Origin of the sequence: Polymorphospora sp. NPDC050346 (assembly GCF_040655695.1) — a bacterium.
Taxonomy (GTDB): domain Bacteria; phylum Actinomycetota; class Actinomycetes; order Mycobacteriales; family Micromonosporaceae; genus Polymorphospora; species Polymorphospora lycopeni.
Genome location: NZ_JBFAKM010000016.1, coordinates 1 through 56,962, shown reverse-complemented (window position 1 = coordinate 56,962; position 56,962 = coordinate 1). Strand labels below are relative to the sequence as shown.

The window sequence follows — 56,962 nt, the reverse complement described above, 5'->3', positions numbered from 1 at the left end:
TGGATAGATCTGACGAAGAATATTCCCATCGTGCCTGAGGTCGACCGCTAGATCGGCGAGCTGGATTCCAATTCTGACCGACTTCTGATAATGTCTCTCGCCGCCTTTGGCTTTGATGCCTCGAGGTTGGAGCATCAGTTGAGGGTCGGACTGCAAGTCAGTTGCCTCGTTATTCGTCGGTAGTAGGATATCTTGATTGCGGTCGTTGCTGGTGTCTTTCGATAGTGCGTGCGCCAGTTGTGCGGCATCGCTAGGGGTGAACCCTGGAACGGAGACCCTTAGTCGTAGCCGTTTGCTGTTATTTCCTGCTTTTATGGCACCGGGTCTCTGGCCAAGGCTCCCCTGCGCGGCGGTTAGCCGTCGCCGAACGTCTTCCATGTCCGACTCATCCGCTAGCTTGATAGGGCTGACCAGCAGGCTTCGCTGTGGTTCCGGTAGATGCGCGACTGCGGTCGAGTCGATCAGTGCTTCCTGAAGCACGGCGTCGTGTTCCCGAAGTCTGACGAGTAGCAACGTCAGCGCGGCCCGATAGTCGGCATTGCGGCTGCTGCCGGACCGAGTTCGGCCGCCGCCGCTGTGAAGGATGATTGCCAAGTCGTCACCGTCAGGCTCTACGGAGAACTTGGCGTTTAGTGGCAAACCGACAGAGTTGGCGATAAGCACGCCGTCTACTTTGGCACATAGGTTCCAAAGAGAAAAGTGTCGAGGTGCTGGTCGTTCCGCAGGCAGGGAGGACGCCGTCGTCACTCTGGGTGTTTTTATGGGTGCTCATCGTGGTATTGGAAGGTTGGGCCGCCGTGATGGGGGGTTGTCGTACAAGTCAGGAGAAGCTGATGTCCGGGCTGAATAGGATCGGCTCGTGGTCGAGCCGTGGGATTCGAGTGACGCCGGACTGTTGCGGCTGCCGTCCGGGCGGGTGGTTCGTGGCCGTGGGCTGCTGAAACCGCTGCCTACCGGGCAGTCCCCGACCTTCGCCGTCTACCTGCTCGGCAAGCCGCCGCCGCCGGTCGACTGGGAGGCTCGTTGGTTGCACTGGCCGGACTTCCGGCTGCCGCGCGACCGGGACGAGGCCCGGACGAGGTTCCGCGAGGCGTGGGAGCGGTCGGCGACCGACCGGGTCGAGTTGGCCTGTTCCGGTGGCCGGGGTCGTACCGGCACGGCGCTGGCCTGTCTGGCGATCATCGACGGGGTGCCGGCCGACGAGGCGGTCACCTTCGTACGCGCGCACTACTCCCCGCACGCCGTCGAGACGCCGTGGCAGAAGCGTTACGTACGACGTTTCGTCGCCTGATGTTCGACCTTGCGCACGCCGGCCGGCGGGAGATCGCCCCGGGTGCGGTGCACGTGCCACGGTGGCTCGACCCGGAGACACAGCGCCGGCTGGTCGAGGCGTGCCGGGCGTGGGCGGACGGTCCGGTGCCGGCGCGGGCGGCCAAGCTGCCGGGCGGCGGCCGGATGTCGGTGCGTACGGTGTGTCTGGGCTGGCACTGGCAGCCATACCGCTACAGCCGTACCGCCGACGACGCCGGCGGCGGGCGGGTGGCCGAGCTGCCGGACTGGCTGGCCGACCTGGGGCGGGCCGCGCTCGTGGACGTCCGCCAGATGCCGGAGCGGGGCTACCGGCCGGACACCGCACTGGTCAACTTCTACGACGATGCCGCGAAGATGGGCATGCACCAGGACCGTGACGAGCGTACGGACGCGCCGGTGGTGTCGTTGAGCGTCGGCGACTCGTGCCTCTTCCGGTTCGGCAACGTCCACAGCCGGAACCGGCCGTGGACCGACCTGGAGCTGGCCTCGGGTGACCTGTTCGTCTTCGGCGGGCCGGCGCGGTTCGCCTATCACGGGGTGGTGCGGACCTATCCGGGTACGGCTCCGGCCGGGGTCGGCCTGGACTTCGGTCGGATCAACATCACGCTACGGGAGACCGGGCTCTCCTGAGTCTGCGCTGTTCAGAACGTTCTCCACAGAGTTATCCACAGGGTGTGGATAGCACGTGTGTACGAGCGTGGGTGATTGTCCACAGGCTGGCCGGCCTGTGGACAACCGCCGCGGTCACCGGGTCGGCGCGAACGCGTCCACCCCGGTCAACTCCGCCGACAGGGTCCAGAGCCGAGCCGCCTGCGCCGGGTCGATCGCGTAGTCGCGTACCCCTGCGCGTACGCCGTCGCCCGCCAACTCGGCGATCTCGCAGTCCTCGCAGTAGAGGCCGCCCATCCCGTCGAGCTGGGCCGACGTCGCCGCCCAGACCTGGGTCGCCGCGCCCTGTTCCGGCGTCTTGAAGCTCGGGTTCAGTGGGTTGCCGTCCGCGTCGATCCAGCCGTAGCCGACCATTTCCTCGGTCGTCAGGTGCCGCTGCAACGGGGTGAGGATGCCACCCGGGTGCAGCGCGAACGCCCGTACCCCGAGGTCCCGGCCGAGGGCGTCGAGCTGCACGGCGAACAGGATGTTCGCGGTCTTGGCCTGTCCGTACGCCGCCCACTTGTCGTAGCCGCGCTCGAACTGCGGGTCGTCCCAGCGGATCGCGGAGTTGTGGTGGCCGGTCGACGAAACCGAGACGACCCGCGCGCCGCCGTCCACGAGCGCCGGCCACAGCCGGTTGGTCAGCGCGAAATGACCGAGATGGTTGGTCGCGAACTGCGCCTCCCAGCCCGGCCCGACCCGCGTCTCCGGACAGGCCATGATGCCCGCGTTGTTGATCAGGATGTCGATTCGCCGGCCGGCGGCAAGAAAACGCTCGGCGAAACCCTTCACGCTTTCGAGGTCACCGAGGTCGAGTTCGTCGACCTCGACCCCCGCGATTCCGGCGAGCGCCTCGCGGGCGGCGTCCGGCCGCCGGGCCGGCACGACGACCCGGGCCCCGGCTTTCGCCAGGGCCCGCGTCGTTTCCAACCCCAACCCCGAATACCCGCCGGTCACCACCGCCAGTTTCCCCGAAAGATCAACCCCATCGAGTACGTCGTCAGCGGTGCTCCGCGCACCGAAACCCGATCCGATCTTGTGCTGCGCTGCGGTCATGCCCCGACGCTACGACTTCGAGCGCACTGGAAGACAAGTACCTTTCTCAGCGCAGGATGCCCTCCGCGCTGGCGGCGCGCAGCCAGGCCGGGAACTCGCTGAGCAGGCGGTCGTAGAGTTCCGGATCCCCGGTTCGGTCGATGTCGTCGACCGCGAAGAACCCGACGTTGTCCACCCGCCGGCCCTGCATCTGGTCGAACCGTTCGAGAATTCCGTAGTTGGCGTTGCCGAGCCCGATGAACTGCCAGAAGATCGGTTCGTCGGCGGCGGCCCGGAACTCCTTCTCGATCGCGGCGTTCTGGTAGACACCGCCGTCGGAATAGAACAGGACGAGGGTGGGAACCGGTTCGGGATTCTGCCGTACGAAATCCCGTACCATCGCGATGACCTTCTGCTCCTCGTTACCGAACCCGAGCTTCGGCAGCGCCTTCATCCGGACGAATGCCGGAATCCAGGTCGGCATGTCGCCGATCTCCAGATCGGGGAGCCGCCCGGGGCGGGACGCGAACATCCACGACTGCATCGTTCCGTCGTCGTCCAACTGGGCGGCGACAGCCGCGGTCCGCTCGACCGCGCGGGCCATCGTGCCGTTCTTGTAGAGGGATGTCATCGAACCCGACGCGTCGAGGACCAGGAGCACCCGGGCCCGTACGTTTCCGATGCCGTGCTTGGTCAGGCTGACCGCCACCTGCTGCTTACGCAGGTTGAGCTTCTGCCGGGCCTCCGGCGGCAGCCGGTCCTCACCCTTGGTGAACCGCACGGCCGGCTGCCCGGGCGGTGCCGTGGACGCCTGCGGCGCTGCCGGTGGCGGCGATGACAGAGCCGGTGGTGGCGGTGGCGCGGCCGGTGCCGCGAAGGCGGACGCCGGTGGCGGCGCAGCGGGCGTGGGCGGCTCGCTGTCGACGCTGATCCCGAAGTTGGTCGCGAGTCCGGCCAGCCCGGAATCCCAGCCCTGCCCGACCGCCCGGAACTTCCAGGCCCCGTTACGCAGATAGAGCTCCCCGCCGACGATCGCCTTCTCGGTCGACGCGTGCATGTCCTCGAACCGCGCCACCTCGGCCCCGGAACCGACGTCGAAGATGGTCAGCCGCAGCCCACGTACCTGCTGGAAGGTGCCGTCGTGGGCGGACGCCGCGATCACCACCCGCTGGATGTCCGGTTCGACCCTCGCCAGCTCGACGGTGATGCCGTCGAACGCCTCCCCGGCCGACCCGGCGCGCTTGCCCGCGTGGGTCACGGCCCCGGACGGGTGCCGCGGCTGGTTGTAGAAGACGAAGTCACCGTCGCTGCGCACCTTGCCGCTCGCGGTCAGCAGCAGCGCTGACACGTCGATGTCGGGTACGCCCGGTCCCGCCGTCCAGCTCAGGACCGCCCGGACGTACATCGTGGACAGGGCGACGTTGGCGCCCTTGGACAGCACTGTCACGGTGCCTCCTCCGCGTCACGGGTGTGTCCGAGCCTACCCGTGTTGATCAAGATTCACGCAGGTCGGGCTGGCTGGCGTGGCCGGACGCGGAACGGGGCGGCGGTCAGAAGGGCTGAGGTGTCCGATCCGACGCGGACTGGCGAGCCCAGGACGTAGCCGCGAAACAGGCCGCCAGTCCCAATGCTTTGGGTCGGGAAACTCCGAGAAGGCATCGAATCGCAGCATTTCCGGCCCTGACCTGCTCAGGAATCCAGTCAAGGTCGCTGCGTAGCAGTGTTGCCTGTCCCCTCCCTTGCCGTTGCCAAAAGATCAAATCCTCACCATGTTGACGGCGGTGGCGGCCACCTTGCGGTTGCTGGGAACAGTGGGCACGTCTCTTCCTCCGCCTCGCGTCGATTCGCAGCGAGACTCTGGGACGCCCGTACGACGGACTCTGGGCCATGAAACGAGGTCGCCTGCAACGGGATCCCGTCCCCCTTCCGAATCGCCAGCTCATGTGCCTGTGCAGGCGAAAGTTCGCGGGTCCAGGCCGCTGCCGCCCGACGCCTGTAGTTCGTCTCGATCGTCTGCTGCTCAGGCAGTCGACACGCCGGGGCGGGAACGCTTCAACCGCAGACGATCATGGCGGCCCGGAACGGACGCCGTCACGGCAATCCGACAGAGCGTCGGTTCGGGGCCGGCTGCCCGCCAACCGAGGCCAAGACTGAGACCACATGACGAAGGGCCGGTCCCCGTACGAGGGCCGGCCCTTGCGTCTACGCTGCTCAGAAGAGCGGAGGATACGAGATTCGAACTCGTGAGGGTGTGAACCCAACACGCTTTCCAAGCGTGCGCCCTAGGCCTCTAGGCGAATCCTCCGTCGGACAGGATACAGGCTCGTCGCAGCAGCCTCACACGGCCCCACCCACCGGCGGGTTCCGGACGGGGCGAGGTAGAGTCGTCGGTACCTCCCGTGCGGCGTGCACCTCGTGAACCTCCCCAGGGCCGGAAGGCAGCAAGGATAAGCGAGCTCTGACGGGTGCACGGGAGGCCTTATTTTTCCTGGTCGCCGCTGATCACCGCTGCCTCGCCCCGTGTTGTGTCCGGGGCCGCCCGCCGGTGGAGAATGGCCCGGTCGAGAGGAGGCTGGGGTGGCGCTCGCGCTCTACCGCAAATACCGGCCGAGGACGTTTGCCGAGGTCATCGGCCAGGAGCATGTCACCGAGCCGCTGTCGCAGGCGTTGCGCAGCGGCCGGCTCAACCATGCCTACCTGTTCTCCGGGCCGCGTGGCTGTGGCAAGACGTCCAGTGCGCGCATCCTGGCCCGGTCGCTCAACTGTGAGCATGGCCCGACCCCGGAGCCGTGTGGCACGTGCGGCTCGTGCCGGTCGCTGGCCAACGACGGCGCCGGTTCGATCGACGTCATGGAGATCGACGCGGCCAGCCACGGTGGTGTCGACGATGCCCGTGAGCTGCGGGAGCGGGCGTTCTTCGCGCCGGCGAACAGCCGCTTCAAGATCTATGTGATCGACGAGGCGCACATGGTCTCGTCGGCGGGCTTCAACGCGCTGCTGAAGCTGGTCGAGGAGCCGCCGGACTACGTCAAGTTCATCTTCGCGACGACCGAGCCGGAGAAGGTGCTCGGCACGATCAAGTCGCGTACCCACCACTATCCGTTCCGGCTGATCCCGCCTGCGGTGCTGCGCCCCTACCTGGAGCAGTTGACCGAGGCCGAGGGGATCAAGGTCGACCCGGCGGTGTTCCCGCTGGTGGTGCGGGCCGGTGGCGGCAGCGCGCGGGACAGCCTGTCGGTGCTCGACCAGCTCATCGCGGGCGCCGGGCCGGAAGGGGTCAGCTACGCGCGGGCGGTGGCCCTGCTCGGCGTCACCGACTCGGCCTTGATCGACGAAATGTGTGACGCGCTGGCGGCGGGGGACGGTGCGGCGGCGTACGCGACCATCGACCGGGTGGCCGAGGCCGGCCATGATCCGCGGCGGTTCGCCTCCGATCTGCTGGAGCGGCTGCGTGACCTGATCGTGCTGCGGCAGGTGCCGGACGCGGCCGCCAAGGGCCTGGTCGACGGCCCCGCCGACCAGGTGGAGCGGATGGCCGCCCAGGCCGAGCGGCTGGGGTCGGCGACGCTGTCCCGTTGTGCCGACATCGTGCACAACGGCCTGGTCGAGATGCGGGGCACGACCGCGCCGCGCCTGCTGCTGGAGCTGATCGCCGCCCGCATGCTGCTGCCGGGTGCCGACGACGGCTCGGCCGCGCTGCTCCAGCGGGTGGAGCGGATGGAGCGCCGGCTCACCGTCGCGGGCGGTGGCGAGTTGCCGCCGGTCCAGGCCGTCGAGCCGGTACGTCCGGCGGCCGCGCCGCGGGTCGAGCCGCAGCCCCAGCCGCAGCAGCCCCCGACCCCGCAGCATCCCCCGGCCCCACAGCAGCCGCCGGCGCCACAGGCACCGCAGCAGGCCGCTTCGGCGCGTACCGAGTCCCGGCCGGCGCAGCCGGCGGCGGCCCCACGGTCCGGCCCGCCGGCCGCGGCGGTCATGCCCGATCCGGTAACGCCGGATCCGCCGGCACCGGGCACGCCCGTCGCCCCGGGCGCGCTCGACGCGGCGGCGGTCCGCCGGTCGTGGGACCAGATCCTGTCGACGGTCGCGGCCCGGAGCAAGCGTGCGGCGGCGGTCGTACGGGAGGCGACGGTAAGCGAGGTCGACGGCAACACGCTGGTGCTGTCGTTCCGGCACAGCGTGCACGCCACGATGCTGACCAACTCGCCGGATCTGCTGGTCGAGGCGATCGGTCAGGTGCTGGGCGGGCGCTGGCAGATCCGGTGCGAGGTCGGCGGCGACGGTGGCCGGCCGGCCCCGACCCCGCAGCCTCGGCCCACCCCGCCGCCTCCTCCTCCGTCCGCGCCGCCCGCCGCCCCGCCACGCCCGGCGGCCGGCTCGCCCCCGTCCGGCGGATCGACCGGTCCGGACTGGCCCGAGCCGGCCCGGCCACCGTCGGCGGGACCGGCCCAGGCCGGTCGGGGTAGTGGTGGGTCCGACTGGCCGGAGCCGGCCCGCCCGCCGTCGGCGGTGTCGACAGCGGCTGGATCGGACTGGCCGGAGGCAGCCCGGCCGGGTGGGCGACCCGCGGCACCAGCACCCGCACCGTCCGGCGAGACGGATGTGCGGCCGTCCGGCACCGGCACACCACCGACCAGCAGCCCGCCCGCCGTGAACGGCGGTGGCGCCGGGGCGGGGCTCGCGGCCGCGCGGGCGGCCGCGGCGGCCGCCAACCGGGGTACGGCCGGCCGGGACGGCGTGCCCGCCGCCCAAACCGCCGCACCGGTGGCTGTCGCCGCTCCACCGGCCGCACCGGCCCCGGCCGCCCAGGCCCCGGCGGCCCGTGCCGGCGCCGTCCAGACGGCGGACCCGTCCTGGGCGGGTGAGCCGCCGTACGACCCGGACTACGACGGGCCGGTGCGCGGCGGGGTGACGTACGAGGGATTCGATCCCGGTGACGAGCCGCTCGACGACGTGGTCGACGTCGCCGCGGTCCGGCAGAGCAGCGAACAGCAGGTGGTGCAGTTGCTGCACCAGACGCTCGGCGCGGAGCGGCTCGACGGCTGACCACGTGGCGTGCCGCGGCCCGTCGGCGGCGCCGACTAGGCTGAACGTCGCCCAGGCAATGACGACGTCGAAGGAGCCGTGCCGTGCGCCCCGGTGGACAGCCCAACCTGCAGCAGATGATGAAGCAGGCGCAGAAGATGCAGCAGCAGCTCGCCACCGCGCAGGCCGAGCTGGCCGACGCGGAGCTGACCGGCACCGCCGGAGGCGGGTTGGTCACCGTGACCATCTCCGGCGCCGGCGAGGTCAAGGCGATCAAGATCGACCCGAAGGCGGTCGACCCGGACGACGTCGAGACCCTGGAAGACCTAGTGCTGGCGGCGGTGCACAACGCCAACGACGCGGTGCGCAAGCTGACCGAGGAGAAGATGGGCCCGGTCACCGGCGGCATGGGCGGCCTCGGCCTGCCCGGCTTCTGAGCACCGGATGTACGAGGGTGCGATCCAGGATCTGATCGACGAGCTGGGTCGCCTGCCCGGCGTCGGGCCGAAGAGCGCCCAGCGGATCGCCTTTCACGTGCTGTCGGCGGATCCGGCCGACGTCAACCGCCTGTCGACCGCGTTGCGCAAGGTCAAGGAACTGGTCCGGTTCTGCACGACCTGTTACAACGTGGCCGAGGCGGAGCTGTGCCGGATCTGCCGTGACCCGCGCCGCACCGACGAGGTGTTGTGCGTGGTGGAGGAGCCCAAGGACGTGGTGGCGATCGAGCGGACCGGTGAGTTCCGCGGTCGCTACCACGTGCTCGGCGGGGCGATCAATCCGCTGGAGGGCATCGGGCCGGACAACCTGCGGATCCGGGAGCTGATGCTCCGGCTCGGTTCCGGCGCGGTCAAGGAGCTGATTCTCGCCACCGACCCCAACACCGAGGGCGAGGCGACGGCGACCTACCTGGCGCTGATGGTGAAGCCGATGGGGATCGCGGTCACCCGGTTGGCGAGCGGTCTGCCGGTGGGTGGCGACCTCGAATACGCCGACGAGATCACGCTTGGCCGGGCGTTCGAAGGGCGTCGAGCGGTCTGACGTGCGGTCGTTGATCTGACAGTTGACGTTCGGAAACAGCGGCGCAATGTAACAACTTCGCATCGTGCGTGCCAGTGGTGAGACGTAAAGACACGATCCGATACCAACCCCCAATAGGCCAGTTTCCGGGGAGTTCGATGGACGGCTATCGTCTCGCCATCTGGTGACCCCGGGTCACCGCGTTGTCCGTACCCACAGGACGAGGTGAAGCACCATGCGTGCATCAAGGCCGAAGGTCGCGATCGCGACCGCAGCGGTCGCCGCCCTCGCGCTCTCCGGCTGTGCCGCGAGCGAGCGCGACGGAGACTCGGGCGGATCCACAAAGGACACACTGGTCTTCGGCGTCGCCGGCGACCCCAAGGTGCTCGACCCCAGCCTTGCCAGCGACGGCGAGTCGTTCCGGGTCTCCCGGCAGATCTTCGAGACTCTCGTCCGCCCCGAGGAGGGTGGCACCAAGGTCTCCGCCGGCCTGGCCGAGAGCTGGACGCCGGACGAGGCCGGCACGACCTGGACCTTCAAGCTGCGCACCGGCGTGAAGTTCCACGACGGCACCGACTTCAACGCCGAAGCGGTGTGCTTCAACTTCAACCGTTGGTTCAACGCCAAGGGTCTGATGCAGAGCCCGGACGTGACGTCCTACTGGCAGGACATCATGGGCGGCTTCGCGACCAATGAGGACCCCGAACTCGGGGAGAGCCTCTTCAAGTCGTGCACCGTCAAGGACCCGAGCACCGTCGACCTCGCGTTCAACCGGGTCTCCAGCAAGATCCCCGCCGCCCTGATGCTGCCGGCCTTCTCGATGCACTCGCCGAAGGCGCTCGAGCAGTACCAGGCCAGCGAGGTGACCGGCACCGCGGACGACGTGAAGTACCCGCCGTACGCGATGGAGCACCCGACCGGCACCGGCCCGTTCAAGTTCAAGGCCTGGGACATCGCCAACAAGACCGTCACCCTCGAGCGCAACGAGGACTACGCGGGCGAGAAGGCGAAGCTGAAGACGTTGATCTTCCGCACCATCTCCGACGAGAACGCCCGCAAGCAGGCGCTGCGTTCCGGTGACATCCAGGGCTATGACCTGGTCGGCCCGGCCGACGTCGGTCCACTGGGGAACGACGGCTTCAACGTGTTGACCCGCCCGGCGTTCAACATCCTCTACCTGGCGATGAACCAGAAGGGGAACCCGAAGCTCGCCGACATCAAGGTCCGGCAGGCGATCATGCACTCGCTGAACCGGCAGGCGCTGGTCGACTCGAAGCTGCCCCCGGGTGCCAAGGTCGCCACGCAGTTCATCCCGGACACCGTCGAGGGCTGGAACCCGTCGGTCACCACGTACGACTACAACCCGGAGAAGGCCAAGCAGTTGCTGGCCGAGGCGGGCGCGTCGAACCTGACGCTGAAGTTCCACTACCCGACCGAGGTCACCCGGCCCTACATGCCGAACCCGAAGGACCTCTTCGAGCTGCTGGCCGCGGACCTGCGGGCGGTCGGCATCACCATCGAGGCGATCCCGCTGAAGTGGAGCCCGGACTACCTCAACGCCACCCAGGTGGGCAGCAACCACGACCTGCACTTCCTGGGCTGGACCGGTGACTACGGCGACGCCTACAACTTCATCGGCACGTTCTTCGACCGGCCGAAGGACGAGTGGGGCTACACCAACCAGCCGCTGTTCGACCTGTTCCGCCAGGCCGACACCACGGCTGACCCCGCCGCCCGGTTCGAGATCTACAAGCAGCTGAACGCCGAGATCATGAACTTCCTGCCCGGTGTGCCGGTGTCGCACTCGCCGCCGGCGATCGTCTTCGGCAAGGACGTGACCGGTGTCAAGGCGAGCCCGCTCACGGACGAGCGGTTCGCCACCGCCGAGTTCAAGTCCTGACATAGAAAAAGGAACCGCGGGCGGGCACCGTTTCGGTGCCCGCCCACGGCCCTCTGGACCCATTCGAGGCGCACGTGTTCCGGTTCATCGTCAGACGCCTGCTGCAGTTGATACCGACGCTGTTCGGGCTATCCATCCTGTTGTTCATCTGGCTGCACCGTCTGCCGGGTGGACCGGAGACCGCGATCCTCGGCGAGCGGGGCACACCCGAGTCCCGCGCCGCGATCCGGCGCAACCTCGGCCTCGACGAGCCGATCCTGATCCAGTACGGCCGCTTCATGAGGCGGATGCTTCGACTCGACCTCGGCACGTCGATCTCGACCAAGCGCGAGGTCACCACCGAGTTCCTCCAACGGTTCCCCGGCACCGTCGAACTCGCCCTCACCGCGATGATCATCGCGATCGGTGTCGGTATCCCGCTCGGCTACCTCGCCGCCCGCAAGCGGGCCACGATCCTCGACCACGCCTCCGTGGTGGGCTCCCTGATCGGCATCTGCATCCCGGTCTTCTTCCTGGCATACGTCCTCAAGGCGATCTTCGCCGAGAACCTGGGCTGGTTCCCGTCGAGTGGCCGGCAGGACCCGACGATCGGCGCGACCCGGATCACCAACTTCTTCGTGCTCGACGGCCTGATGACAAGAGAGTGGGACGCCGCCGCCGACGCGTTGTGGCATCTCGTCCTGCCCGGAATAGCCCTCGCGAGCATCCCCCTGGCGATCATCGTCCGGATCACCCGGGCGAGCGTGCTGGAGGTGCTGGGTGAAGACTTCGTCCGCACCGCCGAGGCCAAGGGCCTGACCGAGAACGTGGTCCGCCGCCGGCACGTCCTGCGCAACGCGATGCTGCCGGTCGCCACCACCATCGGTCTGCTCACCGGCGGCCTGCTGTCCGGCGCGGTACTCACCGAGACGGTGTTCGCGTTCAGCGGCATCGGGGCGTTCATCGCCGAGTCGATCAGCCAGCGGGACTATCCGGTGCTGATGGGCTTCATCATGATCATCGCGGTGGTCTACGTGCTGGTCAACCTGATCGTCGACCTCTCCTACAGCTTTATCGATCCGAGGGTGAGGGTGCGATGAGCGGGGTGCTCACACCGGGCCGCAAGAAGATCGAGAAACTCGACCGGCTCTCCGAACTCTCCGCCCGGCGCGACGACGAACGCGGGGTGAGCCTCTGGCAGGAGGCGTTCCGGCGGCTGCGGCGCAACCCGGCCGCGATCATCGGCGCCCTCATCCTGGCCGCCTTCGTGCTCGTCGCGGTCGTCGGGCCGTTCCTGGTCCCGCACGACCCGGTCGCGCAGACCTGGCGCGGCGAGGTCAGCGACGCCCGGGCGCACTACCCGGGGCCGCGCGCCGAGAACTGGTTCGGCGTCGACCACCTGGGCCGCGACGAGTTCAGCCGGATCGTGGTCGGGGCCCGGCAGACCCTGCTGGTCGGCGTGGTGTCCACCTTGATCGGTCTGGTCGTCGGCGCGATCATCGGTGGCACGGCCGGTGCGGCCGCCGGTCTCGGTGGCCGGTTCGGCCGCTGGGTCGACAACGCCCTGATGCGGGTCGTCGACATGCTCCTCGCCCTGCCCAGCCTGCTGCTGGCGGTCAGCATCGCGGCCCTGCTCGGGCCGAGCCTGGTCACCGTCATGATCGCGGTCGGCACGGTGTCCGTACCCGTCTTCGCCCGGCTGTTGCGGGGATCCATGATCGCGCAGTCCAATACGGACTACGTGCTGGCGTCGACGTCGTTGGGCGTGAAGCGCGGCCGGATCGCGTTGACCCACATCCTGCCCAACTCGCTGGCTCCGGTCATCGTGCAGGCGACGCTGACCCTGGCCACCGCGATCATCGAGGCGGCGGCGCTGTCCTTCCTCGGCCTGGGCAACCAGGACTCGTCCATCCCGGAGTGGGGCGTGATGCTCGCCGACGCGCAGCGTTATCTCGACGCGGCGCCCCGACTGGCGGTTCTGCCGGCCATCGGCATCATCGTCACGGCGCTGGGCTTCACCCTGCTCGGTGAGGCGATGCGCGAGGCACTCGACCCCAAGCTGCGGAAGTAGGCGAGCGGCGATGGCACTGCTGGACGTGGACGGCCTGTCCGTCACCTTTTCCCGCCGGGGGCAGCGCACGGTCCGCGCCGTCGACGGCGTCTCCTTCAACGTCGACGCCGGCGAGGTCGTCGGCCTGGTCGGCGAATCCGGCTGCGGCAAGAGCGTCACCTCGCTCGCGATCATGGGACTGCTGCCCCGGCAGCGTGGTGTGCAGGTCGGTGGCCGGGCCGACTTCGACGGCACCGACCTGCTGAAGCTCGACGCGAAGTCGATGCGGGACGTCCGTGGCCGCGACGTCGCGATGATCTTCCAGGATCCGCTGTCGTCGCTGAACCCGGTCGTGCCGATCGGCACCCAGGTCACCGAGGTGCTCGTCCGGCACCGCGGCATGAAGGGCGACCCGGCCCGCCGGGAGGCGGCCGACCTGCTGGACCGGGTCGGCATCCCCGACCCGACCCGCCGACTCAAGGAGTATCCGCACCAGCTCTCCGGCGGCATGCGACAGCGGGCACTGATCGCGATGGCGGTCGCCTGCCGTCCCCGGCTGCTCATCGCCGACGAGCCGACGACCGCGCTCGACGTGACGATCCAGGCGCAGATCCTCGAACTGCTCAAGGATCTCGTCCACGAGTCCGGCACCGCCCTGATCATGATCACGCATGACCTGGGGGTGGTCGCCGGCCTGTGCGACACCATCAACGTCCTCTACGCCGGCCGGGTCGTGGAGACCGCCCGGCGGCGTCCGCTCTTCGCCGAGCCGCACCACCCGTACACGGTGGGGTTGCTCGGGTCGATCCCGCGCCTCGACGCGGGCCGGGGCGAGCGCCTCACGCCGATCCCGGGATCGGTACGCGACGTACTGCCGTGGCCGGACGGGTGCGCGTTCGCGCCCCGGTGCGAACAGCGTCTCGACGCCTGCGTCGGTGAGCCGCCGGCCCTCACGCTGACCCACGACGGGCGGGCCCACCGGTGCGTCAACCCGGTGAGCGCACCGGCGAAGGTCGGCGCGTCCGGTGGGGTGCCCGCGCCGCGCGCGGAGGAGGGTAAGAAGCTGTGACCGACACGCTCGTCGAGGTCCGTGACCTCAAGGTGCACTTCCCGATCACCAAGGGCGTGCTGTTCGACCGAGTGGTCGGTCACGTCAAGGCGGTCGACGGCGTCGACCTGAAGATCACCAAGGGTCAGACGTACGGGCTGGTCGGCGAGTCGGGCTGCGGCAAGTCGACGCTCGGCCGGGCGATCCTCCAGCTCACCCCGACCACCTCCGGCGAGGTCATCTACAACGGCGAGGATCTGGCCAAGCTGCGGCCCGGCCGGCTGCGGTCGATGCGCCGGCACCTGCAAATGATCTTCCAGGACCCGATGTCCAGCCTCGACCCGCGGCAGAACGTCGAGTCGATCCTCGTCGAAGGGCTTCAGGCGCACGGCATCGGCGCCAACCGCGACGAACGCCGGAAGATCATCGGCCAGACCCTCGACGCCGTCGGTCTGCCGAGCTGGGCACTCTCCCGCTACCCGCACGAGTTCTCCGGCGGCCAGCGCCAGCGGATCGGGATCGCCCGTGCGCTCGTACTCGGCCCCGAGCTGATCGTCGCCGACGAGCCGGTCTCGGCCCTCGACGTGTCGATCCAGGCACAGGTCATCAACCTGCTCGACGAACTCCAGGAGGAACTGGGCCTGACCTACCTGGTCATCGCCCACGACCTCGCCGTCGTACGGCACATCTCCGACGTCGTCGGCGTCATGTACCTCGGCGCCCTGGTCGAGGAGGCGAGCAGCGACCAGCTCTACCGCGAGCCGCTGCACCCCTACACGCGGGCGCTGATGTCGGCGGTGCCGGTCCCCGACCCGGAGGTCGAGGACCGCCGCGAACGGATCCTGCTCGCCGGTGACCTCCCGTCCCCGGCCAACCCACCGGCCGGCTGCCGGTTCCACACCCGCTGCCCGTGGGCGCAGCCGACCCGGTGCGCCACCGAGCGGCCGGTGCTGCGCGAGATCGGCGAGAGCCGGGTCGCCTGCCACTTCGCCGAGCGGATCGCCAGCGGCGAGCTACGCCCGCACGAGGTCAAGGTGCAGCTCGTACGCCCCGAGGACGAGGGCGAGACGCCCGGTGTGGTCTCCGCGCCGACCGAGCCGGGCTCGTTCGTCTGACCGGCACCGGCTGACCGGCGCCGGTCAGCCCTCGGGGCGGTCGATCAGCGCGACGGCGATCGCGTGTACGGCGTCCAGCGCGGCCGGGTCGGCGAGTGCGGCCCGGCCGCCGGTGACGACGTACCACTCGTCGGCGTCCTTGTACTGCACCCGCAGGGTGACCTGGCCGGCGTCGTACTCGGTGCGCAGGGTGAGTTCGCCGGTGACGACGCCGACCTCGTCGGTCATCACGCCGCCGGGGCCGGGCACCACGTCGGTCGTACGGCTGTCCGGGGCGCCACCCGCCGGCCCGGTTTCCGCGGCCGGGACCGTCGGGTTGGGCTCGGCGGTCGTGGGCTGGCCGGTCGTCGGGTTGCCTGTCGCGGGGGTGCCGTCCGCCCCGCCTGTTGTCGTGTCGGTCATACGCAGGTCTCCAGCATGTCTTGCAGCGCCGACTTCTCGGCGGCGGTCACCGTCAACTCCCAGTGGCTCTTAACCGTGATCCAGTCAATAGCGTAATCACACCATGCGTCCTGGTTGGTCGGTTTCCACTGTGAAGGATCCTGGTCACCCTTGGACCGGTTCGACGACGCGGACACCGCCAGGAGCTGCGGCCGGGTCAGGTCGTTGGCGAACTCGCTGCGCCGGTCGTCCTCCCACTCGTCGGCGCCGCTGCGCCAGGCGTTCGCCAGCGGCACCGTGTGGTCGATGTCGACGCCGGACGGGTCGTCGATGGTGCGGTTGTCGTAGACGCTCGACCACGAACCGCCGACCACGTTGCACCCGTCGAGTTCGACGCCGGTGCCGTCGCGTTCCAGCACGGTGTCGCGTACGTCGCAGTTCTTGCCCGCGCTGCGCCAGTGCTTGAAGCGTTCCCGGCTGTAGCCGCGCATCGGTCGGGAGTCGGCGACCGTCAGCTCCCCGAGGAGCTTTTCGGCCGCGCCCGCGTCACCGGAGCCGGCCTGCTGGTCCGACCCGCCGATCGGGTCCTCTTCGAGGGGCACGCAACCGGCGAGCGCGCCGAGGGCTAGCGCCGCGGCCACCGAGGCGGCGAGACTGCGCAAGGTCAACGATCGGGTACGGGTCTGTCGCATACGGGAGGAAAGCACCCACCTAGCTTGCTGTCTAGATCGTCTCGCCGGCAATAACCACGGGCCGCTTCGGCGTTTCGTGCAAACAGTGACCAGACCTCCGACAGATTGGACGCCATGAGCCAGTCGTCAACCCCCGACCTGCGACTCGGCACCGCGGCCGGTCGGGGCACCCTGCTGGCGGCGGTGCTCGCCTCCGGAATGGCCTTCCTCGACAGCACGATCGTCACCGTCGCGCTGCCGAAGCTCGGTGCCGACCTCGGCGCGACCACCGCCGGGCTCCAGTGGACGGTCAACGGCTACATGCTCACGCTGGCCGCGTTCGTGCTGCTCGGCGGCGCCCTCGGCGACCGGTTCGGCCGGCGGCGCGTCTTCCTGGTGGGGGTGCTGTGGTTCGCCGCCGCGTCGGTGCTGTGCGGCCTGGCGCTGTCCGTCGAGTGGCTGATCGCCGCCCGCGTCCTCCAGGGCCTCGGCGCGGCCCTGCTCACCCCCGCCTCGCTGGCCCTGCTCCAGGCCAGCTTCCAGCCGGACCATCGCGGCCGGGCGATCGGCGCCTGGTCGGGCCTGTCCGGGGTGTCGACCGCGATCGGCCCGTTCATCGGCGGCTGGCTCATCGACAGCGTCTCGTGGCGGTGGATCTTCCTGATCAACGTGCCGCTGGCGGCCGCCGTGGTCGTCGCCACGCTGCGCTGGGTGCCGGAGAGCCGGGCCGCCTCGACCGGCCGGTTTGACGTCGGCGGTGCCGTGCTCGGCGCCCTGGGGCTGGCCGGCGTCACGTACGCCCTGATCGAGGGCCCGGTTCTCGGGGTCGGCTCGGTGGCGATCTGGGGCGCCGCCGCGATCGGCGTCGGCGGGGCGACCGCGTTCGTGCTCCTGGAGCGGCGGCGCGGCGACCGGGCGATGCTGCCACCGAGGCTGTTCTCCAGCCGGCAGTTCTCCGCGCTCAACATCTACACCGTCGCGGTGTACGCGGCGCTGAGCGGGCAGGGCTTCTTCTTCGCCGTGCATCTGCAGAACGTTGCCGGCTACACGGCGCTGGAGACCGGGATCGCCACGCTGCCGATGACGCTGCTGCTGCTCGTCGGCTCGGCCCGGGCCGGCGCCCTCGCGACCCGGATCGGTCCCCGGCTGCCGCTGACGGTCGGCCCGGCCGTGGCCGCCGTCGGCATCCTGCTGCTGCGGCCGATCGGTCCCGGCGCCGACTACTGGGTCCACGTGCTGCCGGGGGTGCTGCTTTTCGGCGCCGGCCTCACCCTGCTGGTCGCGCCGCTGACCGCGTCGGTGCTCGGTGCGGTCGAGGACCGCTACGCCGGGGTGGCGAGCGGGGTCAACAACGCCGCCGCCCGGGCCGCCGGGCTCCTCGCCGTGGCGGCCCTGCCGCTGCTGGTCGGGCTCTCCGGCACGGCGTACGAGGTGCCGGCGGAGCTGGCCGCCGCCTACCGGTCGGCGATGGTGTGGTGCGCGGGGCTGATGCTCACCGGGGCCGTACTGGCCGCGATCTTCGTCCGCCGGCCGACCGGGACCACCACCGGTCCGTCCCCCGGCGGTCCGACCGGCTAGCGGTTCCCGACCGTACGGCGGGGTGGCGCAACACCGCCAAGCCGATCTCTGCAACGCCCGTGACGTGCGTGAATCCGTTCCGTTTGAAGGGATGGAATCGCAGCCGCGAGGGCTGCGTAACTGTCGCCATTGGTCAGCCGGTCCTGCGAGACGCGACAGCCGCGATGGAGAGCGGTGGTCGAGATGGGAACTGACAAACCTGTAGAAACCGGAGCCGATCACCCGACCGACGACGCCACCGTGGTGCTGAACCCGGTCGGCGCCGAAGACCCGCCGGCCGCCGCCGGTGGGAGATCGGGTGGCCGGCACCGGGCCGTACCGTCGACCCGGGATCGGGGCCGGCGGCGCCGGACGCTCGTCATCGCCACGGTTGCCTCGATCGTGGCGCTGGGCGCCACCGCCGTCCTGGTGCCGATGGCGTTCGCCCGGCTCGGCGATCCGGAGAGCGGTGAGCGGCCGACGGTGCCCTCGGGCAGCCCGACGCCAGCCCCGAGCGCCTCGCCGCAGCCGTCCGGGCTCGTCCCCGGCCCGGTCGAAACCATTGTGGACGGCCGGTTCTCGTGGGCGCTGCTCGACCGCTCCACCGGTGTGCTGACCGGCTCGTCGAATGTCAGCGACGCCGTCGAGGGTGGGGGGATGCTGCGGGTCTGGGTGGTCGCCGACTACCTGCGACACGCCGCCGAGCGGGGCGGCCAGCCGGAGCCGTACCGCCTGGAGCAGGCCAGCCGGGCGATCCGCGACGGTGACGACGACGCTACCCAGGCGCTCTACGAGGCGGCCGGCGGGGCGACCCAGAGCCACCGCATGATCCCGGTGTGCGCACTGGTCGAGACGCAGGTGGACGACGGTGGCTGGCGACGGACGCGGATCTCGGCCGGCGACTCGGTACGGCTCGGCGACTGCGTCGCCGACGGCCGGGCCGCCGGTCCGAAGTGGACGAAGTGGGTGCTGGATGAGATGGCCGAGGTCAACGGCGAGGCGTCCGACAAGGGCGAGCTGACCGGGATCGGCTGGGGCATCGTCGACGGGCTCCCACCGGCGGTCACCGACCTGGGCGTCGGCTTCACCAACGGCTTCGTCCGGGCCGACTCCCAATGGCAGGTCAACTGCCTGGCGGCGGCCGACGGCTGGGTGCTCGCCGTACTCGTCAGCTATCCCGACACCCGGAAGCTGTCGTACGGCGCCGGAATCTGCGCCAGCGTCGCCGCCGAGCTCACCCCGCCCCAGCCGGTCAACTGAACGGCCGGGGCGGGGCGGCCCGCGGAAAGCTCAGCCGCGGGAGCGGTTGACCGCGCTGGTGACCGCCTTCACCGACGCGGTCACGATGTTGGCGTCCAGCCCGACGCCCCACACCGTCCGGCCGTCGACCTCACACTCGACGTACGCGGCGGCCTGGGCGTCGCCACCGGAGGACATCGCGTGCTCGTGGTAGTCGAGCACCCGTACGTGCACCCCCAGGGCCTGCAGCGCGTTGACGTACGCGTCGATCGGGCCGTTGCCGACCGCGGCCAGCGGCCGGCGGTTGCCGCCGAAGTGCACCTCGGCCAGCATCTCGACCTTGCCGTCGACGGTGGCCGTCGAGTACTCGGCGAGTTCGACCGTCGGGAACCGCTGGTGGTCGACCAGGTATTCGGTGGCGAAGATCTCGTACATCCGGGCCGGCTCGACCTCGCCGCCGGCGGCGTCGGTGACCTGCTGGACCACGCCGGAGAACTCGATCTGGAGCCGGCGCGGCAGGTCCAGGTGGTGCTCCTCCTTCATGATGTAGGCCACACCGCCTTTGCCGGACTGCGAGTTGACCCGGATGACCGCCTCGTAGTTACGGCCCACGTCCTTCGGGTCGATCGGCAGGTACGGCACGCCCCACGTGTACCCGTCGACGGCGACCCCGGCCTCCTGCGCGTCGGCGGCCAGCGCGTCGAAGCCCTTCTTGATCGCGTCCTGGTGGGAGCCGGAGAACGCGGTGTAGACCAGGTCGCCGGCGTACGGGTGCCGCTCGTGCACCGGGAGCTGGTTGCAGTACTCGACGGTGCGCTTGATCTCGTCGATGCGGGAGAAGTCGATCTCCGGGTCGATGCCCTGCGAGAACAGGTTGAGGCCGAGCGTGACCAGGTCGACGTTGCCGGTGCGCTCGCCGTTACCGAACAGGCAGCCCTCGACCCGGTCCGCGCCGGCCAGCAGGCCCAGTTCGGCGGCGGCGACCGCGGTGCCCCGGTCGTTGTGCGGGTGCAGGCTGAGGATCACCGAGTCGCGGCGGGGCAGGTTGCGGTGCATCCACTCGATCGAGTCGGCGTAGACGTTCGGCGTGGCCATCTCGACGGTCGCCGGCAGGTTGACGATCAGCGGGCGGTCCGGCGTCGGGTCGATCACCTCGATGACCGCCGCGCAGACCTCCAGCGCGTAGTCCAGCTCGGTGCCGGTGTACGACTCCGGCGAGTACTCGTAGAAGATCTCGGTGTCCGGGGTGTGGATCTCGGCGTACTTCTGGCACAGCCGGGCGCCCTGGGTCGCGATGTCGGTGATGCCGGCGCGGTCCAGGCCGAAGACCACCCGCCGCTGCAGCGTCGAGGTCGAGTTGTAGAAGTGCACGATCGCCTGCTTCGCGCCGCGCAGCGACTCGAAGGTCCGTTCGATCAGGTGCTCGCGGCACTGGGTCAGCACCTGGATCGTCACGTCGTCCGGGATCAGGTCCTGCTCGATGAGCTGGCGGACGAAGTCGAAGTCGGTCTGGCTGGCCGCCGGGAAGCCGACCTCGATCTCCTTGTAGCCCATCTCGACCAGCAGGTTGAACATGCGGCGCTTGCGTTCGGGCGACATCGGGTCGATCAGTGCCTGGTTGCCGTCGCGCAGGTCGACCGCGCACCAGCGTGGCGCGACCTCGGTGCGCCGGGCCGGCCACCGCCGGTCGGGCAGCTCGACGGAGAACTGGCGGTGGTAGGACTCGTAGCGGCCGTACGGCATCCGGCTGGCCTGCTGGCGGGCGATCGGGTCCGGGCCGGGGGCGGCGGCCGGACCACCGGGTACGGCGGACTGGTCGGTGGACGCGGTGCTGGGTGCGGCGTTGTCTGACATGACGGAAATGCTCCTGTGGTCAGGGTGACGTCAGCGCGGGAAAAGTCTGGCTGATGCGATCCGGCGCGTCGATGCCCGGATCGGAAAGATCGTGCTCAGGCGGCGCGCGTCAACTCCGCGGCGAGGTGCCGGCCCGGTGGGCCTCGCCGCGGCGACCAAGGAGAAGAGCCTGCCACATAACACTGGTCACCCTACGTGATCGATTGGCGTTGGCAAGCCCGACCCAGGGTTTGAGACGAAACTCCCAGGTGGCGGTACGGCCGGGGCGGTCAGGCGGACGGCGTCGGCGACGGGGTGCCGGTGGGCGTCGCGGTCGGGGGCGGCGGCGGTGGCGGCGACGCCATGCCCAGCGGCTCACCCGCGACCACCGGGCCCGGCAGCGTGACCGTCGGCGGTGCGGCCACCGGCTCACCGGCGAGGATCAGGGTGCCGAACGCGACCTTCGCCCCGGTCAGCGTGCCGTCCTGCGCGTAGCAGTAGATCCCCACGTCGAGCGGTGCCCGCAGCGAGGCGGACGTCGACTCGACCGCGAAGCAGGCGCCACGGCTGCCGGGCAACGGCTGGGCGGCGGTCACCGACAGGGCGGCCCGCCGGTCGGTGAGCACCCGGGCCCAGCTCACCAGCGGGTGCTGGACCAGTGGATCGTTGCCGGCCGCGAACTGTCCGTCCGGGTCGCCGACCCGTACGCAGGTCGGCGCGACCTGCCGGGTCACCGACGGCAGCGCGCACTGGAAGAGCCCGTCAGCGGTACGCGCCACCGAGACGTCGGCGGTGCCGCCGAGCGCGCCGCCGGGGATGTCGACCCGCCAACTGCCGTCGGGGGCGGCGGTGAAGGCGACCGTACGGTCCTCGCGGTCGGCGGCCGACAGCGTGTAGAACGCCGACAGGTGGCGGTCCTGCGCCGCGGCTGCGAGGCCGGCGAGCTGGGACCGGGCCGGTGTCTGGTCCGCCTCGGTGGCGCTCGGGCTCGGTGTCGGCGTCGGGTCGGACGCCGGGGCGTCGGAGCCGCAGCCGGTGACCATGGCCACCGCGGCGGTGGTCAGCACGCCGAGCAGACCGGATCGGATGGCGGGACGCGAGGCAGCTCCGGGGCGCACGCGCCCATTCTCATCGCCATCGGTGCGCCGGGTGTGCACCGGGGTCGGGTTGTCGGTCGGCGTGTCGCGCCCCACGGCCGGATGGTGGGATCGCGTGTCCACGCCGTCACAGCCCGCCGGTACCCTGATGGCGGCTTGCGTGCCCAGCGTGGGGTTCGTGGGCGAGGTGAATCGTCATCAGGTTCGACGTCTAGGGTCGACGAGGGTCGCCGGGCACCGGCCGCAGGCGCCGGCACAGCCCCGGGCACCCCGGAAGGAGTGGACTGCCGTGGCACTGGTGGTGCAGAAATACGGCGGCTCCTCCGTCGCCACCGCCGAGCGCATCAAGCGCGTCGCCGAGCGCATCGTGGCCGCCCGCAAGGCCGGCGACGACGTGGTGGCCGTGGTCTCGGCGATGGGCGACACCACCGACGAGCTGCTCGACCTGGCCCACCAGGTGAGCCCGCTGCCACCCGGCCGCGAGCTGGACATGCTGCTGACCGCCGGTGAGCGGATCTCGATGGCCCTGCTGGCGATGGCGATCCACAACCTCGGCTACGAGGCACGGTCCTACACCGGGTCGCAGGCCGGCGTGCTCACCACGTCGGTGCACGGCCGGGCCCGGATCATCGACGTGACGCCGGGGCGCCTCCAGGGTGCCCTCGACGAGGGCGCGATCGCGATCGTCGCGGGTTTCCAGGGCGTCTCCCAGGACACCAAGGACATCACCACGCTCGGCCGGGGTGGCTCCGACACCACCGCCGTCGCGCTGGCCGCGGCACTCAACGCCGACATGTGCGAGATCTACACCGACGTCGACGGCGTCTTCACCGCCGATCCGCGGATCGTGCCCAACGCCCGGCACATCAAGCAGATCACCTACGAGGAGATGCTCGAACTCGCGGCCTGCGGCGCCAAGGTGCTGCACCTGCGCAGCGTCGAATACGCCCGCCGGGCCAGCCTGCCCATCCACGTCCGGTCGTCCTACTCGACGAACACCGGCACGATGGTCACCGGATCGATGGAGGACCTTTCCGTGGAACAAGCACTGATCACCGGGGTCGCCCACGACCGGAGCGAGGCCAAGATCACGATCGTGGCCGTACCGGACGAGCCGGGCGCCGCCGCCCAGATCTTCGAGACCGTCGCCGGCGCCGAGATCAACATCGACATGATCGTGCAGAACGTGTCGACCGAGGGCACCGGCCGCACCGACATCTCGTTCACCCTGCCCAAGGCCGACGGCCCCACCGCCATGGCCGCGCTCAACAAGATCCAGGAGTCGGTCAAGTTCAAGGGCCTGCTCTACGACGACCACGTCGGCAAGGTCTCGCTGATCGGTGCCGGCATGCGCTCGCACCCCGGTGTGGCCGCCAGCTTCTTCGCCGCCCTCGGCGAGGCCGGCGTCAACATCGAGATGATCTCCACCTCGGAGATCCGGGTGTCCGTGGTCTGCCGTGACACCGACCTCGACAGTGCCGTGCGCGCCGTGCACGAGGCGTTCGACCTCGGCGGCTCCGAAGAAGCCGTGGTCTACGCCGGAACCGGCCGGTAACGACATGTCCCGGCTGCCCACCCTCGCGGTCGTCGGGGCGACCGGCGCCGTCGGCACCGTCATGCTGGAGCTGCTCTCCGCCCGCAAGAACCACTGGGGGGAGATCCGGCTCATCGCTTCCGCGCGCTCCGTCGGCCGCAAGCTGGCCTGCCGGGGCGAGGAGCTGACGGTCCGGGAGCTGTCCGCGGAGGCGTTCGACGGCGTCGACGTCGCCATGTTCGACGTACCCGACGAGGTGTCCGCGCAGTGGGCACCGATCGCCGTCGAGCGCGGCGCGATCGCCGTCGACAACTCCGGCGCCTTCCGGATGGACCGCGACGTCCCGCTGGTCGTCCCCGAGATCAACCCCGAGCAGGTACGCAACCGGCCCAAGGGCATCATCGCCAACGCCAACTGCACCACGCTCGCGATGATCGTGGCGATCGCCCCGCTGCACCGTGAATACGCGCTGCGCGAGCTGGTCCTCGCCTCCTACCAGGCGGTCTCCGGCGCGGGGCAGGTCGGCGTCGACACCCTGCACGACCAGCTCTCCAAGGTCGCCGGCGACCGGGCGCTGGGCAGCCGGCCCGGCAACGTACGGCAGGCCGTCGGCGACGACCTCGGCCCGTTCCCCGCCCCGCTCGCCCTCAACGTGGTGCCGTGGGCCGGTTCGCTCGCCGACGCCGGCTGGTCGACCGAGGAACTCAAGATGCGCAACGAGACGCGCAAGATCCTCGGCCTGCCCGACCTGAAGGTCTCCGCCACCTGCGTACGGGTGCCGGTGGTCACCGGCCACTCGGTGGCCGTGCACGCCGTCTTCGGCAGCGAGGTCGACGCCGAGGGCGCCCGCGAGGCGCTGCGCAACGCACCCGGCGTCATCCTCGTCGACGACCCCGCCGAGGGCGAGTTCCCGATGCCGATCGACGCGGTCGGCACCGACCCGTCCTGGGTGGGCCGGATCCGCCGCTCGATGGACGACCCGCGCGCCCTCGACCTGTTCGTCACCGGCGACAACCTGCGCAAGGGCGCCGCACTCAACACCGCCCAGATCGCCGAACTGCTGGCCCCCGAGTTCGCCGCCCGCTGACCCCGCGCCGGCTGCCTGCCGGCGGGTGCTCAGTCCGGGGCGAGGCGTACGCCGTCGCCGCCGCCGCGCTTCACCGTGTAGAGGGCGGCGTCGGCCCGGCGCAGCGTCAGGTCCGACGACTCGCCCGCCCGCTGCACCGCCACCCCGACGCTGATCGTCCGGCCGAGGGCCCGTGCCGCGCCGGCCAGCCGCCCGGCGATCCCGACCGCCTCCTGTGCCGCCGACACCTCGACCACCGCCACGAACTCGTCGCCACCGATCCGGTACAACTCGTCGCCGTGCCGCAACGCCCGCTCCAACGCCCGGGCCAGACCGACCAGCACGCGGTCGCCGGCCTGGTGCCCGTACGTGTCGTTGATGGTCTTGAAGTTGTCCACGTCGACGGCCAGCAGTGCGGTGCGGCCCGGAGTGGCGGCGGCGATGCGCTCACCGAACGGCCCGTGGTGCGGCAGCCCGGTCAACGGGTCGGAGATGGCCTGTTCATGCAGTTTGTGGAGGCTGCGCAGCCGGTCCAGGCAACTCCACGCCTGCGCGGCGAGCAGTTCCATCAGGTTGACCGTCGTCGGGTCCGGCCGCGACGCCACCTCGTCGGCGACCAGCAGCACCCCGCCCGCGTCCGGCGGCCCCACCGGCACCGAGATCAGCGTGCACACGTCGGCGTCGACCAGGACCTCGTAGCCCCGCGTCGTCGGCGGCCCGGTCTCACCCAGCGTGTACGACGCCCCGTGCCGGTGCGCGCGCGACACGAGTTCGCCCAGTTCGGCGGCGCTCGCCGCGGCCAGCCGCTCGCGCAGCCGCGACTCCAACGGGCCCGGCCGCGCGGTCGGCGGCGCCAACCCGGGCCCGTCCGGACCGGTCAGCAACAGCACCGCCGCCGCGAGCCCGGCCACGTCCCGGGCGGCGTCGATCGAGACCCGCGCCAACGCCCGCTCCGAGGCGGCCGAGGTCATCGCACCCGCGTACCGGAGCAGTTTCTCGCTCCGGCTCTCGGCCGGCGGCCCGCCGAGCCGGTCGACGTGCGCGCCGAGGTCGGCTGCGACCCGCTCGGCGAGCACCCGCCACGCGTCGATGTCGACGGGCCCGGACCATTCCAGGTTGAGTACGCCGATCGGCCGGCCGGACCGGTCCACGACCGGCGCGCAGATCTCGACCGCGACCGGCGGCCCGAGTGCGATGTAGTCGGGGTCGGCGGTGACGTCGGTCACCGTCTGTGTCCTACCGGCGGCGTACGCGCGGCCGGAGACCCCGGTGCCGGGCAGCACCGACGCGAACACCTGCCACGAGCCGGTCGCCGCGACACAGCGCAGCCGGTCGTGGACGTGCAGCAGGACCGCGACCATCACGTCGCTGTGGGCGGCGATCGTCGCCGCGGCGGCCTGGCACGCCCCGGCGACGGTCGTCGCCCTGGTCAGGCGTGCCGCGAGGTCGGCGGTCACTCGTTCGGGGTGCAAGCGCGGGTCGCCGCCTTCTGACGGGTGCGGGCGGCGTCGGTGCTCCGGACGCCGGACCGATTTTACTGAGCGTCGCCACTTGAATGCGTTGCGTTGCGTACGGCTCGCCGTGGCCGGATCGACGGGTCCGGCGGGGCACGCCTACCGTCGGACACCGGGCGTACGAAAGAATCCTGGCCGGCGATGTCGATCCCGCCGTACCCCGTTCGTCGTCATGCTGTACGGCAAGCCCGCCGTACCCGTACGACAGGAGACGGACCGTGAAGTACATGCTGCTCATCCACCCCGCGCCGGACGCCGACCCGAACGACTTCGGCTGCACCCCGGCCGACTGGATCGCCTTCGACAAGGCAGTGAACGAGGCGGGGATCTTCGTCTCGGGCGAGGAGTTGCAGGACCTCGTCACCGCCACCACGGTCCGGGTCAGCCAGACCGGCGAGCGCACGATCACCGACGGCCCGTTCGCCGAGACCCGGGAACTGCTCGGCGGCTTCTACGTCATCGACGTACCGAACCTCGACGTCGCCCTCGACTGGGCGGCCCGCTGCCCCGGATCGCGCGGCGGCGGCGGCGTCGAGGTGCGGCCGGTCGCCGACTTCCCCCAGGGCTGACGGCGATGGACGAGCGGGCAGCCGGCGCGGTGGAGGCGGTCTTCCGTGAGGAACGCGGCCGGCTGCTCGCCTCCCTCGTCCACCGCTTCGGCGACCTCGACCTGGCCGAGGACGTCGCCTCCGAGGCGATCGAGGCCGCCCTCGAACACTGGCCCCGGCAGGGCGTGCCGGCCAGGCCCGGGGCCTGGCTGCTCACCACGGCGCGACGCAAGGCCGTCGACCGGCTGCGGCGCGACCAGGCGTACGCGGCCCGCCTCGCCGTGCTCCAGGCCGAGGCGGACCGGGCCGGACCGGTCGCACCCGCGGACCCCGACGGTGACCTGCCCGACGAGCGGCTGAGCCTCTTCTTCACCTGCGCCCACCCGGCGCTGCCCGCCGAGGACCGTGGCGCGCTGACCCTGCGCTGCCTCGCCGGGCTGACGACGCCCGAGGTGGCCCGGGCCTACCTGGTGCCGGTGCCGACGATGGCGCAGCGGATCGTCCGGGCGAAGAAGAAGATCCGGGACGCCCGCATCCCGTTCCGGGTACCCGGCGCCGACGAACTGCCGGGCCGGTTGCCGGGCGTGCTCCAGGTCGTCTATTCGATCTTCACCGAGGGGTACGCGGCCAGCACCGGACCGCGACTGCAGCGGCTCGACCTCGCCGAGGAGGCCATCCGGCTGGCCCGGATCCTGCGCCGGCTGCTGCCCGCCGAGCGCGAGGTGACCGGACTGCTCGCGCTGATGCTGCTGATCCATGCCCGGCGGGACGCCCGCACCGGCCCGGACGGCGAGATCGTCCTCCTCGACGAGCAGGACCGCGGCCGCTGGGACCGGGCCATGATCGAGGAGGGGCGGCAGTTGGTGGTGGCCGCGCTGACCGGCGGCCCACCCGGTCCGTACGGTGTGCAGGCCGCGATCGCCGCCCTGCACGACGAGGCCGCGGACGTGGCCACCACGGACTGGCCACAGGTGGTGGCGCTGTACGACGTACTGCTGGCCCTGTCGCCGTCGCCGGTCGTCGCGCTGAACCGGGCCGCGGCGGTGGCGATGCGGGACGGCCCGGCGGCCGGTCTCGCGCTGCTCGACGAGTTGGCGGACGAGCCCCGGCTGCGGGCATACCACCCGTACGCGGCGGCACGGGGTGACCTGCTGTGCCGGCTGGGCCGGTTCGGCGAGGCCGCGGCGGCGTACCGGGCGGCGCTGGACCTGGCCGGCACCGAGCCCGAACGGGCCCACCTGAGGCGCCGGCTCGAATCGGCCGAACTGTCCGCTTCGGACGGTTGATGCCTCGGGTTGGTTGTCCCGGCCCGCAAATGGCGCGACGGGCCTCGTGGTCCTGTTCCCGAAGCAGCATCGCATCGGCGAACATGGATTCGTCTCGCTGGTCTTCCGAGAACGGGGCTCCCATGCGCATTGCACGATGGCCGTCGACCGCGCCCGGCGGCGCCGTACGCCGGACGGCGATGGTGGCGGCAACGGTGCTGCTGGCGCTCGGCGCCGGCGGAACGGCGTACGCGGCCACCGACACCGAGGCGCCGACCGCCCCGGGGCCGGTGACGATCGCCGGCATCACCACCACGACGATCGAACTGACCTGGGTCGCGGCCACCGACAACGTCGGCGTGACCAGATACGACGTCAGCCACTTCTCGACCGACGTCGTCTTCATGCGCAACACCACCACGAACTCGATCACGATCACCGGACTGCGCCCGTCGAGCACCCACCGGTTCTCGGTCCGCGCCCGGGACGCGGTCGGAAACTTCTCGCCGTCGACCCCGATGCTGGTCGTGACCATGCCGCCCGGCGACAACCAACCACCGACCGCTCCCGGCACCCCGGTGCCGTACACCGTCGCCGACACGCTGGTGATCCTCACCTGGCCCCGATCCACCGACAACGTCTACGTGGCCTTGTACGAGGTCCTCATGGTCAGCGCCCCCGGCAGCCCGGTCGTCGCGACCGCGCCGCAGCATCCACCGACCGGCACCACCGCCCGGGTCACCGGGCTCACCCCCGGTACGACGTACAGCTTCGCGGTCCGGGCGCGCGACGATGCCGGCAACATCTCCGCCCTGTCCGCCCCGGTCACCGTCACCACCACCGGCTGACCGGCCTCAGTCCGTCGGCGGGTTGGCGTCGACGGCGGCGCGGACGAACTCGCGTACCCGCTCGGTGGTGTTCGCTTCCAGCCAGACCGGTCCGCGCCGGATCGGCGGCGCGTCGTGGATCGGCACGTACGCGATGTCCGGCCGGGGATGGTATTGCCGGGTGTGCGCCCCGACCGGGAGCACGCCCCGGCCCAGCGCCACCAGGGAAAGCATCTCGGAGAACGTGTTACCCGCCGGCCCCTTCGGCACCGGCCGGCCCGACGGCGTGTGTTCGGGCGTACGGTCGCGCTTGAACTCCGCCGACGTCACCGCCGGATACTGCACCACCGGGTGCTCGGCGAGCACCTCCAGCGACACCGCTTCGGTGGCGGCCAGCGGATGGCCGGCCGCCACCGCCAGGACCCGTTCCTCGGTGAGCAGGACCGGCCCGTTGGCCATGCCGTCGAACGGGAACGAGGCGATCAGGACGTCGACCGAGCCGTCGACCAGGCTCGCCCGGGTGTTCAGCAGCGGCGCCTCGCGTACGTCGACCTCGCAGTCCGGGTGCCGCTCGCTGAACAGGGCGACGGCCCGCAGCAGCAGCGGCGCGCCCCACTCGCCGACGAACGCCACCCGCAACTGTCCGGTCACGCCCCGGCCGGCGTCGACGGCCCGGCGGACCGCCTCGTCCATTCCGGCCACGAGTGGGGCCAGGTCGTCGGCGAGCCGCCGGCCGATCGGGGTGAGCTGGACGACCCGGCTGGTGCGTTCGAAGAGCGGGGCGCCGATCCGGCGCTCCAGCTTCTTGACCACGTGACTGACCCGCCCGGTGGTCACCCGCAACCGCTCGGCGGTACGCCCGAAGTGCAGCTCCTCGGCGAGCGTCAGGAACGTCTCCAGCTCGTACCGCTCCAGCATCGGATCCTCATCGTTGAATCTGAGTAAACGATCGTAGCGCGATCGTGGCTTGGTCCGGGCCGTGGACCGGCGGATCGTGAAGGCATGACGACAGCGATGATCACCGACTACCTGACCAGCCTCGACGCCCCGCTCCGGGAGGTCGGCGAGAAGCTCCGACCGGTCATCGAAGCGGCCCTGCCCGACGCCACCGGCGCGATGTGGCACGGCCATCCGGTCTGGGGTGCCGGCGACAAGCCGGGCAAGAACCCGATCTGCCTCGTCAAGGCGTACTCGTCGTACGTCACCTTCGGGCTGTGGCGGGGGCAGGAGATCACGGACGCGTCGGGTCGCCTCGTCGCCGGTGCCCGGCAGATGGCGTCGGTCAAGGTCCGTACCGTCGACGAGATCGACCCGGCGCTGTTCGCCGACTGGCTGCGCCAGGCCCGCGACCTGGAGGCGAGGTGAGCGCGGTGCGGGTCACCGGCTTCGACCACCTGGTCCTCAATGTCTCCGACGTCGAACGCTCACTCGACTTCTACTGTGGTCGGCTCGGCCTGACACCGGTTCGCGTCGACGAGTGGCGGGCTGGAAAGGTCCCGTTCCCGTCCGTACGGGTCACCCCGGAAACGATCATCGACCTGGTACGCCGCGTCCGTGACGGGTCGAACGTCGACCACCTCTGCCTGGTGGTGGCGCCGCTGGACTGGCCGGAGGTCATCGACTCCGGCACCTTCACGGTGCTGGAGGGACCGGTCGGCCGGTTCGGCGCGCGGGGTGACGCGACCTCGGTCTACGTCGCCGATCCGGATGGCAACAGCGTCGAGCTGCGCTGGTATCCCCAGGACGCCTGAGCGACGACTCTTCGGACCCGCCGACGGTCCCAGATCCGACCGCGCGCGACGCCGGGCCACGCTTGTGGCCCGGCGTCGCGCGTTGCTACGCTTTCACGTGTAAGAAATCCTTTACATGCGAAGGAGGAACATGACAGTGGCCCAGCCGACCGGTGACCAGCTGGTCGAGATGCTGGCCGCGCTGGCCAACCCGCTGCGGCTGCGGATCATGGCGAAGCTGGCCGGCGGCCGTGACTACGTGAGCCACCTGGCTCGAGAGATCGGGATCAGCCGCCCCCTGCTGCACATGCACCTGCAACGGCTGGAAACAGCCGGCCTGATCGTCGGCAGCCTCGAACTCTCCGAGGACGGCAAGGCCATGAAGTACTACCAGGTCGCCGAGTTCGACGTGCACCTGACCGCATCGACCCTCGTCGAGGCGGCCGAGACCCTCACCAGATCGGACCCGGTGCCGGGTCCCGCACCGAAGGAGACCCCCCGATGACAGACACCTGGACCTGGCCCGAAGCGATCCTCGTACTCGGCGTGCTGATGTTCGTCTTCCTGGTCCTCGGCGCCATCGCGGCCACCGTGCTCGACTTCCGCAAGATGCGGATCGCGACCCAGCAGGACGAACAGTTGCGACAGCTCGTGAGCCGCTACGAGCAGCTGGCCGAGCGCACCCTGGACGCCCAGCAGCGGGTGGCCGCCGACGTTTCCGAGCTCCGGTCACGGACCGCCTCGATCGAACAGATCCTCCGCACCGTCGAGTAGGGGAGACCACCATGAGGGCAATCGCGCAGGACCGGTACGGGCCGCCGGAGGTGCTGGAACTCCGGGAGATCGACCGGCCGACGGTCAAGAGAGACCAGGTGCTCGTACGCGTGCGGGCCGCCGGTATCCACCGCGGCGACCGGATCCTGATGACCGGCCGGCCGTACCTCGTCCGCGTCGCCGGACCGCGTGCGCCGATGCACCGGGTCCGGGGTACGGAGTTCGCCGGCGAGGTGACGGCGGTCGGCGCCGACGTGACCGAGTTCCGGCCCGGCGACGAGGTGCTCGGCTGGGGGACGGGGACGTTCGCCGAGTTCGTCTCCGTACCCGCCGCGAACCTGGTGCCGAAGCCGGCGACGCTCACGTTCGAGCAGGCCGCGGCGGTGCCGATCTCCGGGATGACCGCGTTCCAGGGCCTGAACGGCCGGACCCGTCCGCAACCGGGGCAGCGGGTCCTGGTCATCGGCGCGGCCGGCGGCGTCGGGACGTTCGCCGTCCAGATCGCCAAGGCGTACGGAGCGGAGGTGACCGGCGTGTGCAGCACCACCAAGACGGAACTGGTCCGGTCGCTCGGCGCCGACCACGTCATCGACTACACCCGCGAGGACCTCGCCCGGGGCGGACGCCGATACGACGTCATCTTCGACATTGTCGGCGACCGGCCGATCGCGCTGCTCCGCCGGCTCCTGACCCCGGCCGGAACGCTCGTGCTGGTGGGGGTGGAGAAAGGTGGGCCCGTGCTGGGCGGATTCGAGCGCAACTTCGCGGCGATGCTCGTCGCACCACTCGTACGGCGGCGCCGGGTGCGACCGCTCACGTCGACCAGTCGCAAACCAGACCTTCTCGGGCTCACCGAACTCGTCGAGGCCGGCAAACTGACGCCGGTCGTCGGCCGGACCTATCCGCTCGACCGGACCGCCGACGCCTTCCGCTACCTCGCGGACCAGCACGCGCGGGGCAAGGTGGTCATCACCGTATGAGCCGCTGGATCACCGAACCGGACCAGCGGCGACGGCCCGCCGGTCCGGGGCCGGATCCGACCCCGGACCGAAGGGGAGGCGCTACCGGCCGACGCGCAGGTCGAGCCAGACCAGCCGGTGGTCGGAACTGGGGAACGGGAACGTCCCGGTGAGCCGCGACAGCGGGTCACTCGCGACCGGCCAGAACACCCCACCATCGCGTACGTCCAACCCACGCGACGGCAGCACGTAGTCGGCGCGTACGTTGCCCGGACCCGGTACGTCGGCGAAGTCGGCCGTGTCGTACTTCGGGTTGCTGCGGTGGGTGGTGTTCGCGCCGCCCTGCAGGGCGCTCGCCTCGACCGCACCACGGCTCGACGGGGTGAACCCGTCGTTGATCCACCGGTGGTCCAGGAGCTGCTGGGCGGCGCCGGGGATGCTGTCGCCGTCGCGCGGGTCGGAGTTCAGGTCACCGGCGATCACGAACTTCGACCCCGGCCGTAGCCCGCCCCGACGCCCCTGGTCGTCGTAGATGTAACGGCCGCTGCCCGGACGTACGTAGTCGGCCCAGAACCGGATCTCGTCAAAGTTGCGTCGCCCGTTGCGGTCCTCCGGGCCGTCGAAGACCGGCGGGGTCGGGTGGCTGACCAGGAAGTGCACCGTCCGCTTACCGACCTTGATCGGCAGGTCCCAGTGGCTCTTCGACGACAGCCGGAAGACCGCCAGTTCCTCCGGCGAGTACCAGTCGGCGGGGGCCGGGGTGGCCGGGTCATCGGGCAGCAGGGCGCCCGGCATGTCCTTCCACAGGAAGTTCTGGAAGGTACGCGCGCCGCCCAGGTCGATCGGATACCGCGAGTAGACGACCATGCCGTACTGGCCCGGGAAGTCACCGAAGCCGAGCGCGTCGTCGCCGTACCCGGGGGTGCCCGGCTGGGTGACGACCTGGCCGTTGTTGTTCAGGTCGAAGCCGGAGGCGACGCCGGTGTTGCTCGGCGCGATGAACCGGTGCGGGTAGCGGATCGGCCTCGCGCCGTTCTGGCCCACCGAGAGGTAGTTGTCCTGGAACAGCCGGGCCGCGACCGGGTCGAAGTCGAACTCGTTGATCAGCAGCACGTCCGGCCGGTTGCGCTGGACGATCTCGGCGATCGTGCGGGCCTGCGCGTTACCCGGCGTCGACAGGTCGGCCCGCAGGGTGCCGGCGGCGCTCCGGTTGAGCGAGGCGTTGAACGTGGCGAACCGTACGTCCTCGCCCTTGCCGTGGGCGGCGGCCGGGGCCGCCACCGAGGGCAGCGCGGCGAGCATGACCGCCGTGGCGAGCAATCCACCACGTACCGCGATCCGTCGTGATCGCCTGACGGCTGACGACATCCGTCCTCCTTGCCGTGTCGTCCGGCCGGGATTCCCGTACCGGGTTGGCCTGTCGACGTCCGGCCGGGCCGACGTCGAGGTGCGCCCATGTGTCTATCGGTGGGCACCGACAGCCTGATGGCCGTGGTGTGAACACTGAGGTTCGTTGATCGACGCACGGCTGGCAAGGGCAGGCGGCGGAAGGCGACGGCCACAGAAACCACAAGAGGGCATATCCGTCGAGCGGATATGCCCTCTTACCTGGTCGGGGTGGCCGGATTTGAACCGACGACCTCTTCGTCCCGAACGAAGCGCGCTACCAAACTGCGCCACACCCCGAGGCGTGCCGACAAATAGTAGCCCACCGCCGCCGAGGGGCAAACTTGGATCCCCCTGCCGTGCCGAACCGGCAGGGGGACGCGCGTCAGCGGGGGATCAGCGTCAGCAGCGAGGCCTCCGGGCGGCAGGCGAACCGGATCGGCGCGGTCGGGTGGGTGCCGATGCCGGCCGACACGTGCAGCCACGAGTCGGAGCCGGGCCAGCGGTGCAGGCCCTTGGCCATCGAGGTGGGCAGTTCGCAGTTGGTGACCAGTGCGCCGACGAACGGCACGCACACCTGCCCGCCGTGGGTGTGGCCGGCGAGCAGCAGGTCGAAGCCGTCGGCGGCCATCCGGTCGAGGACCCGGGGCTCGGGGGAGTGGGTCAGCGCCACGGACAGGTCGGCCTGCTCCGGGACCGGGCCGGCGACCTGGTCCCAGTCGTCGCGGCCGATGTGCGGGTCGTCGACGCCGGCGAGTTCCACCACCCGACCGCCGATCTTGGTGCTGGTGCGGGCGTTGTTCAGGTCGGCCCAGCCGGCGCCGAGCAGCACCTCACGCAGGTCCTCGTACGGCAGGTCGACGCCCTGGACGTACTCGCGTTCGGGCAGCAGGTAGCTCAACGGGTTCTTCCACACCGGCCCGCGGTAGTCGTTGGAGCCGAAGACGAACGCACCCGGGAAGTCGAGCAGCGGCTGGAGGGCGCGCAGCGCGCCGGGCACGGCGTCGGGGTGGGCCAGGTTGTCGCCGGTGACCACGACGAGGTCGGGGTCGGTGGCGGCCAGCGACGCCACCCATGCCTGCTTGCGGCGTTGGTCGGGGGTCATGTGCATGTCCGACAGGTGCAGGATGCGCAGCGGCTCCGCGTCGGGGGCGAGAACCGGTACGTCGAACCGGCGCAGGGTGAACATGTTGCGTTCGACGAGGGACGCGTACGCCAGGGTGCCGGCGCCGACGGCGGCGGTGGCGGCGGCCAGCCGCATAACAGTGCGCTTTCGCATGGCGTTCAGGGTAGTTTCACCAGCCATGAGCACGTTGAAGGACACTCTCACGACGGACATGCGCGCGGCCCTGAAGGCGCGTGACGAGCTGACCACGTCGACGCTGCGGATGGCGCTGGCGGCGATCGGCAACGCCGAGGTCGCCGGGAAGGCCAAGCGCGATCTGTCCGACGACGAGGTGCTCGCGGTGCTGACCCGGGAGGCGAAGAAGCGGCGTGAGGCGGCCACGGCGTTCGCCGACGCCGGCCGGGGCGACCAGGCGGCGAAGGAGACGGCAGAGGGCGAGGTGCTCGAGCGCTACCTGCCGAAGCAGCTCGGCGACGAGGAACTGGCGGAGCTGGTCGCCGGCGCGCTGTCCGCCGGTGGGTTCACCGGCAAGGCCCAGATGGGCCCGGCGATGAAGGCGGCCCAGGCCGCGGTGGCCGGCCGGGCCGAGGGTGGCCGGGTCGCCGCCGAGGTACGCCGGCAACTCGGCCTCTGAGCGCCGTACAGGTCCGAAAACCCGCGAGGGCGGGCACCCGTCGGGGTGCCCGCCCTCTTGTCGCGTACGGCGTCGTCAGTCGTCCGCACCCGGTGACGGGCTCTGGCTGCCACCGCTACGGCCGTTGCTGACCTGGATGGAGACCGCACCGCCCCGGATGGTCCGGCCGTCGGGGCTGGTGCCGGCGACGGTGCCGGCCGGGCAGCTGGAGTCGACGCGGCCCGAGTCGACGGAGACGTCGAAGCCGGCGGCGCGCAGTCGGGACCGGGCGGTGTCGACGTCCTGGCATCTGACGACCGGGATGCTGCGCTGTTCACCGTTGACGAGCTTGCCGCTCGGCGGCGTGAACTGCTTGGTTTCCTTGTTCTTCATGCCGTCCCGCAGCGTCTCGTAGACGGCCGGGTTGACGATGTCGTGGCTCATCCGGGCCGTGGTCTGCGCCCAGTCGGGGTCGGCGAGGATGCCGGCGACGGCGAGCTGCTTGGTGGTGACGACCAGCGAGGCGGTCTTCTCGCTGTCGGTGGTGCCGGTCTTGCCGGACACCGGCTTCTTCACCACGCCGCGGATGCCGGTCGCGGTGCCGCCGTCGCAGCGGCTGGTGGACGAGCCGTCGCCGACCGGGCAGCGGCCGGCGTCGATCGCGGCACGGGCCACCTCGGGCTTGAACTCGTCCTTGCAGCGCGGGTTGGCGACGTCGAGCTTGTTGCCGTCCTGGTCACGGATCTCCTGGACCGGGATCGGCTCGCAGTACTTGCCGTCCGCGGCGAGGGTGGCGTAGGCGTTGGCCAGGTCGAGCGGGGTGGTCGACGAGACGCCGAGGGTGAAGGCGCCCCACTGCTTGGCACCCTGCGGGTTGTTGGCGATCCGGGCGTCCTCGGCGGCGCGGAACTGGATGCCGGCACGCTTGGCGGCGTTGACGACGTTGTCGGCACCGACCATGTCCTGGAGCTTGACGAAGTAGGTGTTGACCGAGCGGCCCATGCCGCTCCACATGTTCCGGACGCCGTTCATCCAGGACGGGTTGGCGTTGACCGGGCAGTACTTGTTGGTGCCGGGACAGGCGGCGTCGCTGCCCCGCTCGACGATGTAGCTGGTCTGGAGCGGGGAGGTGGCGTTGATCGAGGTGGCCAGCGGGTAGCCCTTCTCCAGCGCCGCGACCAGGGTGAACATCTTGAACGTCGATCCGGCCTGGTAGCCCGTGATGTCGTTGCCACCGGTCATCAGCGGGTTGGTGGTGTTGGGGTAGGTGCCCCGGATGCCCTGCCGGGCCTTGGCCGGGTTGCTGGACATCTTGTTCTGCGGGTTGTTGGGGTCGTCGAGCTTGAAGACCCGGTTGACGGCGAGGGCGCGTACCCGGCCGGTGCCGGGCTCGACGGCCGCGACCATCAGCGCGTTCTTGTTGTCGTTCTTGATCCGCTTTTCGATGTTCTTGTTGGCGGCGTCCTGGGTGGCGACGTCGAGCGAGGTGACGATGCTGTAGCCACCGCTCTTGAGCCGGCGCTCCCGGTCGTAGGTGGTGGCGCCGAAGGTCTCCTGATCCATCCACCAGCGGTAGAAGTAGTCGCAGAAGAAGCCCCAGGTGGCCTTGTTCGCGGCGACGCAGCCGTTCGGGGCCCGCTTGCCCTTGACCTTGAGTTCGACGGCCTTGGCCTCGGTGGCCTGCTCGGCGGTGATGGCGCCGGTGATGACCATCTGGTCGATGACGTAGTCGCGCCGGGCGACCGCCTGCGGGTAGCCGCCCTCGGTGGTCGGGTCGAAGGCGGACGGCGCCTTGACCATACCGGCGAGCATCGCCGCTTCCTCGATGGTCAGGTCCTTGGGGTGCTTGCCGAAGTAGACCTGGCTGGCGGCGAAGACACCGTACGCGCCGTTACCGAACGGGGCGATGTTGAGGTAGCGCTCCAGCACCTCGTCCTTGGACAACTCCTTGGTGATCTGCATCGCGTAGCGCATCTCGCGCAGCTTGCGGGCGTTGGTGTCCTCGGTGGCGGCCACGACGTCCTGCGGGTGGGTCGCCGAGTAGGCGATGGCCAGGCGGACGTACTGCATGGTCAGGGTGGAGGCACCCTGCTGGGTGGCGCCGGCGGAGTTGTTGGCCACGAAGGCCCGGGCCACGCCCTTGACGTCGACGCCGTTGTGCTCGTAGAACTTCTTGTCCTCGGCGGCGATGATCGCCTGCTGCATGAGCACGTTGACGTCCTTCAGCGGTACGTCACGCCGGTTCTCGTCGTACATCGTGGCGAGCGGTGTCTTGCCGTCCGATGCGTAGAGGTAGCTGATCTGGGGCGCGCTCTTGACGGTCAGCTCGCTCGGCAGCTTGTCGAAGGTCTCAGCGCCCGCCTTGGCGGCGAGACCGGACAGCGCCACCGCCGGGAAGGCGGCCGCGGCTACGACCACGCCCGCCAGTAGGCCGCAGATGAGCAGCGACGCGGCGTTGGTCAGGAGGTTGTGGTCACGTTTCCGCATCCAGGTCACTGCGCCAGGGTACGCGAGTGACCAACGGGGTCGCTTGCCGTGTACTTCGCCCATTTCCTCACGGCGTCGGCCTCGTTGTGCTAGACGCATGGCCCTGCGTGTCCGGGTGCGTCGTCTTCGCTCTCGAGTCTCCCCTCCGGAGCCGGCCGGCGCGGCGTTTTCCGGCTTTGCGCGGGTATCACAGCTTCTGGTCGCTGGCCGAACTGGGCAGAGTGTCCGGATTAATGATTTGGCTGACGACGTTGCGTAATCGGTTGACTACAGAGCATGATGGTCCGGCGAGTATCGCACGTCACTCGCGGGTGCTGGGGGAAGGCAGCCGCGGGTGGCCGGGGGTTTTGCCGGCCGATTGGCACTGGTCGGTAGCGGGACTGCAAGGGGGGACGTGGACACATGGGCATGATCACAGACTGGCCCACCATGGCTGCGTGTCAGAGTGGAGACCCTGACGCGCTGTTCGTACAAGGCGCCGAGCAGAACGTGGCGAAACGGATCTGCCGCAGCTGCCCGGTGCGCTACGAATGCCTGGCCGACGCGCTCGACAATCGCATCGAGTTCGGCGTGTGGGGCGGCATGACCGAGCGGGAACGGCGGGCACTGCTGCGCCGTCACCCGCAGGTGGCCAGTTGGCGCAAGATGTTCGAAGCCGCGCTCCGCGACAAGGAAAAGGTCCTCGTCACGGCCGGCTGATAGCCGAACCGATCACCCGCAGCCCGTCGACGTCGTGCACGTCGGCGGGCTGCGCCGCGACCGACACCACCGGCACCGCCGGAAACCCGTCCGTGAACCTCGCGGCCACCTCGAGCTCCCGGGCGGTCTGCCGCACCAACGCCGCATGCACCCGCAACGCCTCGGCCGTCACCGCATGACCGCCCAACTCCTCCAGCCGCTCCGCCGCCGCCAGACTCTCCGCCGCCGACAACCCCTCCACCGCGCTCTGGTGCACCCGGTTGAGGACCAGCCCCGCCAGCGGCATCCGCTCCTCGCCGAGCCGGCCCGCGAAGTACGCCGCCTCCCGGACAGCGTCCGGCTCCGGCGCCGCGACCAGCAGAAAAGCCGTCTCCCGTGCCTGCAGGATCCGGTACGTCTGCTCGGCCCGCTGCCGGAACCCGCCGAACATCGAATCGAACGCGGCGACGAAACCGGACAGGTCAGTCAGCAACTGCGCCCCGAGGATCTTCTGCACCACCCGCGAGAACATCCCGAACGACGCCGTCACCAGGCTGAACATGCTCCGGCCACCAGTACGGGCCGGCGCCAGCAACATCCGCAGCATCCGACCGTCCAGGAACCGCGACAACCGCGCCGGCGCGTCCAGGAAATCCAGCGCGGACCGGGACGGCGGCGTGTCCACCACGATCAGGTCCCACTCGCCGCGGGCATGCAACTGCCCCAGCTTCTCCATCGCCATGTATTCCTGCGTGCCCGCGAACGTCGAACTCATCGCCTGGTAGAACGGGTTCGCGAAGATCTCCGCCGCCTTCGCCGGATCGGTGTGCGCCAGCACCACCTCGTCGAAGGTGCGCTTCATGTCCAGCATCATGGCGTGCAACTCACCACCACTGGCCTCGGCGTCGATCCCCTTCACCTGGCGCGGCGTGTTGTCCAGTTCACTCAACCCCAACGACTGCGCCAACCGGCGCGCCGGGTCGATCGTCAACACCACCGTACGGCGGCCGTGCCGCTCGGCCGCCCGCAACGCCAACGCCGCGGCGGTCGTCGTCTTCCCCACGCCGCCCGAGCCACAACAGACCACGATCCGCACGCCGTCATCGGCGAGAATCCGATCCACGTCCAGCCGTGGCACCTGGTGATCAGAGGGCACCAACCGAGCGTACTTTGCGGTGACTTGGTTGGGCTGAGTTGGCTGGCCTCGGCTCCGCCTCGGCTGGCTCGCTCCGCTTCGCGCCGCCCAAGTGCACCGTCTTCGCCCTGCGGGCCGCGACCGCTTCGCGGCGCGGTCCTCGGGCTCCAGACGGTGCGGCGGCGCTCGGTCGACTCGCGACCTGGTCACCGCCTACGGCGGTCCGCCGATTGCTTCGCCATGGTGTTGCTGTCGAGGGTGGCCGGGGTTTTTGGCCGTTCCACGTGGGGGTGTCGGGGTTACTTCCGGGATGGGGCGGCGAGGATCTCGGCGAGCTGGTCCAGGGTGGGGCGGGTGATGCCCTGCGGGATCAGCGGCAGCTCGATCATCGGGCGGCCGAGTTCGGCCAGTTCGGCACGAAGTGACTCTTCCATCGCACGACGGGTGAGATGGGCCTTGGCCTCGGTGTGCAGGCCGGCGACCATGGACCGGTCGGCGGACAGGCCGGCCGCGGTCAGGCCGCGGCGCAACTCGGTCTGGGTGACCTTGACGCCGGCCAGCAGCGGCTCGCGGGTGCTGTTGACGATCACGTGGCCGATCGGGATGCCGAGCGCCGTCAGCTCGGCGATCGCGTCGACGGTCTCCTGGACCGGCATCTCCTCGAGCAGCGTGACGACGTGGACCGAGGTGATCGGGGAGCGCAACAGGGCCGCCACCCCCTCGCTCTGCGTCTTGATCGGGCCGACCTTCGCCAGCCGCGCCGTCTCGGTGGTGACGTTCAGGAACCGCCCGATCCGTCCGGTCGGCGGCGCGTCGAGTACGACGGCGTCGTACACCCGCCGGCGGTCGGTGGTGCGGGTGGTGGCCTCCTTGACCTTGCCGGTGAGCAGCACGTCGCGCAGACCCGGGGCGATCGTGGTGGCGAAGTCGATCGCCCCGAACTTGCGCAGCGCCCGACCGGCCGCCCCCAGCTTGTAGAACATGTCGAGGTATTCGAGCAGGGCTTCCTCGGGGTCGACGGCGAGCGCGCGGACCTCGCCCCCGCCCCCGGCACCGGCGATCCGCCGCTCCTCGTACGGCAGCGGGGCGGTGTCGAAGAGTTGGGCTATGCCCTGCCGGCCCTCGACCTCGACCAGCAGGGTCCGCCGCCCTCCGCCGGCGAGGGCGAGAGCCAGCGCGGCGGCCACGCTCGTCTTGCCGGTGCCGCCTTTGCCCGTGACCACGTGAAGTCGGGCCGGCCAGTTCTCGTTGGCTGACTGCTCACCTGCTCGCACAGATCCGAGGGTAGCCAGCCGACGGGGCTCACCCCACCTCGCAGACCCACCAGCCGGTTTTCTGCACCACGGTGAACTTGAGTTCCTGGTCGGCGCTCTTCTCGTCGTCGGTGAGCATGGTGAGCTTGACCGAGACGATCGCCCGTTCCTCGTTCTGGTCGTCGACCTTCGGCGGTTCCCAGTCGAAGCGCGGGTTGGCGTACGTCGTCGAGTAGTTGCTGATCTCCTCGACCTTCTTGCTGATCGCGGCCTCGTCGCGGGCTTCCGAGCACACCAGCGCGGCCGCCCGGTCGGCGTCGCGGTCGGTGTAGACCGCCTTGAGGAAGTTGTCGACCGCGGCGACCGGTTCGGCCGCGCCGTCGCTGCCCTCCGCGTTGCGCAGCAGGAAGAAGGCGCCGAGGCCGCCGCCACCGCAGAGCAGCAGCACGAAGACGAGGACGATCGAGGCGATCAACAGACCGCGGCGCTTCTTCGGCGGCTGCTGCGGCGGATAGCCGGGCTGGCCGGGGGCGGGCGGGTAGCCGGGCTGGCCGTACTCGCCGGGGTTGCCGTACGGCTGGCCGGACACCGGCTGGCCCGGGTAACCCGGGGACTGCGCCGCGTACGGCTGCCCCGACGTCGGCTGTCCCGGGTAGGGCTGCCCCGACATCGGCTGGCCGGACACCGGCTGCCCCGGATAGGGCTGACCGGACATCGGCTGCCCGGGGTAGGGCTGCCCGGAGACCGGCTGGCCCGGCGGCGGCGGGTACTGCGCGGCGGGCTGCCCGTACGGGGGCTGCTGCCCGTAGCCGGGCGCCTGTCCGTATCCGGGCTGGTCGTAGGTCGGCTGGCCGTATGACGGTGGTCCGGGCTGGGCCGAGACCGGCGGCTCGAACTGGCCGGGCGGTGGCCCCGACGGGGGCATGGCCGGCGGTGGCGGCGGGCTGCTCGGCTCGGCCGGCTTACCCAGCCCGACGCCGGGCGTGGCCGGCGGGGCGGAAGCCGGCGGAGCCGGTGGGGCGGAAGCCGGCGGCGGTGCGGCCGGGCCGGCGTCCATGCCCGGCCAGAGCGGCGCCGGTGCGTTGGGGTCCGGTGCCGTGCCCGGGGAGACCGGCTGATCCGGCTGACCGTTCGACGGCGGCGTGGCGCCACCGCTGGGTGGTTGGGTCATCGTCTCCCCTGTGAAGCGACGGAACCGAGAAAGCGACGGAACCGAGAAGTCGTGGCGGGACAGCCTACGTGCCGTCCGCCCGGTCAGGGTAGCGGTCCGCCGCCCGGCACGGGGCCTCCGTCCGACCCCGGTCACGCTCCGTATCGCCGAGTCGCCGGGTCGGCCGCTCCGGCCCGGCCACGGCCGCCCGGAGCCGGCGGGCCGCGCCGGCCCGGTCAGCCCGGCGGGTTAGGGTGCCGACATGCAGAAGTGGGAGTACGCCACCGTCCCGTTGCTGGTGCATGCCACCAAGCAGATCCTCGACAACTGGGGTGAGGACGGCTGGGAGTTGGTCTCGGTCGTGCCCGGCCCCAACCCGGAGCAGCTCGTCGCCTACCTGAAGCGGCCGAAGGCATGAGCACCGGGCCTTACGCGAAGCTCGCCGAACTGGGCCTGACGATCCCCGAGGTCGTGCCGCCGGTGGCGGCATACGTGCCGGCGGTCCGTTCCGGCCAGCACGTGTACCTCTCCGGCCAGTTGCCGATCGCCAACGGGAAGCTGCTCGCCACCGGCAAGGTGGGCGCCGCCGTCAGCGCCGAGGAGGCCAAGGACCTGGCCCGGCAGTGCGCGCTCAACGCCATCGCCGCGATCGACTCGGTCGCCGGGCTGGACAACGTCGTACGGATCGTGAAGGTGACCGGCTTCGTCGCCTCGGCGCCGGGCTTCACCGGACAGCCGGGCGTGATGAACGGGGCGTCGGAGCTGTTCGGGGCCGTTTTCGGGGAGGCCGGCCGGCACGCCCGCACCGCCGTCGGTGTCGCCGAGCTGCCCCTGGACGCCCCGGTCGAGGTCGAGGTCATCGTCGAGGTCGCCTGAGCGCGGTCTCGTAGCAGGATCGTCAGATCCGGGTCGTACGATCGCAGCCATGACCGCGCACGTGACAGCACCGGCGGCGGCGCTGGCGACCCGACTCCCGGGCTGGGCGACCCTGCTGCGTGCGCCGAACCCGGGGCCGATGACGCTCGACGGCACCAACACCTGGGTGCTGCGGGCCGACCGTGACGCGTCGGCCGTCGTCATCGACCCCGGGCCCGACGACCCGGACCATCTCGCCACCATCGCCGGGCACGCGCCGGTCGGGGCCATCCTGATCACCCACGGTCACCCCGACCATGTCGAGGGCGCCGGCCGGCTCTCCGTGCTGCTCGGCGGGGTCGACGTGATCGCGGTCGACCCCACCCACCGGATCGGTGCCGAGGTGCCGGAGCCGGGCGGTGACCTCAGCCGGTTCGGGCTGCGGATCGAGGTGCTGGCGGTGCCGGGGCACACCCACGACTCGGTCTGCTTCGTGGTCGACGCCGGCGGCGAGCGGGCGGTCTTCACCGGCGACACGATCCTCGGCCGCGGCACCACGATCGTGGCCTGGCCCGACGGCGACCTCGGCGACTACCTCGCCAGCCTCGAACTGCTCACCGCCTACGACGACGTGCCGGCGCTGCCGGGGCACGGCCCGGCGCTCGCCGACTGCGCGGCCGCCGCCCGGTTCTACCTGGCCCACCGGCGGGCCCGGCTCGACCAGGTGCGGCAGGCCGTCGCCGCGGGCGCGACCACCCCGGCCGAGGTGGTCGCCACGGTCTACGCCGACGTCGACCGGTCGCTGTGGGCGGCCGCCGAATGGTCGGTCCGGGCCCAACTCGCACACCTGGATCGGGAAAACGGGGAATCCGGCCCGGGCTCCGGTGGGTTGGACCCTCCGTGACCTGCCCGGTGTGTGGAACAGTCGCCGTGCCCGGCGCGCGGTTCTGCCACAACTGCGGAGCCGCGCTGCCGGCCGCCGCGACCCTTCCGGCCGCCGAACGACGGGTGGTAACCGTCCTTTTCGGCGACCTGTCCGATTTCACTTCCTGGTCGGAGGACCTCGACCCCGAGCGGGTCGGTGCGGTCACCGACCGGGTGCTGGCTTCCCTGGCCGGCGCGGTCAAGACCTTCGGCGGCCACGTCGACAAGCTCACCGGGGACGGCATCATGGCCGTCTTCGGCGCACCCGTCGCCCACGAGGACGACGCCGAACGGGCTGTCCGCGCGGCGCTGTCGATGCAGCGGGCCGTCCGCCGGGTCCTCGACGACGAGCGCGGCGGCGGCGCGCCACTCGGGCTGCGGGTCGGCCTGAACACCGGTGACGTGGTCGCCGGCATCCAGGCCGCCATCGAATACACCGTCATCGGTGACACGGTCAACACGGCCGCCCGGCTCGCCGACGCCGCCGCGATCGGCGCGGTCTACGCCGGTGCCACCACCTCCGCCGCCACCCGCCACGTCGCCTCCTGGCGCCATCTGCGGCCGCTGCGGCTCAAGGGCAAACGCGAGCCGGTCGAGGCGTACGAGCTGCTCGGCCTGCTCGACGCGCCCGGCACCCGGTCCGGGCTCGGCGACGAGGCGCCGTTCGTCGGCCGCGACGCGGAGATCGGCCGGGTCGCCGGCCGGCTCGCCGAGGTCATCGACCAGGACGAGCCGCGGGTGCTGGTGATGACCGCCGAGGCCGGCATCGGCAAGTCGCGGTTCGCCGCCGAGGTCGAACGCTTCGCGGCCGGCTACGACGTCGGCGCCGGGCGCTTCGCCAGCCACACCGGCGCCCGGGTGCTGTCGGTGCGCTGCGCCGCCTTCGGCGAACGGCGCCGGCTAGGCCCGCTCGCCGACCTGGTCCGCACCACCGTCGGCCTGCCCCGCGACGCGGCCACCGCGGTGACCCGTACGGTCGTCGAGGAGCGGCTGCGCCGGCTCGGGCAGCGGCTGACCCGGCACCGGGGCGAGCCGCCGACGGTCGCCGTCGACCTGCTGATGGCCCTGATGGGCTACGGCGACATGCCGCCCGAGATCGGTGCGCCGACGCCGGCGAACGACTGGGCTCAGGAGACGCCGACGGTCGACGCCGACGCCGTACCCACGGCGGTCGCCGACCTGCTCACCGCGCTGGCCGGCGAGACACCGCTGCTGGTGGTGGTCGACGACCTGCACGACGCGACCCCGGAAACCGTCGACGCCCTCGGCGTGACCCTGTCCCGGCTCGCCGGGCCGGTGCTGGTGCTGCTGCTCGGCCGCCCCGAACTGGTCCGCACCGCCGGGGCACTGACCCGGGTCGCCGACGCCGAGGTGCACGCCCTGCCACCGCTGCGGGGTGCCGACGCCGCCCGGTTGCTGACCGCCTACCTCGGCGGCGGCCGGCTGCCGCAGCCCGACGCCGACCGGCTGCTGGCGACCGCCCAGGGCAACCCGTTCTACCTCGCCGAACTGGTCACCCTGCTGCGGGAACGGGGGGCGCTGACCCCCGCGGTCGGGGCCAACTCGGCCGGTACATGGCGGCTCGTACCCGGTTCGCTGGGCAGCCGGCTGCTCTCCCGCGACCTCGCCGCGGTGCTCGCCGCCCGGATCGACGCGCTGCCGCCCGACGCCCGCTCGGTGCTGCGCGACGCCGCCGTGATCGGCGACTCGGTGCCTGCCGGCACGCTGGAGGCGCTGCGCGAACGGCGGGGCGGGCGCGACGGCCGGCCGACCGCCGTCATCGCGGTGGAGTTGGAACGCGCCGTCGACGAGCTACTCCAGCGGCGGATGCTGCACCGGGTCCGGGAGGGCTACGCCTTCACGACGCCGTTGATGCGGGAGGCCGCCTACGCCGGCATCGGTAAGGCGGATCTCGCCGAGCGGCATGCCGCCCTCGCCCAGTGGGCCGCCCGCCCGGCCGGCGAATCATCCGCCGTCCTCGGCGCGACGGTCACACCGGGCGGGCTGCCCGCCGCCGAGCGGGACGCGTTCATCGCCGACCACGTCGAGCGGGCGGTCAGCCTGGCCGACGCGGTCGGGCTGCGGCCGGATTCGGTGGCCCGGGCGGTCGCGCCGCTGGGCGTCGCCGCGCTGGGCCGGGCCGCCCGGCGGGCCAGCGCCGCCGGCGAGCCGGCGACCGCGGTCGCGTACGCCGAACGGGCCGCCGCGCTCGCCGACGACCTGGTGCCGGCGGCCGACCGGCTGATCCACGCCCGGGCCCTGCTCCAGACCGGACGGGTCGCCGACGCGCTGGCCTACGCGGAGAAGATCGGTGCCAACGCGGGCGACGACGCGGCGAGCCGGGCCGGTGCGCTGCTCATCGCCGGGCGGGCCTACGCGACGCTGGGCGAACAAGCCCGGGCGGTGCCCATCTGGCAGGAGGCTCTCCAGGTGGCGACCGACGCCGGGCTGCCGACCGAACGCGCCCAGGCGATGCGGCGGCTCGGCATGGCCGACTTCCTCGCCGGCCGGCTCAGCCGGGCGAGCAGTCGTTTTGCCGCCGCCTACCAGGTCAACCTGGCCGCCGGTGACCGGCTCGGCCAGGCGTGGTCGTTGCAGAACCTGGCCTGGGTGACGACGACGCGTGGCGACTTCGCCGGCACCGACGCGGTGCTCGGCCGGGCCGCCCGCCTTTTCGCCGAGCTCGGTGACCCGGTCGGCCGGTCCTGGCTGCGCGGCACGACCGCCTTCGCCCGGCTGCTCGCCGGCCGGTTGGCCGAGGCCCGCCGGCTGGCCCGGCTCTTCCTGCCGTTCGGCGAGCGGGTGGGCGAGGCGTGGGCGGTCGGCACCCTGCGGGCGGTGGAGGCGTTCGCCGCCGCCGAGTTGGGTGAGCTGGCCGACGCCGACCGGGAGGCCCGGCGCGCCTATCGCGACTTCGACGCCGCCTCCGACGACTGGGGCCGGGGGTTCGCCCTCGTCGTCCGCGGTGCGGTGGCCCGCAGCCTGGGCGAGCACGAGCACGCCGCCGACCTGTTGACCGACGCGCTGGGCTACGGCCAGCGGACCGGGCACCCGCTGCTGACCGGGTTCGCCGGCACGTTGCGCGGGTTCGTCGCCCTCGACCGGGGTGACGTCGAGGCGGCCGAACGAGACGCCCGACGGGTGCTGACCGCGGTCGAACCGCACAACCCGCTGGCGCCGGCCCAGGTCGGACCGCGGGTGCTGCTGGCCACCGCCCGGCTCACCGCCGGCGACGCGGCGATGGCGGTGGGGCTGCTCGCGCCGCTCGCCGCCACGGCGAAGGAACCGTCGCTGCTGTTCCCCCGGGCGCAGGCGGTGGCCCGCTACGCGTCGGCGCTGCTGGCCGAGGGGCAGGCGGTGCAGGCACTGGACTGGGCCCGGCGGGCGGTGTCGATGCCGGCCGAGGACGTGCGCAGCCGGGTGCTGACGGCAGGTGTGCTGGCGCGGGCGCTGCACGCGAACGGGCTGCCGGCCGAGGCGCTGGTCGCGGCCGACGACGCCGTACGGTTGGCCCACTCGACCGAGCAGGTGAGCGAGCGTACGGCGGCGGAGGCGCTGCGGGATCTTCTCGGCGGCGGCCCGGATTCCGGCGTACGCGACGATTCCGCCACGCCGGCCGCACCGCTACCCTAGGGCGTGCCTCGCATCAATATCATCCCCCGCTCGGCCTCGGGGTGGACGATCGCCGTATTCGGTCTGCTCGCCGTGCTGATGGGGGTGACCGGGCTGATCAACCCGGACACGCTCCTGGTCATGCTCGGTTTCGAGGTGCTCGACGAACGCGCGCCCGGCGACTACACCCGCACCTTCATGGCGGCCTCGTCGATGGCCTCGCTCAACATGGGTGTCTACTACCTGCTCGCCGCGGCGACCGAGTGGCGGCCGTTCTTCCTTTTCACGGTCATCTTCCGGATGGTGACCTTCACCGTGTTCACGGTCCTGGTGCTGACCGAGGCCGCGCCGGACCGCTTCTTCGGGGTGGCGCTGTGGGAGGGGCTGGGCGCGGTGGCGACCGGGCTGGCGTTGTGGTTCGAGCGGAAGCGGCGGACTTCGGTACCTTCTAACCCGTGACCGGTACCCCGCCAGGCCAGCTACCACTGCCAGTGGTGCCTGGTCTGTCGGATCTGTCGGTGTTTGCCCGTGGGGGATACGCCACGGTCTACCGAGCCGTCCAGGAGTCGGTCGGCCGCGAGGTCGCCGTGAAGGTCGAGAACCGGACCCTCGACAGCGACCGCGACCAGCGCCGGTTCCTGCGCGAGGCCCGCGCGGCCGGGCGGATGTCGTCGCACCCGCACGTGGTCGACCTCTTCGACGCCGGGGTGACCGCCGACCGGCACCCCTACCTGATCATGGAACTCTGCGACGGCTCGTACGCCGAGCGGATGCGGTCGTCGCCGCTCGGCCCCGCCGAGGCGCGCGACGTCGGCGCCAAGATCGCTGACGCGCTGGCCGACGCACACGAACTCGGCGTCCTGCACCGCGACGTCAAACCGGCCAACATCCTGCACTCGCGCTTCGGCGAACCGGCACTGGCCGACTTCGGGCTGGCCGTCATCGCCGAATACCGGGACACCTCGCTCACCCTGGAGGTGCTCACCCCGGCGTACGCGCCACCGGAGATGTTCCGGCACAGCGACCCCACGCCCTCCTCCGACGTCTACGCGCTGTGCGCCACCATCTACGCGATCATGCACGGCAAGCCGCCGCGCTGGCAGACCGACCAGAGCCCCAGCATCATCGCCCTGCTGGAACTCTTCAGCCAGCCCCTTCCGGACCTGCCCGGGGTGCCGGCCGCCCTGCTCGACGTGCTGCGCGCCGGCATGGCCAACGACCCCGACGCCCGGCCCACCGCCGTCCAACTGCGGGACGTGCTCCTCGCCCTCCCGCTCGACACCGGCCAGGTCGCCGACGGCCCGGCCCGGCTCGGGCCGGTCAGCCCGTGGGCGCCACCGTCCGGTCCGCCCGCCGACGCCAACCCGTCGAAGCCACCGATCAGCGTGACCTACCAGCCCGCCGGGCCGTACGAGAGCGGGTTCGCGGCGCCGGGGACGCACCAGGCCGGCGGGCCGCCGCCACACCCGCCGACCGGTGGGCCGCGCCCGGCCGGACCCGGCGACCCGCACGGCGGCTACCCCGCGACCATGTCGCCGCGGCGCCGCAAGCTGCCGTGGGTGCTCGGTGTCTTCGGCGTACTCGTGCTGCTGGTCATGGTTTCCGCCGGCACCTGGTGGGTGGCGACCCGCCCGGAGGCGGCACCGACCCCGACCCCGACCCCGACCGCCAGCATGTCGACCGATCCGGGCGGCACCGGCCCGACCAACTTCGGCGGCGCGCTGCCCGGCTGCCTGATCCCGCTGCCCGACGGCGCCCGCTGCCCGGGCGAGATGGAGTGCTTCGGCGACACCCGGACGCAGGGCGGCCGGCTGGTGGCGAGCCGGGTGCCGTGCACCGGCCCGCACACCTGGGAGACCTACGCGATCGGCGACCTGCCGGCCGACGTCGCCGGGGCCGACCACGCCACGATCGTCGCCGACCCGGCGGTCCGCCGACTGTGCAACACGACGAACCTGCTCACCACCTCGCTGATGCTCAACCTCGGCGGGTGGCAGCTCGAGGTGCTGCCGCCGACGCCGGAGGCGGTGGCGGCCGGCGACCTCAGCTACCGGTGCCTCGCCGGGCGCGGCCCGAACCAGCTCGACCGGCCCACCCTGGGCGGCTGAGCGGCCCGGAAGATCAGTACGACTTCGGCTGGGCGAGCACGTGCTGGGCCACGAAGTTGAGGATCATCTCCCGGCTGACCGGCGCGATCCGGGTCGCCCGTACCGCGCCGAGCAGCGTGGCGACGCCGTACTCGGTGGTCATGCCGTTGCCGCCCAGGGCCTGCACGGCGGTGTCGACGGCGAGCGCCGCGGCCTCGGCCGAGGCGTACTTGGCGAGGTTGGCGGCGACGCCCGCCTCCACGTCCCGGCCCGCGTCGTAGAGCCCCGCCGCCTTGGCGATCATGAGGCGGGCCAGTTCGACCTGCACCGCGGCGTGCGCCAGCGGGTGCGACACGCCCTGGTGCGCGCCGACCGGCCGGCCCCAGACCTGCCGGGTCGCGGTGTAGGTGGAGGCCCGCTCCAGCGCGTACCGGGCCGTGCCGGCACTCATCGCGGCGACCGTGATCCGCTCCGGGTTGAGACCGGTGAACAGCGCCGGCAGCCCGGTCTCCTCGTCGCCGACCAGCGCGTCGGCCGGCACCCGGACGTCGTCGAGGTAGAGCAGCCACTGGTTCTCCGGTGACACGATCTCCATCTCCAGCTTCGACCTGGTCAGGCCGGCCGCGTCGGTCGGCACCAGGAACAGCGCCGGTCGCAGCCGGCCGGTGGCCGCGTCGGCGGTACGGGCCACGACCAGCACGTACGACGCCTCGTCGACCCCGGAGATGAAGCACTTGCGCCCGGACAGCAGCCAGTCGTCGCCGTCGCGGCGGGCCACCGTCCCCAGCTTGTGGAAGTTCGACCCCGCCTCCGGCTCGGTGATCGCGAAGGCCACCTTGAGCGAGCCGTCGGCGATCCCGGGCAGGAACCGTTTGCGCTGCCCCTCGGTGCCGTGCCGGGCGACGATCGTGGCCACGATGGCCGGCGACACCACGAGCAGCAGCAGTGGGCAGCCGGCCGCCGCCAGCTCCTCGCAGACGATCGACAGCTCGGTGATGCCGCCGCCACCGCCGCCGTACTCCTCTGGCACGCTGACCCCGAGATAGCCGAGCCGGCCGGCGTCGGCCCACAGCTCGGTGGTCGGTTCGCCGGCCTTCGCCCGGGCCACGTAGTAGCCGTGACCGTACGAGCGGCCGAGGGCCCGTACGGCGTCGCGTAACTGTGCCTGCTCGGGGGTGAGGTCGAAGTCCATGAGGGGGCCTCCTGGCTAGTCGGGTGGGGCGATCACCGCCAGCACGGTGCCGGTGTCGACCTGCCGGCCGGCGCTGACCGGCAGGGTGGCGACGACCCCGGCCGACGGGGCGTGTACGGGGTGTTCGAGCTTCATCGCCTCCAGCGTCAGCAGCAGCTCGCCGGCCCGGACCCGCTGGCCGACGTCTACCAGCACCCGACCGACCGTGCCGGGCAGCGGGGCGACCAGCGAACCGTCCTCCAGTTCCGGCGTCGGTCGCGGGAAGCGGGGCAGCGCGGTCAGCGCGACCGACCCCTCCGGACTGTCCACGTACGACACGTCACCGACCCGGTTGACGTCCAGGGACAGCCGGATGCCGTTGATGTCGAGCACCACCCGGTCCGGGTCGGCACGGACCACGGCGATCGGCGGGTGGTCCTCGGTGACCGGCGGCTGGCCGGTGCCGGTCAGGTCGTAGTCGTCGGGGTCGAACGCGCGGACCCACCAGTTCGCCAGCTCGCCGGAGCGGTCCAGCCGGTAGCCGACCTCGACCGGGCCGGCCGGCCCGTCGTACCGGACGATCTGCGCGGCCGACACGACGTTGCGCCAGCCGGACGGGAGCGAGGCGAGCACCGGCGCGGTCGCCCGCCGCCGCGCGGCACCGGCGAGCGCGGCGGCCAGGCACGACATCCGTACCGCGTCGACCGACGACAGCAACGGGGCGAAGACCTCCGGATGCCGGTCGAGGAATCCGGTGTCGAAACCACCGGACCGGAACGACGGGTGCCGCAGCACCCGGACCAGCAGATCGCGGTTGGTGACCACGCCGTGGATCTCGGCCCGGCTCAGCGCGGCGGCGAGCAGCCGGGCCGCCTCGTGCCGGGACGGCGCCCAGGCCACCAGCTTCGCCAGCATCGAGTCGTAGTGGACCCCGACCACGGAGCCGTCGCGCACCCCGGAGTCGAGCCGCAGGCCGGGCTGGACCAGTGGCCGGAACCGCCCGGACACGTCGGGCACGTGGAACCGGTGCAGGGTGCCGGTCGACGGCTGCCAGGCGAAGGCCGGGTCCTCGGCGCAGATCCGTACCTCGATGGCGTGGCCGCGGATCGGCGGCGGGCCGGCCATCGGCAGGGTGGCGCCCTCGGCGACCAACAGTTGCAGCCGGACCAGGTCGAAGCCGGACACGCACTCGGTGATCGCGTGCTCGACCTGGAGCCGGGTGTTCATCTCCAGGAAGAAGAACTCGCCGGACGGTGCGAGCAGGAACTCGACGGTGCCGGCACCGACGTAGCCGACGGCGCGTACGGTCGCCACCGCGGCGGCGCACAGTTCCTCGCGCATCGCCGGGGTCACCACCGGCGACGGCGTCTCCTCGATGATCTTCTGGTGCCGGCGTTGGATCGAGCACTCCCGCTCGCCGAACGGGACCACGTTGCCCTGGGCGTCGGCGAAGATCTGCACCTCGATGTGCCGGGCCCGTTCGACGTAGCGCTCGACGTAGACGGTGCCGTCGCCGAACGCGGCGGCCGCCTCGCGGCGGGCGGACGCGACCGCCTCGGCCAGCGAGTCGGCGTCGCGGACGATCCGCATGCCGCGGCCACCACCGCCCGCGGACGCCTTGACCAGCACCGGGAACTCGGTGACCTGGTCGGGGTCGGCGAAACTGGGCAGTACGGGCACGCCCGCGTCGGCGACCACCGCCTTCGCCTCGATCTTCGAGCCCATCACCGCGATCACCTTCGCGGGCGGGCCGACCCAGGTCAGGCCGGCATCGGCGACCGCGGCGGCGAAGGCGGCGTTCTCGGCGAGGAAGCCGTAGCCCGGGTGGATCGCGTCGGCCCCGGTCCGCCGGGCCGCGGCGATGATCAGGTCACCCCGCAGGTATGTGGCGGTCGGCGCGTTTCCCGGCAGGTGTACGGCGTAGTCGGCCTCGGCGACGTGCGGCGAGTCGGCGTCGGCGTCGGAGAAGACGGCGACGGTCTCGATGCCGATCAGCCGGCAGGTGGCGAAGACCCGCTGGGCGATCTCGCCCCGGTTGGCCACGAGGAGTCTGCGGATCATCGGGTCCTCACATCCGGAAGACGCCGAAGCCCTCGGCGCCCCTGATCGGTCCATTATGGATAGCGGACAGGCAGAACCCGAGCACGGTACGGGTGTCCCGGGGATCGATCACCCCGTCGTCGTAGAGCCGGCCGGACAGGAACAGCGCCGCCGACTCCGACTCGATCTGCTGCTCCACCGTCCGCCGCATCGCCAGGTCGGCCTCCTCGTCGAACCGCTGGCCCCGGGCCTGCGCCGCCTGCCGGGCCACGATCGACAGCACCCCGGACAACTGCGCCGGCCCCATCACCGCCGACTTCGCGTTCGGCCAGGTGAACAGGAACCTCGGGTCGTACGCCCGCCCGCACATGCCGTAGTTGCCCGCGCCGTACGACGCCCCGAGGTTGACCGTCAGGTGCGGCACCGTCGAGTTCGCCACCGCGTTGATCATCTGGGCGCCGTGCTTGATGATGCCGCGCTGCTCGTACTCGGCGCCGACCATGTAGCCGGTCGTGTTCTGCAGGAACACCAGCGGGGTGTCGGCGGCGTTGGCGAGCTGGATGAACTGCGTCGCCTTCTGCGACTCCTCCGAGAACAGCACCCCGCGGGCGTTCGCCAGCACCCCGACCGGATAGCCGTGCAACTCGCCCCAGCCGGTGACCAGCGCGCTGCCGTACGCCGGCTTGAACTCGTCGAACTCCGAGCCGTCGAGCACCCGGGCCAGCACCTCACGCGGGTCGAACGGCACCCGCAGGTCCGCGCTGGCCACCGCGAGCAGGTCCTCCGGGTCGTACTTCGGCAGGGTCACCGACGCCGTGCGCGGCCCCGGCCCGAGCTTGCGCCAGTTCAGCCGGCGTACGCACTGCCGGGCCAGCCGCAGGCCGTCGCGCTCGTCCTCGGCGAGGAAATCGGCCAGCCCGGACCGGCCGGCGTGCATCGCCGCCCCGCCGAGCGACTCCTCGTCGGTGGTCTCACCGGTGGCCATCCGCACCAGCGGCGGACCGGCCAGGAACACCTTCGACTGCCCCCGGACCATGATCGTGTAGTCGGACATGCCGGGCACGTACGCCCCGCCGGCGGTCGCGTTGCCGAAGACGACCGAGATCGTCGGGATCCGGGCCGCCGAGAGCCGGGTCAGGTCGCGGAAGATCTGGCCACCCGGGATGAAGATCTCCGACTGGCTGGGCAGGTCGGCGCCGCCGGACTCCACCAGGTTGACCAGCGGCAGGCGGTTGGCGAGCGCGATCTCGCCGGCCCGCCGGGTCTTGCGCAACGAGTACGGGTTGACCGCGCCGCCGCGTACGGTCGGGTCGTTGGCGATCAGCACACACTCGACGCCCTCGACCACCCCGATCCCGGTGACCACACTCCCGATCGGATGGTCGGTGCCCCAGCCGGCCACCGGCGACAGCTCCAGGAACGGTGAATCCTCGTCGACCAGCAACTCGATCCGCTCGCGGGGAAGCAGCCGGCCACGGGCATGGTGGCGGGTGGTGTACTTCTCGCCGCCGCCCGCGCGGGCCGTCTCCAGCACGGCGTCCAGTTCGGCGAGCCGTTCCAGCATCGCCCCCCGGTTCTCCAGATAAGCCTGGGTACGCGGATCGATGGCCGTATCGAGGACAGTCACGTCACAACCCCATGCCCTTCGCGATGCCGCCGCGACGGCGATGTTCTCCGTCAATGCCACCTCCGTAACGAGCGTCTCGCCCGGAGCGACACGGATCGCGGCGTATTGGAGATTTGTCTGACCGACTTCGACCGCCGTCGTTTCCCGACGTGGTCAGTCGTCGCCCGGTCACGGCAGTTCGACGATCCGGGACCGGAGCAGTTCGCCGAGCGCCTTGGCCTGCGGATCGAACCGGGTCGACGCGGAGACCCCCTGGCCGAGCAGGCCACGTACGACGAAGTTGACCGCCCGCAGGTTGGGCAACTCGTGGCGCTCGACGTCGAGTCCGGCGGTCTCCGGCAGCAACTCCCGCAGCCGGTCGACCGTCAACCAGTCACGCAGCCAGGCATGCGTGGCCTCGGTTCGCGCCCACACCCCGAGGTTGGCGTCACCGCCCTTGTCGCCGGACCGCGCCCCGACCACCTCCCCGAGCGCCCCCCGCCGCCCGCTGCCGCGCTCGCCCCCACTGCTGCCGCCGTCGCCGAGATCGTGGTGATCAGGGAGTCGGGCGGTCGACCCGCCGGCGGCACGCGGGTCCTGATCCCTGATCACGGGGATCTCGGGGGGTGGGGGGATGGGGATCCGAGAGCCGTCGGGGAGGACGGCCAGATGAGGGACCCCGTCCTGGGGGGCGGTGTCCGATGTGATCACTCCGTACGGGGTCGCGTCGCCGGGCGGTGTCGTCAGGGTGCAGCCCGGATAGGAGGCCAGCGCCAGCTCCACCGCCGCCGCCGAGAACGCCCGCCCGGCCCGTTTCGGGTCCGCGTCGCGCAGGTGTACGTGCAGCAGCGCGCTCGCCGTCTCGGTGTCCACCGCGTCCACATGGTCCGTACGCGCCAGCGTGAACTCCAGCCCGTCGCGGCCGAGTGCCGCCTCCAGTTGGCCGCGTACGAGCGCCGCCTTCGCCGGTACGTCCAGCCCGCACAGCACGAACGTCATCGAGTTGCGGAACCCGCCCAGCGTGTTGACCCCGACCTTGAGCGTCGGCGGCGGTGGAGTGCCGCGTACGCCGTCGACGCGTACCCGGTCCGGACCCTCGGCGGTGAGGGTGACCGTGTCGAGGCGGGTGACCACGTCGGGGCCGAGGTAGTCGGGGCCGCCGATCTCGTAGAGCAGTTGCGCGGTCACCGTCTCGACCGTCACCGCCCCGCCGGTGCCCGGATGCTTCGTGATCACCGAGGAGCCGTCGGCGTGCACCTCGGCGATCGGGAAGCCGGGCCGGTGGCCGCCGTCCGGCAACTCGGTGAAGAAGCTGAAGTTGCCGCCGGTCACCTGTGTCCCGCACTCCAGCAGGTGCCCGGCGACCGTCGCGCCGGCCAGCGCGTCGAGGTCGTCACGGGTCCAGCCGAAGTGGGCCACGGCCGGCCCGACGACCAGCGACGCGTCGGTGACCCGGCCGGTCACCACCACGTCCGCGCCGGCCGTCAGACACTCGGCGATCCCGAACGCGCCCAGGTAGGCGTTGGCGGTCAGCGCGCCGGGGCGGTCGAGTGCGTCGCCGGTGACGTACCCGATCCGGGCCGGCACGCCGAGCCGGTCGGCGAGCCCCGCGAGCGCGTCCGCCAGCCCGGCCGGGTTCAGCCCGCCGGCGTTCGTGACGATCCGCACGCCCCGGTCGAGCGCGGTGCCGAGGCAGTCCTCCATCTGGCGCAGGAACGTCTTCGCGTAGCCCAGCGACGGATCTTTACGCCGGTCCCGGCCCAGGATCAGCATGGTCAGTTCGGCGAGGTAGTCGCCGGTCAGCACGTCGAGCTGGCCGGCGTCGAGCATCTCCCGCCAGGCCGCGAAGCGGTCGCCGTAGAAGCCCGACGCGTTCCCGATCCTGATCATGCGGCCTCCGGTCAGCGGTTCACGATCCCCTTGAGTTGCTGTTTCCACGCGGCGAGCAGCGCGGCCCGCCGGGTCGAGTCGTCGGTGAGCAGGTTGGCGACGCCGAGGCCGCGCAACAGGTCGAGGGTGGCCTGCACCGCCTCGCGTACGCCGGGCCGGCGCTCGTCGGTGCCGAGCAGTTCGACGGTCAGCCGGTGCATCTCCCGGCCGACCCGCGCCTCCAGGGGCACCAGCGCCGCGCGCAGTTCGGCGTCGGTGCGGGCGGCGACCCAGACCTCCAGGGCGGCGACGAACAGCGGCCCGGTGAACGCGGTAGCGAGCATGTCGACCACCCGGTCGAGCCGGTCCGGCCCGGTGGGCAGGGCCTGCGCCTCGGCCCGGATCTCGGCGGCCCGGCGGTCGGACAGATGCTCGACGGCGGCCATGACCAGCGCCGCCTTGGTCGGGTAGTGGTGCAACTGGGCGCCCCGGGAAACACCGGCGCGGGTCGCGACCAGCGTCGTCGTCGTACCCGACCAGCCCCGTTCGACGAGGCACTCGACGGTCGCCTCCAGCAGCCGCGCCCGGGTGGCACGGCTGCGCTCCTGCTGGGAAGCCCGCGGTACGGCGGCAGCCATGCCAAAGAGCGTCCATGCTCAGAAACAAACAGTCAAGCCTGCTTGTTTAGATGCTCGGCATCTCGCCCCAGCGGGTTTCCCAGATCGCACAGGCGACGGCCGCCGCCTGAGACGCGGGGGGGGGGGGGGGGGCGGGGGGGGGGCCCCCCCCCCCGCCGGGGGGGGGGCCGGCCCCGGCGCGGCCGGCCCGGCCCGGCCGGGCGCGTCAT

48 protein-coding genes, 2 tRNA genes, 1 other RNA gene and 2 pseudogenes (1 of these 53 cut by a window edge) are annotated in these 56,962 nt (G+C 71.4%); 31 read left to right on the top strand and 22 right to left on the bottom strand.

Annotation, left to right across the window (positions count from 1 at the left end; genetic code table 11):
* Positions 1-663 carry the 5' end (the start) of an HNH endonuclease gene (locus AB0I42_RS18330; protein WP_357538701.1) on the bottom strand. 1,326 nt of this gene lie to the left of the window's left edge, so 663 of the gene's 1,989 nt are visible here — the first part of the coding sequence; it begins with the start codon at positions 661-663; its stop codon lies off the left edge, out of view.
* Positions 664-859: 196 nt separating this feature from the next.
* Between AB0I42_RS18330 and AB0I42_RS18325 the strand changes: the two genes are divergently transcribed.
* Together AB0I42_RS18325 and AB0I42_RS18320 are read left to right on the top strand one after the other, a co-directional pair.
* Positions 860-1,291 (top strand): protein-tyrosine phosphatase family protein, encoded by a 432-nt coding sequence (locus AB0I42_RS18325; RefSeq protein ID WP_357538700.1) that lies wholly within the window; start codon positions 860-862, stop codon positions 1,289-1,291.
* A complete protein-coding gene (locus tag AB0I42_RS18320) occupies positions 1,291-1,941 on the top strand; it encodes an alpha-ketoglutarate-dependent dioxygenase AlkB (protein WP_357538699.1) in 651 nt (216 codons plus the stop codon). The genes AB0I42_RS18325 and AB0I42_RS18320 overlap by 1 nt, the downstream gene beginning before the upstream one ends.
* A gap of 114 nt (positions 1,942-2,055) precedes the next feature.
* Here the strand turns inward: AB0I42_RS18320 and AB0I42_RS18315 are convergent, their stop codons facing one another.
* The 3 genes from AB0I42_RS18315 to AB0I42_RS18305 form a co-directional block, all read right to left on the bottom strand.
* On the bottom strand, positions 2,056-3,018 hold the full coding sequence (locus AB0I42_RS18315) for an SDR family NAD(P)-dependent oxidoreductase (protein WP_357538698.1): 963 nt from the start codon (positions 3,016-3,018) through the stop codon (positions 2,056-2,058).
* Positions 3,019-3,064: 46 nt separating this feature from the next.
* Positions 3,065-4,444, bottom strand: a complete 1,380-nt coding sequence (locus tag AB0I42_RS18310; protein ID WP_357538697.1) for a VWA domain-containing protein — start codon at positions 4,442-4,444, stop codon at positions 3,065-3,067.
* Positions 4,445-5,217: 773 nt separating this feature from the next.
* Positions 5,218-5,302, bottom strand: a tRNA-Ser gene (locus AB0I42_RS18305).
* Between the two features lie 86 nt (positions 5,303-5,388).
* Between AB0I42_RS18305 and ffs the strand changes: the two genes are divergently transcribed.
* From ffs to AB0I42_RS18260, 9 genes are all read left to right on the top strand, one after another.
* Positions 5,389-5,479: signal recognition particle sRNA small type (ffs, locus tag AB0I42_RS18300), an RNA gene on the top strand.
* A 95-nt stretch (positions 5,480-5,574) separates the two neighbouring features.
* Positions 5,575-8,040, top strand: a complete 2,466-nt coding sequence (locus AB0I42_RS18295; protein ID WP_357538696.1) for a DNA polymerase III subunit gamma and tau — start codon at positions 5,575-5,577, stop codon at positions 8,038-8,040.
* Positions 8,041-8,147: 107 nt separating this feature from the next.
* The gene (locus tag AB0I42_RS18290; RefSeq protein ID WP_357538798.1) at positions 8,148-8,456 is read left to right on the top strand and encodes a YbaB/EbfC family nucleoid-associated protein; all 309 of its coding nucleotides are present in this window, start codon (positions 8,148-8,150) and stop codon (positions 8,454-8,456) included.
* Positions 8,457-8,463: 7 nt separating this feature from the next.
* A complete protein-coding gene (gene recR / locus AB0I42_RS18285) occupies positions 8,464-9,057 on the top strand; it encodes a recombination mediator RecR (protein WP_212825642.1) in 594 nt (197 codons plus the stop codon).
* 214 nt (positions 9,058-9,271) lie between these two features.
* A complete protein-coding gene (locus AB0I42_RS18280) occupies positions 9,272-10,936 on the top strand; it encodes an ABC transporter substrate-binding protein (RefSeq protein ID WP_357538695.1) in 1,665 nt (554 codons plus the stop codon).
* A 74-nt stretch (positions 10,937-11,010) separates the two neighbouring features.
* Complete coding sequence (locus AB0I42_RS18275) at positions 11,011-12,015, top strand: ABC transporter permease (protein WP_357538694.1); 1,005 nt, start codon at positions 11,011-11,013, stop codon at positions 12,013-12,015.
* Positions 12,012-12,986, top strand: a complete 975-nt coding sequence (locus AB0I42_RS18270) for an ABC transporter permease (RefSeq protein WP_357538693.1) — start codon at positions 12,012-12,014, stop codon at positions 12,984-12,986. Before AB0I42_RS18275 ends, AB0I42_RS18270 begins: the two co-directional genes overlap by 4 nt.
* A gap of 10 nt (positions 12,987-12,996) precedes the next feature.
* Positions 12,997-14,034, top strand: coding sequence for an ABC transporter ATP-binding protein (locus tag AB0I42_RS18265; RefSeq protein ID WP_357538692.1), 1,038 nt, complete (start codon positions 12,997-12,999; stop codon positions 14,032-14,034).
* The gene (locus tag AB0I42_RS18260) at positions 14,031-15,128 is read left to right on the top strand and encodes an oligopeptide/dipeptide ABC transporter ATP-binding protein (RefSeq protein WP_357538691.1); all 1,098 of its coding nucleotides are present in this window, start codon (positions 14,031-14,033) and stop codon (positions 15,126-15,128) included. The genes AB0I42_RS18265 and AB0I42_RS18260 overlap by 4 nt, the downstream gene beginning before the upstream one ends.
* 24 nt (positions 15,129-15,152) lie before the next feature.
* Here the strand turns inward: AB0I42_RS18260 and AB0I42_RS18255 are convergent.
* Both AB0I42_RS18255 and AB0I42_RS18250 read right to left on the bottom strand, forming a co-directional pair.
* Positions 15,153-15,392, bottom strand: a pseudogene (locus tag AB0I42_RS18255) (hypothetical protein); the annotation flags it as partial.
* A gap of 134 nt (positions 15,393-15,526) precedes the next feature.
* Complete coding sequence (locus AB0I42_RS18250) at positions 15,527-16,201, bottom strand: HNH endonuclease family protein (protein ID WP_357538797.1); 675 nt, start codon at positions 16,199-16,201, stop codon at positions 15,527-15,529.
* Between the two features lie 114 nt (positions 16,202-16,315).
* Between AB0I42_RS18250 and AB0I42_RS18245 the strand changes: the two are divergent.
* Together AB0I42_RS18245 and AB0I42_RS18240 are read left to right on the top strand one after the other, a co-directional pair.
* Positions 16,316-17,738, top strand: a pseudogene (locus tag AB0I42_RS18245) (DHA2 family efflux MFS transporter permease subunit); the annotation flags it as partial.
* Positions 17,739-17,941: 203 nt separating this feature from the next.
* A complete protein-coding gene (locus AB0I42_RS18240; protein ID WP_357538690.1) occupies positions 17,942-18,997 on the top strand; it encodes a hypothetical protein in 1,056 nt (351 codons plus the stop codon).
* Between the two features lie 30 nt (positions 18,998-19,027).
* Here AB0I42_RS18240 and leuA read toward each other — a convergent pair whose 3' ends face one another.
* Positions 19,028-20,719, bottom strand: coding sequence for a 2-isopropylmalate synthase (gene leuA, locus AB0I42_RS18235; protein ID WP_357538796.1), 1,692 nt, complete (start codon positions 20,717-20,719; stop codon positions 19,028-19,030).
* A gap of 380 nt (positions 20,720-21,099) precedes the next feature.
* On the bottom strand, positions 21,100-21,927 hold the full coding sequence (locus AB0I42_RS18230) for a hypothetical protein (protein ID WP_357538689.1): 828 nt from the start codon (positions 21,925-21,927) through the stop codon (positions 21,100-21,102).
* Between the two features lie 268 nt (positions 21,928-22,195).
* On the opposite strand from AB0I42_RS18230, the gene AB0I42_RS18225 reads away from it, so the two are divergent.
* A complete protein-coding gene (locus AB0I42_RS18225; protein ID WP_357538688.1) occupies positions 22,196-23,461 on the top strand; it encodes an aspartate kinase in 1,266 nt (421 codons plus the stop codon).
* Between the two features lie 4 nt (positions 23,462-23,465).
* Positions 23,466-24,527: an aspartate-semialdehyde dehydrogenase gene (locus AB0I42_RS18220; protein ID WP_357538687.1), complete on the top strand. Its 1,062-nt coding sequence runs from the start codon at positions 23,466-23,468 to the stop codon at positions 24,525-24,527.
* 29 nt (positions 24,528-24,556) lie between these two features.
* Here the strand turns inward: AB0I42_RS18220 and AB0I42_RS18215 are convergent, their stop codons facing one another.
* The gene (locus tag AB0I42_RS18215; protein WP_357538686.1) at positions 24,557-25,978 is read right to left on the bottom strand and encodes a diguanylate cyclase; all 1,422 of its coding nucleotides are present in this window, start codon (positions 25,976-25,978) and stop codon (positions 24,557-24,559) included.
* Between the two features lie 269 nt (positions 25,979-26,247).
* Between AB0I42_RS18215 and AB0I42_RS18210 the strand changes: the two genes are divergently transcribed.
* The 3 genes from AB0I42_RS18210 (at position 26,248) to AB0I42_RS18200 (ending at position 28,681) form a co-directional block, all read left to right on the top strand.
* Positions 26,248-26,589 (top strand): YciI family protein, encoded by a 342-nt coding sequence (locus AB0I42_RS18210; protein WP_357538795.1) that lies wholly within the window; start codon positions 26,248-26,250, stop codon positions 26,587-26,589.
* 5 nt (positions 26,590-26,594) lie between these two features.
* The gene (locus AB0I42_RS18205; RefSeq protein WP_357538685.1) at positions 26,595-27,854 is read left to right on the top strand and encodes a DUF6596 domain-containing protein; all 1,260 of its coding nucleotides are present in this window, start codon (positions 26,595-26,597) and stop codon (positions 27,852-27,854) included.
* Between the two features lie 122 nt (positions 27,855-27,976).
* Positions 27,977-28,681, top strand: a complete 705-nt coding sequence (locus AB0I42_RS18200) for a fibronectin type III domain-containing protein (RefSeq protein WP_357538684.1) — start codon at positions 27,977-27,979, stop codon at positions 28,679-28,681.
* 6 nt (positions 28,682-28,687) lie between these two features.
* Here AB0I42_RS18200 and AB0I42_RS18195 read toward each other — a convergent pair whose 3' ends face one another.
* Entirely contained in the window at positions 28,688-29,578 is an 891-nt protein-coding gene (locus tag AB0I42_RS18195; protein WP_357538683.1) for a LysR family transcriptional regulator, read from the bottom strand.
* An 84-nt stretch (positions 29,579-29,662) separates the two neighbouring features.
* On the opposite strand from AB0I42_RS18195, the gene AB0I42_RS18190 reads away from it, so the two are divergent.
* The 5 genes from AB0I42_RS18190 (at position 29,663) to AB0I42_RS18170 (ending at position 32,144) form a co-directional block, all read left to right on the top strand.
* Positions 29,663-30,025, top strand: coding sequence for a DUF1801 domain-containing protein (locus AB0I42_RS18190; RefSeq protein WP_357538682.1), 363 nt, complete (start codon positions 29,663-29,665; stop codon positions 30,023-30,025).
* Positions 30,022-30,411 carry a VOC family protein gene (locus tag AB0I42_RS18185; protein WP_357538681.1) on the top strand — a complete coding sequence of 130 codons (390 nt, stop codon included), beginning with the start codon at positions 30,022-30,024 and terminating at the stop codon, positions 30,409-30,411. The genes AB0I42_RS18190 and AB0I42_RS18185 overlap by 4 nt, the downstream gene beginning before the upstream one ends.
* A 130-nt stretch (positions 30,412-30,541) precedes the next feature.
* Complete coding sequence (locus AB0I42_RS18180) at positions 30,542-30,895, top strand: winged helix-turn-helix domain-containing protein (RefSeq protein ID WP_357519827.1); 354 nt, start codon at positions 30,542-30,544, stop codon at positions 30,893-30,895.
* A complete protein-coding gene (locus tag AB0I42_RS18175; RefSeq protein ID WP_357538680.1) occupies positions 30,892-31,164 on the top strand; it encodes a hypothetical protein in 273 nt (90 codons plus the stop codon). The genes AB0I42_RS18180 and AB0I42_RS18175 overlap by 4 nt, the downstream gene beginning before the upstream one ends.
* A gap of 11 nt (positions 31,165-31,175) precedes the next feature.
* Positions 31,176-32,144, top strand: coding sequence for an NAD(P)-dependent alcohol dehydrogenase (locus AB0I42_RS18170; RefSeq protein ID WP_357538679.1), 969 nt, complete (start codon positions 31,176-31,178; stop codon positions 32,142-32,144).
* Positions 32,145-32,225: 81 nt separating this feature from the next.
* Here the strand turns inward: AB0I42_RS18170 and AB0I42_RS18165 are convergent, their stop codons facing one another.
* The 3 genes from AB0I42_RS18165 to AB0I42_RS18155 form a co-directional block, all read right to left on the bottom strand.
* Positions 32,226-33,491 (bottom strand): endonuclease/exonuclease/phosphatase family protein, encoded by a 1,266-nt coding sequence (locus AB0I42_RS18165; protein WP_357538678.1) that lies wholly within the window; start codon positions 33,489-33,491, stop codon positions 32,226-32,228.
* 241 nt (positions 33,492-33,732) lie between these two features.
* Positions 33,733-33,809 (bottom strand) — tRNA-Pro (locus AB0I42_RS18160).
* A gap of 85 nt (positions 33,810-33,894) precedes the next feature.
* Positions 33,895-34,788, bottom strand: coding sequence for a metallophosphoesterase (locus AB0I42_RS18155; protein ID WP_357538677.1), 894 nt, complete (start codon positions 34,786-34,788; stop codon positions 33,895-33,897).
* A 25-nt stretch (positions 34,789-34,813) separates the two neighbouring features.
* On the opposite strand from AB0I42_RS18155, the gene AB0I42_RS18150 reads away from it, so the two are divergent.
* Positions 34,814-35,269 (top strand): GatB/YqeY domain-containing protein, encoded by a 456-nt coding sequence (locus AB0I42_RS18150; RefSeq protein WP_357538676.1) that lies wholly within the window; start codon positions 34,814-34,816, stop codon positions 35,267-35,269.
* 75 nt (positions 35,270-35,344) lie between these two features.
* Here the strand turns inward: AB0I42_RS18150 and AB0I42_RS18145 are convergent, their stop codons facing one another.
* Positions 35,345-37,735, bottom strand: coding sequence for a transglycosylase domain-containing protein (locus AB0I42_RS18145; protein WP_357538794.1), 2,391 nt, complete (start codon positions 37,733-37,735; stop codon positions 35,345-35,347).
* 402 nt (positions 37,736-38,137) lie between these two features.
* On the opposite strand from AB0I42_RS18145, the gene AB0I42_RS18140 reads away from it, so the two are divergent.
* Positions 38,138-38,434: a WhiB family transcriptional regulator gene (locus tag AB0I42_RS18140; RefSeq protein ID WP_212825692.1), complete on the top strand. Its 297-nt coding sequence runs from the start codon at positions 38,138-38,140 to the stop codon at positions 38,432-38,434.
* Here the strand turns inward: AB0I42_RS18140 and AB0I42_RS18135 are convergent.
* The 3 genes from AB0I42_RS18135 to AB0I42_RS18125 all read right to left on the bottom strand — a co-directional run bounded on the left by AB0I42_RS18135 (position 38,421) and on the right by AB0I42_RS18125 (position 41,972).
* Positions 38,421-39,572: an ArsA-related P-loop ATPase gene (locus AB0I42_RS18135; RefSeq protein WP_357538675.1), complete on the bottom strand. Its 1,152-nt coding sequence runs from the start codon at positions 39,570-39,572 to the stop codon at positions 38,421-38,423. The two genes, AB0I42_RS18140 and AB0I42_RS18135, sit on opposite strands and share 14 nt — an antisense overlap.
* A 275-nt stretch (positions 39,573-39,847) precedes the next feature.
* Complete coding sequence (locus AB0I42_RS18130; RefSeq protein WP_357538674.1) at positions 39,848-40,822, bottom strand: ArsA-related P-loop ATPase; 975 nt, start codon at positions 40,820-40,822, stop codon at positions 39,848-39,850.
* A 28-nt stretch (positions 40,823-40,850) separates the two neighbouring features.
* Positions 40,851-41,972 carry a hypothetical protein gene (locus tag AB0I42_RS18125; protein WP_357538673.1) on the bottom strand — a complete coding sequence of 374 codons (1,122 nt, stop codon included), beginning with the start codon at positions 41,970-41,972 and terminating at the stop codon, positions 40,851-40,853.
* Positions 41,973-42,213: 241 nt separating this feature from the next.
* Between AB0I42_RS18125 and AB0I42_RS18120 the strand changes: the two genes are divergently transcribed.
* Genes AB0I42_RS18120 through AB0I42_RS18095 form a run of 6 tightly spaced genes read left to right on the top strand, consistent with a single transcriptional unit; the run spans position 42,214 to position 49,450 of the window.
* Entirely contained in the window at positions 42,214-42,369 is a 156-nt protein-coding gene (locus tag AB0I42_RS18120; protein ID WP_013736319.1) for a DUF4177 domain-containing protein, read from the top strand.
* Positions 42,366-42,827, top strand: a complete 462-nt coding sequence (locus AB0I42_RS18115; protein WP_357538672.1) for a RidA family protein — start codon at positions 42,366-42,368, stop codon at positions 42,825-42,827. The genes AB0I42_RS18120 and AB0I42_RS18115 overlap by 4 nt, the downstream gene beginning before the upstream one ends.
* A 49-nt stretch (positions 42,828-42,876) precedes the next feature.
* On the top strand, positions 42,877-43,710 hold the full coding sequence (locus AB0I42_RS18110) for an MBL fold metallo-hydrolase (RefSeq protein ID WP_357538671.1): 834 nt from the start codon (positions 42,877-42,879) through the stop codon (positions 43,708-43,710).
* Positions 43,707-47,363, top strand: a complete 3,657-nt coding sequence (locus AB0I42_RS18105; protein WP_357538670.1) for an adenylate/guanylate cyclase domain-containing protein — start codon at positions 43,707-43,709, stop codon at positions 47,361-47,363. Before AB0I42_RS18110 ends, AB0I42_RS18105 begins: the two co-directional genes overlap by 4 nt.
* A gap of 12 nt (positions 47,364-47,375) precedes the next feature.
* Positions 47,376-47,801: a hypothetical protein gene (locus AB0I42_RS18100; RefSeq protein ID WP_357538793.1), complete on the top strand. Its 426-nt coding sequence runs from the start codon at positions 47,376-47,378 to the stop codon at positions 47,799-47,801.
* Positions 47,798-49,450, top strand: a complete 1,653-nt coding sequence (locus AB0I42_RS18095) for a protein kinase (protein WP_357538669.1) — start codon at positions 47,798-47,800, stop codon at positions 49,448-49,450. The genes AB0I42_RS18100 and AB0I42_RS18095 overlap by 4 nt, the downstream gene beginning before the upstream one ends.
* A 13-nt stretch (positions 49,451-49,463) precedes the next feature.
* Here AB0I42_RS18095 and AB0I42_RS18090 read toward each other — a convergent pair whose 3' ends face one another.
* The 5 genes from AB0I42_RS18090 to AB0I42_RS18070 form a co-directional block, all read right to left on the bottom strand.
* Positions 49,464-50,621, bottom strand: coding sequence for an acyl-CoA dehydrogenase (locus AB0I42_RS18090; protein WP_357538668.1), 1,158 nt, complete (start codon positions 50,619-50,621; stop codon positions 49,464-49,466).
* 15 nt (positions 50,622-50,636) lie between these two features.
* Positions 50,637-52,661, bottom strand: a complete 2,025-nt coding sequence (locus AB0I42_RS18085) for a biotin carboxylase N-terminal domain-containing protein (RefSeq protein ID WP_357538667.1) — start codon at positions 52,659-52,661, stop codon at positions 50,637-50,639.
* Between the two features lie 7 nt (positions 52,662-52,668).
* A complete protein-coding gene (locus AB0I42_RS18080) occupies positions 52,669-54,267 on the bottom strand; it encodes a carboxyl transferase domain-containing protein (protein WP_357538666.1) in 1,599 nt (532 codons plus the stop codon).
* Positions 54,268-54,435: 168 nt separating this feature from the next.
* Positions 54,436-56,136 (bottom strand): acyclic terpene utilization AtuA family protein, encoded by a 1,701-nt coding sequence (locus tag AB0I42_RS18075; RefSeq protein WP_357538665.1) that lies wholly within the window; start codon positions 56,134-56,136, stop codon positions 54,436-54,438.
* A gap of 11 nt (positions 56,137-56,147) precedes the next feature.
* Positions 56,148-56,753 carry a TetR/AcrR family transcriptional regulator gene (locus AB0I42_RS18070; RefSeq protein WP_357538664.1) on the bottom strand — a complete coding sequence of 202 codons (606 nt, stop codon included), beginning with the start codon at positions 56,751-56,753 and terminating at the stop codon, positions 56,148-56,150.
* Positions 56,754-56,962: the final 209 nt, after the last annotated feature.

Excerpts from the sequence above, each read along its gene's own strand:
- AB0I42_RS18320 (WP_357538699.1), top strand. The coding sequence starts at position 1,291 with ATGTTCGACCTTGCGCACGCCGGCCGGCGGGAGATCGCCCCGGGTGCG.
- AB0I42_RS18315 (WP_357538698.1), bottom strand. The coding sequence starts at position 3,018 with ATGACCGCAGCGCAGCACAAGATCGGATCGGGTTTCGGTGCGCGGAGC.
- recR (WP_212825642.1), top strand. The coding sequence starts at position 8,464 with ATGTACGAGGGTGCGATCCAGGATCTGATCGACGAGCTGGGTCGCCTG.
- AB0I42_RS18280 (WP_357538695.1), top strand. The coding sequence starts at position 9,272 with ATGCGTGCATCAAGGCCGAAGGTCGCGATCGCGACCGCAGCGGTCGCC.
- AB0I42_RS18270 (WP_357538693.1), top strand. The coding sequence starts at position 12,012 with ATGAGCGGGGTGCTCACACCGGGCCGCAAGAAGATCGAGAAACTCGAC.
- AB0I42_RS18265 (WP_357538692.1), top strand. The coding sequence starts at position 12,997 with ATGGCACTGCTGGACGTGGACGGCCTGTCCGTCACCTTTTCCCGCCGG.
- AB0I42_RS18250 (WP_357538797.1), bottom strand. The coding sequence starts at position 16,201 with ATGCGACAGACCCGTACCCGATCGTTGACCTTGCGCAGTCTCGCCGCC.
- AB0I42_RS18240 (WP_357538690.1), top strand. The coding sequence starts at position 17,942 with ATGGGAACTGACAAACCTGTAGAAACCGGAGCCGATCACCCGACCGAC.
- leuA (WP_357538796.1), bottom strand. The coding sequence starts at position 20,719 with ATGCCGTACGGCCGCTACGAGTCCTACCACCGCCAGTTCTCCGTCGAG.
- AB0I42_RS18220 (WP_357538687.1), top strand. The coding sequence starts at position 23,466 with ATGTCCCGGCTGCCCACCCTCGCGGTCGTCGGGGCGACCGGCGCCGTC.
- AB0I42_RS18210 (WP_357538795.1), top strand. The coding sequence starts at position 26,248 with ATGCTGCTCATCCACCCCGCGCCGGACGCCGACCCGAACGACTTCGGC.
- AB0I42_RS18205 (WP_357538685.1), top strand. The coding sequence starts at position 26,595 with ATGGACGAGCGGGCAGCCGGCGCGGTGGAGGCGGTCTTCCGTGAGGAA.
- AB0I42_RS18200 (WP_357538684.1), top strand. The coding sequence starts at position 27,977 with ATGCGCATTGCACGATGGCCGTCGACCGCGCCCGGCGGCGCCGTACGC.
- AB0I42_RS18195 (WP_357538683.1), bottom strand. The coding sequence starts at position 29,578 with ATGCTGGAGCGGTACGAGCTGGAGACGTTCCTGACGCTCGCCGAGGAG.
- AB0I42_RS18190 (WP_357538682.1), top strand. The coding sequence starts at position 29,663 with ATGACGACAGCGATGATCACCGACTACCTGACCAGCCTCGACGCCCCG.
- AB0I42_RS18180 (WP_357519827.1), top strand. The coding sequence starts at position 30,542 with ATGACAGTGGCCCAGCCGACCGGTGACCAGCTGGTCGAGATGCTGGCC.
- AB0I42_RS18175 (WP_357538680.1), top strand. The coding sequence starts at position 30,892 with ATGACAGACACCTGGACCTGGCCCGAAGCGATCCTCGTACTCGGCGTG.
- AB0I42_RS18170 (WP_357538679.1), top strand. The coding sequence starts at position 31,176 with ATGAGGGCAATCGCGCAGGACCGGTACGGGCCGCCGGAGGTGCTGGAA.
- AB0I42_RS18165 (WP_357538678.1), bottom strand. The coding sequence starts at position 33,491 with ATGTCGTCAGCCGTCAGGCGATCACGACGGATCGCGGTACGTGGTGGA.
- AB0I42_RS18155 (WP_357538677.1), bottom strand. The coding sequence starts at position 34,788 with ATGCGAAAGCGCACTGTTATGCGGCTGGCCGCCGCCACCGCCGCCGTC.
- AB0I42_RS18150 (WP_357538676.1), top strand. The coding sequence starts at position 34,814 with ATGAGCACGTTGAAGGACACTCTCACGACGGACATGCGCGCGGCCCTG.
- AB0I42_RS18145 (WP_357538794.1), bottom strand. The coding sequence starts at position 37,735 with ATGCGGAAACGTGACCACAACCTCCTGACCAACGCCGCGTCGCTGCTC.
- AB0I42_RS18140 (WP_212825692.1), top strand. The coding sequence starts at position 38,138 with ATGGGCATGATCACAGACTGGCCCACCATGGCTGCGTGTCAGAGTGGA.
- AB0I42_RS18125 (WP_357538673.1), bottom strand. The coding sequence starts at position 41,972 with ATGACCCAACCACCCAGCGGTGGCGCCACGCCGCCGTCGAACGGTCAG.
- AB0I42_RS18120 (WP_013736319.1), top strand. The coding sequence starts at position 42,214 with ATGCAGAAGTGGGAGTACGCCACCGTCCCGTTGCTGGTGCATGCCACC.
- AB0I42_RS18115 (WP_357538672.1), top strand. The coding sequence starts at position 42,366 with ATGAGCACCGGGCCTTACGCGAAGCTCGCCGAACTGGGCCTGACGATC.
- AB0I42_RS18110 (WP_357538671.1), top strand. The coding sequence starts at position 42,877 with ATGACCGCGCACGTGACAGCACCGGCGGCGGCGCTGGCGACCCGACTC.
- AB0I42_RS18090 (WP_357538668.1), bottom strand. The coding sequence starts at position 50,621 with ATGGACTTCGACCTCACCCCCGAGCAGGCACAGTTACGCGACGCCGTA.
- AB0I42_RS18085 (WP_357538667.1), bottom strand. The coding sequence starts at position 52,661 with ATGATCCGCAGACTCCTCGTGGCCAACCGGGGCGAGATCGCCCAGCGG.
- AB0I42_RS18075 (WP_357538665.1), bottom strand. The coding sequence starts at position 56,136 with ATGATCAGGATCGGGAACGCGTCGGGCTTCTACGGCGACCGCTTCGCG.
- AB0I42_RS18070 (WP_357538664.1), bottom strand. The coding sequence starts at position 56,753 with ATGGCTGCCGCCGTACCGCGGGCTTCCCAGCAGGAGCGCAGCCGTGCC.